Source organism: Aeromonas sp. AE23HZ002T15, assembly GCF_054165525.2.
The window spans coordinates 2,532,536-2,589,287 of record NZ_CM201342.1; the positions used below are offsets into that span (position 1 = coordinate 2,532,536).

51 protein-coding genes (1 of these 51 only partly in view) are annotated in these 56,752 nt (G+C 61.4%); 35 read left to right on the forward strand and 16 right to left on the reverse strand.

Annotated features, from left to right (window positions below):
* Positions 1–12: 12 nt before the first annotated feature.
* On the forward strand, positions 13–1,260 hold the full coding sequence (locus tag ACT5M9_RS11800; protein ID WP_457982815.1) for a valine--pyruvate transaminase: 1,248 nt from the start codon (positions 13–15) through the stop codon (positions 1,258–1,260).
* Positions 1,261–1,328: 68 nt separating this feature from the next.
* Here ACT5M9_RS11800 and ACT5M9_RS11805 read toward each other — a convergent pair whose 3' ends face one another.
* Complete coding sequence (locus ACT5M9_RS11805; RefSeq protein ID WP_457982813.1) at positions 1,329–1,769, reverse strand: Hsp20 family protein; 441 nt, start codon at positions 1,767–1,769, stop codon at positions 1,329–1,331.
* Between the two features lie 80 nt (positions 1,770–1,849).
* Entirely contained in the window at positions 1,850–2,263 is a 414-nt protein-coding gene (locus ACT5M9_RS11810; RefSeq protein ID WP_438549119.1) for an Hsp20 family protein, read from the reverse strand.
* Positions 2,264–2,530: 267 nt separating this feature from the next.
* Here ACT5M9_RS11810 and ACT5M9_RS11815 point away from each other — a divergent pair, with 267 nt between their 5' ends.
* The 4 genes from ACT5M9_RS11815 to ACT5M9_RS11830 all read left to right on the forward strand — a co-directional run bounded on the left by ACT5M9_RS11815 (position 2,531) and on the right by ACT5M9_RS11830 (position 5,541).
* Complete coding sequence (locus ACT5M9_RS11815) at positions 2,531–3,301, forward strand: MBL fold metallo-hydrolase (RefSeq protein WP_457982812.1); 771 nt, start codon at positions 2,531–2,533, stop codon at positions 3,299–3,301.
* Between the two features lie 87 nt (positions 3,302–3,388).
* Positions 3,389–4,345: a GlxA family transcriptional regulator gene (locus tag ACT5M9_RS11820; RefSeq protein ID WP_457982811.1), complete on the forward strand. Its 957-nt coding sequence runs from the start codon at positions 3,389–3,391 to the stop codon at positions 4,343–4,345.
* A gap of 47 nt (positions 4,346–4,392) precedes the next feature.
* A complete protein-coding gene (locus ACT5M9_RS11825) occupies positions 4,393–5,097 on the forward strand; it encodes a helix-turn-helix transcriptional regulator (RefSeq protein WP_457982810.1) in 705 nt (234 codons plus the stop codon).
* 66 nt (positions 5,098–5,163) lie between these two features.
* Positions 5,164–5,541, forward strand: a complete 378-nt coding sequence (locus ACT5M9_RS11830; protein WP_457982809.1) for a VOC family protein — start codon at positions 5,164–5,166, stop codon at positions 5,539–5,541.
* A 110-nt stretch (positions 5,542–5,651) separates the two neighbouring features.
* Here the strand turns inward: ACT5M9_RS11830 and gyrB are convergent, their stop codons facing one another.
* The 4 genes from gyrB to dnaA form a co-directional block, all read right to left on the reverse strand.
* Positions 5,652–8,066: a DNA topoisomerase (ATP-hydrolyzing) subunit B gene (gyrB, locus tag ACT5M9_RS11835; protein ID WP_438549124.1), complete on the reverse strand. Its 2,415-nt coding sequence runs from the start codon at positions 8,064–8,066 to the stop codon at positions 5,652–5,654.
* Positions 8,063–9,166 (reverse strand): DNA replication/repair protein RecF, encoded by a 1,104-nt coding sequence (recF, locus tag ACT5M9_RS11840; protein ID WP_438549125.1) that lies wholly within the window; start codon positions 9,164–9,166, stop codon positions 8,063–8,065. The genes gyrB and recF overlap by 4 nt, the downstream gene beginning before the upstream one ends.
* A 2-nt stretch (positions 9,167–9,168) precedes the next feature.
* Complete coding sequence (gene dnaN, locus ACT5M9_RS11845; RefSeq protein WP_438549126.1) at positions 9,169–10,272, reverse strand: DNA polymerase III subunit beta; 1,104 nt, start codon at positions 10,270–10,272, stop codon at positions 9,169–9,171.
* An 83-nt stretch (positions 10,273–10,355) separates the two neighbouring features.
* Positions 10,356–11,726, reverse strand: coding sequence for a chromosomal replication initiator protein DnaA (gene dnaA / locus ACT5M9_RS11850; protein ID WP_100859448.1), 1,371 nt, complete (start codon positions 11,724–11,726; stop codon positions 10,356–10,358).
* A 310-nt stretch (positions 11,727–12,036) separates the two neighbouring features.
* Here dnaA and ACT5M9_RS11855 point away from each other — a divergent pair, with 310 nt between their 5' ends.
* From ACT5M9_RS11855 to mnmE, 8 genes are all read left to right on the forward strand, one after another.
* Complete coding sequence (locus ACT5M9_RS11855; protein ID WP_438549128.1) at positions 12,037–12,795, forward strand: amino acid ABC transporter substrate-binding protein; 759 nt, start codon at positions 12,037–12,039, stop codon at positions 12,793–12,795.
* Entirely contained in the window at positions 12,796–13,464 is a 669-nt protein-coding gene (locus ACT5M9_RS11860; RefSeq protein ID WP_010672283.1) for an amino acid ABC transporter permease, read from the forward strand.
* A 9-nt stretch (positions 13,465–13,473) separates the two neighbouring features.
* Entirely contained in the window at positions 13,474–14,208 is a 735-nt protein-coding gene (locus tag ACT5M9_RS11865) for an amino acid ABC transporter ATP-binding protein (protein WP_457982808.1), read from the forward strand.
* A gap of 270 nt (positions 14,209–14,478) precedes the next feature.
* Positions 14,479–14,613 carry a 50S ribosomal protein L34 gene (rpmH, locus tag ACT5M9_RS11870; RefSeq protein ID WP_005307156.1) on the forward strand — a complete coding sequence of 45 codons (135 nt, stop codon included), beginning with the start codon at positions 14,479–14,481 and terminating at the stop codon, positions 14,611–14,613.
* The gene (gene rnpA, locus ACT5M9_RS11875) at positions 14,613–14,972 is read left to right on the forward strand and encodes a ribonuclease P protein component (protein WP_438549130.1); all 360 of its coding nucleotides are present in this window, start codon (positions 14,613–14,615) and stop codon (positions 14,970–14,972) included. Before rpmH ends, rnpA begins: the two co-directional genes overlap by 1 nt.
* Positions 14,939–15,187 (forward strand): membrane protein insertion efficiency factor YidD, encoded by a 249-nt coding sequence (gene yidD / locus ACT5M9_RS11880; protein ID WP_010672280.1) that lies wholly within the window; start codon positions 14,939–14,941, stop codon positions 15,185–15,187. Before rnpA ends, yidD begins: the two co-directional genes overlap by 34 nt.
* Positions 15,188–15,192: 5 nt before the next feature.
* Positions 15,193–16,839, forward strand: a complete 1,647-nt coding sequence (yidC, locus tag ACT5M9_RS11885) for a membrane protein insertase YidC (protein ID WP_457982806.1) — start codon at positions 15,193–15,195, stop codon at positions 16,837–16,839.
* Between the two features lie 85 nt (positions 16,840–16,924).
* The gene (mnmE, locus tag ACT5M9_RS11890) at positions 16,925–18,286 is read left to right on the forward strand and encodes a tRNA uridine-5-carboxymethylaminomethyl(34) synthesis GTPase MnmE (protein ID WP_457982805.1); all 1,362 of its coding nucleotides are present in this window, start codon (positions 16,925–16,927) and stop codon (positions 18,284–18,286) included.
* A gap of 72 nt (positions 18,287–18,358) precedes the next feature.
* Here mnmE and fhuB read toward each other — a convergent pair whose 3' ends face one another.
* The 5 genes from fhuB to ACT5M9_RS11915 are packed head-to-tail and all read right to left on the reverse strand — an operon-like array spanning position 18,359 to position 25,955.
* A complete protein-coding gene (fhuB, locus tag ACT5M9_RS11895; protein WP_457982803.1) occupies positions 18,359–20,341 on the reverse strand; it encodes a Fe(3+)-hydroxamate ABC transporter permease FhuB in 1,983 nt (660 codons plus the stop codon).
* Positions 20,338–21,309 carry an ABC transporter substrate-binding protein gene (locus ACT5M9_RS11900; RefSeq protein ID WP_457982802.1) on the reverse strand — a complete coding sequence of 324 codons (972 nt, stop codon included), beginning with the start codon at positions 21,307–21,309 and terminating at the stop codon, positions 20,338–20,340. Before ACT5M9_RS11900 ends, fhuB begins: the two co-directional genes overlap by 4 nt.
* An 11-nt stretch (positions 21,310–21,320) precedes the next feature.
* A complete protein-coding gene (locus ACT5M9_RS11905; RefSeq protein ID WP_457982801.1) occupies positions 21,321–22,085 on the reverse strand; it encodes an ATP-binding cassette domain-containing protein in 765 nt (254 codons plus the stop codon).
* Between the two features lie 45 nt (positions 22,086–22,130).
* Positions 22,131–23,777 carry a multidrug ABC transporter permease/ATP-binding protein gene (locus ACT5M9_RS11910; protein ID WP_457982799.1) on the reverse strand — a complete coding sequence of 549 codons (1,647 nt, stop codon included), beginning with the start codon at positions 23,775–23,777 and terminating at the stop codon, positions 22,131–22,133.
* Between the two features lie 60 nt (positions 23,778–23,837).
* Positions 23,838–25,955 (reverse strand): TonB-dependent siderophore receptor, encoded by a 2,118-nt coding sequence (locus tag ACT5M9_RS11915; protein WP_457982797.1) that lies wholly within the window; start codon positions 25,953–25,955, stop codon positions 23,838–23,840.
* Between the two features lie 380 nt (positions 25,956–26,335).
* On the opposite strand from ACT5M9_RS11915, the gene mioC reads away from it, so the two are divergent.
* The 15 genes from mioC to glmU all read left to right on the forward strand — a co-directional run bounded on the left by mioC (position 26,336) and on the right by glmU (position 40,113).
* A complete protein-coding gene (gene mioC / locus ACT5M9_RS11920) occupies positions 26,336–26,785 on the forward strand; it encodes an FMN-binding protein MioC (protein ID WP_457982796.1) in 450 nt (149 codons plus the stop codon).
* Between the two features lie 506 nt (positions 26,786–27,291).
* Positions 27,292–29,181 (forward strand): tRNA uridine-5-carboxymethylaminomethyl(34) synthesis enzyme MnmG, encoded by a 1,890-nt coding sequence (gene mnmG, locus ACT5M9_RS11925; protein WP_438549139.1) that lies wholly within the window; start codon positions 27,292–27,294, stop codon positions 29,179–29,181.
* A gap of 20 nt (positions 29,182–29,201) precedes the next feature.
* Positions 29,202–29,828: a 16S rRNA (guanine(527)-N(7))-methyltransferase RsmG gene (rsmG, locus tag ACT5M9_RS11930; RefSeq protein ID WP_457982794.1), complete on the forward strand. Its 627-nt coding sequence runs from the start codon at positions 29,202–29,204 to the stop codon at positions 29,826–29,828.
* Between the two features lie 27 nt (positions 29,829–29,855).
* On the forward strand, positions 29,856–30,659 hold the full coding sequence (locus ACT5M9_RS11935; RefSeq protein ID WP_438549141.1) for a ParA family protein: 804 nt from the start codon (positions 29,856–29,858) through the stop codon (positions 30,657–30,659).
* Entirely contained in the window at positions 30,656–31,564 is a 909-nt protein-coding gene (locus ACT5M9_RS11940) for a ParB/RepB/Spo0J family partition protein (RefSeq protein WP_457982793.1), read from the forward strand. Before ACT5M9_RS11935 ends, ACT5M9_RS11940 begins: the two co-directional genes overlap by 4 nt.
* A gap of 190 nt (positions 31,565–31,754) precedes the next feature.
* Positions 31,755–32,165 (forward strand): ATP synthase subunit I, encoded by a 411-nt coding sequence (locus tag ACT5M9_RS11945; protein WP_457982791.1) that lies wholly within the window; start codon positions 31,755–31,757, stop codon positions 32,163–32,165.
* An 8-nt stretch (positions 32,166–32,173) separates the two neighbouring features.
* The gene (atpB, locus tag ACT5M9_RS11950) at positions 32,174–32,953 is read left to right on the forward strand and encodes a F0F1 ATP synthase subunit A (RefSeq protein WP_349920427.1); all 780 of its coding nucleotides are present in this window, start codon (positions 32,174–32,176) and stop codon (positions 32,951–32,953) included.
* A gap of 61 nt (positions 32,954–33,014) precedes the next feature.
* Positions 33,015–33,254, forward strand: coding sequence for a F0F1 ATP synthase subunit C (gene atpE, locus ACT5M9_RS11955; RefSeq protein ID WP_010672265.1), 240 nt, complete (start codon positions 33,015–33,017; stop codon positions 33,252–33,254).
* Positions 33,255–33,305: 51 nt separating this feature from the next.
* The gene (gene atpF, locus ACT5M9_RS11960) at positions 33,306–33,776 is read left to right on the forward strand and encodes a F0F1 ATP synthase subunit B (RefSeq protein WP_139437153.1); all 471 of its coding nucleotides are present in this window, start codon (positions 33,306–33,308) and stop codon (positions 33,774–33,776) included.
* A 13-nt stretch (positions 33,777–33,789) separates the two neighbouring features.
* On the forward strand, positions 33,790–34,323 hold the full coding sequence (atpH, locus tag ACT5M9_RS11965) for a F0F1 ATP synthase subunit delta (RefSeq protein ID WP_349920426.1): 534 nt from the start codon (positions 33,790–33,792) through the stop codon (positions 34,321–34,323).
* Positions 34,324–34,338: 15 nt separating this feature from the next.
* Positions 34,339–35,880 carry a F0F1 ATP synthase subunit alpha gene (gene atpA, locus ACT5M9_RS11970; RefSeq protein WP_438549144.1) on the forward strand — a complete coding sequence of 514 codons (1,542 nt, stop codon included), beginning with the start codon at positions 34,339–34,341 and terminating at the stop codon, positions 35,878–35,880.
* A gap of 42 nt (positions 35,881–35,922) precedes the next feature.
* Positions 35,923–36,789 (forward strand): F0F1 ATP synthase subunit gamma, encoded by an 867-nt coding sequence (gene atpG, locus ACT5M9_RS11975; protein WP_438549145.1) that lies wholly within the window; start codon positions 35,923–35,925, stop codon positions 36,787–36,789.
* 33 nt (positions 36,790–36,822) lie between these two features.
* Positions 36,823–38,211, forward strand: a complete 1,389-nt coding sequence (gene atpD / locus ACT5M9_RS11980) for a F0F1 ATP synthase subunit beta (RefSeq protein ID WP_349920423.1) — start codon at positions 36,823–36,825, stop codon at positions 38,209–38,211.
* A gap of 18 nt (positions 38,212–38,229) precedes the next feature.
* Complete coding sequence (locus ACT5M9_RS11985) at positions 38,230–38,658, forward strand: F0F1 ATP synthase subunit epsilon (protein WP_010672259.1); 429 nt, start codon at positions 38,230–38,232, stop codon at positions 38,656–38,658.
* Between the two features lie 93 nt (positions 38,659–38,751).
* Positions 38,752–40,113 (forward strand): bifunctional UDP-N-acetylglucosamine diphosphorylase/glucosamine-1-phosphate N-acetyltransferase GlmU, encoded by a 1,362-nt coding sequence (glmU, locus tag ACT5M9_RS11990; protein WP_457982789.1) that lies wholly within the window; start codon positions 38,752–38,754, stop codon positions 40,111–40,113.
* A 50-nt stretch (positions 40,114–40,163) separates the two neighbouring features.
* Here the strand turns inward: glmU and creD are convergent, their stop codons facing one another.
* The 4 genes from creD to blrA all read right to left on the reverse strand — a co-directional run bounded on the left by creD (position 40,164) and on the right by blrA (position 44,664).
* Positions 40,164–41,501 carry a cell envelope integrity protein CreD gene (creD, locus tag ACT5M9_RS11995; protein ID WP_457982788.1) on the reverse strand — a complete coding sequence of 446 codons (1,338 nt, stop codon included), beginning with the start codon at positions 41,499–41,501 and terminating at the stop codon, positions 40,164–40,166.
* Between the two features lie 122 nt (positions 41,502–41,623).
* Positions 41,624–42,418: a class D beta-lactamase gene (gene blaOXA / locus ACT5M9_RS12000; RefSeq protein ID WP_457982787.1), complete on the reverse strand. Its 795-nt coding sequence runs from the start codon at positions 42,416–42,418 to the stop codon at positions 41,624–41,626.
* Between the two features lie 115 nt (positions 42,419–42,533).
* The gene (blrB, locus tag ACT5M9_RS12005; RefSeq protein ID WP_457982786.1) at positions 42,534–43,955 is read right to left on the reverse strand and encodes a beta-lactam sensor histidine kinase BlrB; all 1,422 of its coding nucleotides are present in this window, start codon (positions 43,953–43,955) and stop codon (positions 42,534–42,536) included.
* A 34-nt stretch (positions 43,956–43,989) separates the two neighbouring features.
* A complete protein-coding gene (gene blrA, locus ACT5M9_RS12010; protein WP_457982785.1) occupies positions 43,990–44,664 on the reverse strand; it encodes a beta-lactam response regulator transcription factor BlrA in 675 nt (224 codons plus the stop codon).
* A gap of 121 nt (positions 44,665–44,785) precedes the next feature.
* On the opposite strand from blrA, the gene ACT5M9_RS12015 reads away from it, so the two are divergent.
* The 4 genes from ACT5M9_RS12015 to ACT5M9_RS12030 all read left to right on the forward strand — a co-directional run bounded on the left by ACT5M9_RS12015 (position 44,786) and on the right by ACT5M9_RS12030 (position 53,247).
* Complete coding sequence (locus ACT5M9_RS12015; RefSeq protein ID WP_457982784.1) at positions 44,786–45,559, forward strand: DeoR/GlpR family DNA-binding transcription regulator; 774 nt, start codon at positions 44,786–44,788, stop codon at positions 45,557–45,559.
* Between the two features lie 66 nt (positions 45,560–45,625).
* On the forward strand, positions 45,626–47,458 hold the full coding sequence (gene glmS, locus ACT5M9_RS12020) for a glutamine--fructose-6-phosphate transaminase (isomerizing) (RefSeq protein ID WP_457982783.1): 1,833 nt from the start codon (positions 45,626–45,628) through the stop codon (positions 47,456–47,458).
* Between the two features lie 203 nt (positions 47,459–47,661).
* Complete coding sequence (locus ACT5M9_RS12025; RefSeq protein WP_457982782.1) at positions 47,662–48,813, forward strand: response regulator; 1,152 nt, start codon at positions 47,662–47,664, stop codon at positions 48,811–48,813.
* Between the two features lie 12 nt (positions 48,814–48,825).
* A complete protein-coding gene (locus tag ACT5M9_RS12030) occupies positions 48,826–53,247 on the forward strand; it encodes a response regulator (protein ID WP_457982781.1) in 4,422 nt (1,473 codons plus the stop codon).
* Between the two features lie 69 nt (positions 53,248–53,316).
* On the opposite strand, the gene ACT5M9_RS12035 is transcribed toward ACT5M9_RS12030, so the two are convergent.
* Complete coding sequence (locus ACT5M9_RS12035) at positions 53,317–54,093, reverse strand: helix-turn-helix transcriptional regulator (RefSeq protein WP_349920412.1); 777 nt, start codon at positions 54,091–54,093, stop codon at positions 53,317–53,319.
* A gap of 212 nt (positions 54,094–54,305) precedes the next feature.
* Here ACT5M9_RS12035 and ACT5M9_RS12040 point away from each other — a divergent pair, with 212 nt between their 5' ends.
* The 3 genes in view from ACT5M9_RS12040 to ACT5M9_RS12050 are tightly spaced (each overlapping or abutting the next) and all read left to right on the forward strand, a layout consistent with a single transcriptional unit that may run on beyond the window.
* Entirely contained in the window at positions 54,306–55,067 is a 762-nt protein-coding gene (locus ACT5M9_RS12040) for a DUF3450 domain-containing protein (RefSeq protein WP_438549155.1), read from the forward strand.
* A complete protein-coding gene (locus tag ACT5M9_RS12045; RefSeq protein WP_457982779.1) occupies positions 55,064–56,365 on the forward strand; it encodes a MotA/TolQ/ExbB proton channel family protein in 1,302 nt (433 codons plus the stop codon). The genes ACT5M9_RS12040 and ACT5M9_RS12045 overlap by 4 nt, the downstream gene beginning before the upstream one ends.
* Positions 56,362–56,752: the 5' portion of a MotA/TolQ/ExbB proton channel family protein gene (locus tag ACT5M9_RS12050; protein WP_457982778.1), read on the forward strand. It continues 140 nt past the right edge of the window; 391 of the gene's 531 nt are visible here — the first part of the coding sequence; it begins with the start codon at positions 56,362–56,364; its stop codon lies off the right edge, out of view. Before ACT5M9_RS12045 ends, ACT5M9_RS12050 begins: the two co-directional genes overlap by 4 nt.

Here is a 56,752-nt window from a genome sequence, read left to right on the forward strand (position 1 = left end):
ATCCGCCACCGAATGGAATTTTCCTTGTTCGGCGAGAAGTTCACTCGCCACGCCGGCATCACTCAACTCATGGATGACCTCAATCAGGGGCTGCTCAATCCGGACGCCATCATGCTGGGAGGCGGCAACCCGGCCCCCATTCCCGCCATGCTGGAACGCTTTCAGGCCGAAGCCAGGACACTGCTCGACAGCGGTGATCTGGTCAAAGCCATGGCCAACTACGATGGCCCCCAAGGCAAGGACAGATTCACCCAGGCGCTGGCGACCCTGCTCAGCAAGGAGCTCGGCTGGGAGATCTCGGCCCGCAACATTGCCCTCACCAACGGTAGCCAGAACGCCTTCTTCTATCTGTTCAACCTGCTGGCGGGCGAGTTCGCCGACGGCCGCAAGAAGAAGGTGCTGTTCCCCCTGGCCCCGGAGTACATCGGCTATGGCGACTCGGCGCTCTCCGACGATCACTTCGTGGCCTACAAGCCCACCATAGAGAAGCTGGCCGATGGCCAGTTCAAATACCATGTGGACTTCGAGAGCCTGGAGGTGAGTGACGACATCGGAGTGATCTGTGTCTCCCGGCCGACCAACCCCACCGGCAACGTGCTGACCGACGAAGAGATAGAACACCTGGATCAGATCGCCCGCGACAAGGGGATCCCGCTGCTCATCGACAACGCCTACGGCGTGCCCTTCCCGGGCATCATCTTCACCGAGGCCAGGCCGTTCTGGAACGCCAACACCATCCTCTGCATGAGCCTCTCCAAGCTGGGATTGCCGGGCACCCGCTGCGGCATCGTCATCGCCGATGAGAAGATCATCCGGGCCATCACCAACCTGAGCGGTATCATCAACCTCGCGCCGGGCAGCCTGGGGCCGGCCCTCACCATTCCCATGATCGAGAGCGGCGAGATCATCGCCCTGAGCGAGCAGGTGGTGAAACCCTTCTACCGACAGAAGGCCGAGCTGGCGGTACAGCTGCTGCGCGAGGCGATCCCGGATCCCCGCTTCCATATCCACAAGCCGGAGGGGGCCCTCTTCCTCTGGCTCTGGTTCGAGGATCTGCCGATCCACAGTCAGGAACTCTATGAGCGGTTGAAGGCCAAGAACCTGCTGATAGTGCCTGGCCACTACTTCTTCCCCGGTATCGACGACCCCGAGTGGCGTCACAGCCAGGAGTGCATCCGCCTCAACTACTCCCAGAGCGAGGAGCTGGTGCGCCGTGGCATCGCCATCCTGGCGGAGGAGATCAACGGCCTCTACCGCTGAGCCCGACGTCAGACAGCAAAAAGGCCTGCGATTGCAGGCCTTTTTCATACTCGGGTCTAGGGAGCGGATCAGCTCGGCAGCGCCAGTTGTTCACCCTGACCGATGGGGATGGCGCGCGACTTGAGTGCCTCCGGCAGCTCGCGGGCCAGATCGATAACCAGCAGGCCATGCTCCAGGCGGGCATCCCGCACCTCGACGTGCTGGCTCAGCTTGAAGGCGAGCTCGAAGTCACGCTCGGCGATCCCCTGATGGAGGAACTGACGCTCGGCGGGAGCGGCTACCTTGCGACCCTTGATCTTGAGGGTGCCATTTTCGGTCTCCAGCTCCAGCTCTTCACGCTCGAAGCCCGCCACCGCCAGGGTGATGCGGTAGCCATCTTGCTCCCGCTTTTCGATGTTGTAAGGGGGATAGGCCGCTGTCTTCTGCTCGAACAGGCCTTCCAGCTCACGGGCCATCCGCTCGAAGCCGACGGCATTGGAATAGAGATGAGAAAAATCGAGGTTACGCATAATCCTATCCTTCTAATAAGCAACAGGTTTAAAGACTGTGGGCCCATATCGGCACCCGATAAGCAAAGTCAGAGACGGGCTTAGCCGTTGATCTCTATCTTGCGCGGCTTCATCGCCTCGGGCACTTCGCGCACCAGGTCGATGTGCAGCAGACCGTTCTTGAGATCGGCCCCCTTCACCCGCACATAATCCGCCAACTGGAAGCGACGCTCGAAGCCTCGCTCGGCGATCCCCTGATAGAGATAATGACGCTCCCCATCTGCCTGCTTGTTGCCCTTCACCGTCAGCAGGTTTTCCTGGAAGCTCAGCTCCAACTCCTCCTGGGTGAAGCCCGCCACCGCCATGCTGATGCGGTAGTCGCTGTCGCCCAGCTGCTCGATGTTGTAGGGGGGATATCCGGCATTGCCGTTGCTGGCTGCAGACTCGATGAGATTGGCCAGACGATCGAAACCGATGGCAGAACGATAGAGCGGAGAAAAGTCGATAGAGCGCATAGTATTATCCTCTTGTGAGCGATAACGGATCATTTGCCCTCCTGTTGGACGGGCGCCTGGTCGAAACCTCTGTCGAGCGTTCCGGCCTTGTTATCTATATAGGGGCCGGTTTTTTCCTTTCAAGGGAGAAATGAAAGATTTTTCGGCACCCTGGCCAGCCAACAAAAAATGGCCCGATAGGATCGATAATGGGCCCGCGGGCCACTCATGGTCCCGTCCTCTCCACGCCATACTGGCTGTGCATCCCCCAACTCACAGGATCACACCATGAAGATTACCCAGGTTCGCAACGCCACCCTGCTCGTCCACTATGCCGGTACCCGCTTCCTCATAGATCCCATGCTGGCCCCCAAGGGGACCTATCCCGGCTTCGAGGGCATGGCCAACAGCCATCTGCGCAACCCCCTGGTCGAACTGCCGCTGCCCATGGCGACCCTGCTCGACGTGGATGCCGTGATAGTGACCCACGACCATCTGGATCACTGGGATCCAGTGGCGGCTCAGCTGGTGCCCAAACACCTTCCCCTGTTCGTGCAGCACCAGCAGGACGCCGACACCATGCGGGCAAGCGGCTTCGAGGATGTGAGACTGCTGGGGGAACAGGGCGAGTTCGCCGGCATCCGCCTGCAGCAGACGGCGGGCCAACATGGCAGCGATCGCATCATGGCCATGCTCGGTGAACGGCTCGGCGAGGTGTCCGGGGTGGTCTTCTCTCACCCAGTCGAGAAGACCCTCTATCTCGCCGGCGATACGGTCTGGAACGAACAGGTGGCCCAAAACCTGGCCAGACACAGCCCCGAGGTTGTCGTACTGAACTGCGGCGATGCCCAGGTCACCGGGCTGGGTGCCATCATCATGAACAAGGAGGATGTGCTGGCGGTGCATCAGGCGGCCCCCGGGGCTACCCTGATAGCCAGCCATCTGGAGGCCGTCAACCACGCCCTGCTGTCACGCTGCAAGCTGCGCGACTATCTCGGGGAACGGGGCATGCAGGAACGCGTGCTGGTGCCGGAGGATGGGGAAACCATGGCATTCTGAGTGGATCGGCCGGAGGCGCACACTGGCCTTCGGCTTTCTCTCGGCAGGGCTTATCATCGTCATTCATGCGCAAAGGAGCCTGCCATCATGCCCATAGTCGCCGTCATCACCTTCGATCACTTCAGCCCCTTTCACTGCGCCGTGCCCTGCCTCATCTTTGGCGACAAGATGATGCCGGGCCAATCGCTGTTCGAGCTCAGACTCTGCGCTGGTGATGACACACGGCAGCCAGCCTCGTCCCAGGGCTTTCACCTCAACGCCGGCTATGGCCTGGAAGGCCTGCAGGAGGCGGATATCATCATCATCCCCTTCTGGCGGGATCCGGCGGAGCGACCGGCCCAGCCCCTGCTCGATGCACTGGTCGTCGCTCGCCAGCGAGGGGCCCAGGTGGTCGGGCTCTGCCTCGGCACCTATGTGCTGGCCTACGCCGGTCTGCTGGATGGGTTCAGGGCCTCCACCCACTGGGAGTACGAGCAGGACTTCATCCAACGCTTCCCCCATGTGCGCCTCGATACCAACGCCCTCTACGTGGATGACGAGGGGTTGATCACCTCGGCGGGCACGGCCGCCGGGCTGGACTGCTGCCTCTACCTGGTGCGCCAGCACCACGGCAGCCAGATCGCCAACAAGCTGGCCAGGCGGCTGGTGGTACCTCCTCACCGGGATGGCGGTCAGGCCCAGTTTATCGAGCAGCCGGTGCCCGCCTCCACCCGGGACGCCAGGATCAATCAGCTGTTCGATCACCTTCGCATCCATCTGGCAGAGCCCCATACCCTGGACAGTCTGGCGGAGCACTGCCTGATGAGCCGACGCACCTTCACCCGCCGCTTCCAGCTGGCGACGGGTCTCTCCCTCGGTGACTGGCTGCTGGCCGAACGACTCAGACGCAGTCAGGAACTGCTGGAGTCCAGCTCACACACGGTGGAACGCATCGCCGAACTGGTGGGCCTCAAGTCAGCCACCACATTGCGCCAGCACTTTCGTGCCCGCTTCGGGGTATCGCCGCGGGAATGGCGCCATACTTTCCGTGGCCACAAGGCATAGGCCATGGTGCATCGAACCCATGCCATCCCCGCTCGAGGAGCTAATTGATGTCCCGTTCCGAACGCCTGCTTACCCTGCTTCAGTTGCTGCGCGGCCACCGCTACGCCATCACGGGCACGGCCCTCGCCGAGCAGCTCGGCATCAGCCTGCGCACCCTCTATCGGGATATCGCCACCCTGCAGGAGCAAGGGGCACAGATCGAGGGGGAAGCCGGCATCGGCTACGTGCTGAGACCCGGCTTCATGCTGCCGCCCCTGATGTTCAGCGAGGAGGAGCTGGACGCCCTGGTGCTGGGGTCCCGCTGGGTGGCCGAACATGCAGACAGCGCCCTCAGCGCAGGGGCCCGCAGCGCGCTGGCCAAGATAGAGGCCGTATTGCCCGCCGAGTATCGCCAGCAGCTACAGGCCAATGCCCTGCTGATCGGCTCCTATCGCACCAGTCAGAGCACCGGCGAGACCCAGTTGCGCAGTGCCATCCGCCAGCAGCGCAAGGTGGTGTTGAGCTACCAAGATCTCAAGGAGGCGATCTCCGAACGCACCGTTTGGCCCTTCGCCCTCGGCTACTTCGACAAGGTGCGGGTGCTGATGGCCTGGTGCGAGCTGCGCCAGGACTTTCGCCACTTCCGGGTCGATCGCATCGACCGGCTGCGGCTTGAGGATAGCTGCTATCCCAGGAGCCCGGCCCTATTGCTCAAGGAGTGGCGGGCGAGCCAACAGATCCCGCAGCCGGGATTCATTGCTGACAGAAACTGACACCCCGGGGGGCCATGCTGACGGGGTCGGCGCCGAGGCGTCATCCCTCAGTGAAAGGAGTGTCACATGCATATCCCCCAATTCAGCATCCTCTATGTCACCAACCCGCTTCGCAGCGCCCTCTTCTACCGCGAGCTGTTCGATCGCCCGCCGGTGGAAGAGTGCCCCAGCTTCGCCATGTTCGTGTTCGACTCGGGTGCCAAATTCGCACTCTGGGCCAAAGATCAGGTCGAACCCAGAGTCTCTCAGGAGGCCGGCGCCATGGAACTGGCCTTCCCCCTGGCCGACGACGCCAGCGTCGATGCCAGCTTTGCCAAGTGGCAGGCGGACGGTCTGACCATAGCGCAGTACCCGACCCGGATGGAGTTCGGTTACACCTGCGTGGCACTGGATCCCGACGGTCATCGCCTGCGCCTCTACTGCCCGGCCCCCGAGCTGGTCTGACACTGGCGTATCGGAGCGAGTGTTTCACGTGGAACGTGACTCTTGTGCTCAACCCAGAAAACAAAAAGCCGGTCACAGGGACCGGCTTTTTCATCTTTGGCTGAGGCGTCTTAGACGTCGAGATTGGCAACCCGCAGGGCGTTGGTCTCGATAAAGTCACGACGCGGCTCGACCGCATCCCCCATCAGGGTGGAGAACAGCTGGTCGGCCCCGACCGCATCGTCGATGGTGACACGCAGCATGCGACGCGCTTCCGGATCCATGGTGGTTTCCCACAGCTGTTCCGGGTTCATCTCACCCAGTCCTTTATAGCGCTGGATGTAGATGCCACGCTTGCCTTCACTCATCAGCCACTCGACCGCTTCCACGAAGTTCGCGACCGGCTTCACCTTCTCGCCGCGCTTGATGAAACCGCCATCCTCGATCAGGTTGGCGATCTCCTTGCCGAGGGAAACCAGCTGACGGTATTCGCCGGACTGCAGGAAGTCGTAGCTCAGGGGATATTCGCGGTCGACCCCGTGCTGACGCACCACGGCGTGAGGCACGAACAGGCTGCGCTCCTCGTCACGGCGAACCTGCATCTGGTACTGCACGCCCTGATTGCTCTCGTTGAGCACGGCTTCCATGGCCTGGCACCAGGCCAGCAGATCGCTCTCGCTGGTCAGCAGGGCCTCGGTCAGCTCGGGTTGATAGATCAGCTGGGTCAGCACGGCATCCGGTGCACGGCGGGACATGCGGGTGATCAGGTGAGAGACGGCGCGATGCTGGTTGACCAGACGCTCCAGGGCCTCGCCACCGATGGCCGGGGCGGACTCGTTGACGTGCAGGGTCGCACCGTCCAGCGCCATGGCGGTCTGGTATTGCAGCAGCGCATCTTCGTCTTTCAGATACTGCTCCTGCTTGCCCTTCTTGACCTTGTACAGGGGCGGCTGGGCGATGAAGACATAGCCACGCTCGATGATTTCCGGCATCTGGCGGTAGAAGAAGGTCAGCAGCAGGGTGCGGATGTGCGCACCATCGACGTCCGCATCCGTCATGATGATGATGTTGTGATAGCGCAGCTTGTCCGGGTTGTACTCGTCGCGACCTATGCCACAGCCCAGGGCGGTGATCAGGGTGCCCACCTCTTGCGAGGAGATCATCTTGTCGAAACGCGCCTTCTCCACGTTCAGGATTTTGCCCTTGAGGGGCAGGATTGCCTGGTTCTTGCGGTTGCGACCCTGCTTGGCGGAGCCGCCCGCAGAGTCCCCTTCCACTATGTAGAGTTCGGACAGGGCCGGGTCTTTCTCCTGGCAGTCCGCCAGCTTGCCGGGCAGGCCGGCGATGTCGAGCGCACCCTTGCGGCGGGTCAGTTCGCGGGCCTTGCGGGCCGCCTCACGGGCACGGGCCGCGTCGATGATCTTGTTGACCACTATCTTGGCGTCGCCCGGGTTTTCCAGCAGGAAGTCCGCCAGCTTCTCCCCCATCGCCTGTTCGACGGCGGTCTTCACCTCGGACGAGACCAGCTTGTCCTTGGTCTGGGAGGAGAACTTGGGATCAGGCACCTTGACGGAGATAACGGCGATCAGGCCTTCACGGACGTCGTCGCCACTGGCGGCGGACTTGGCCTTCTTGCTGTAGTCCTCTTTGTCCATATAGGTGTTGAGGGTACGGGTCAGCGCGGTACGGAAGCCCACCAGGTGCGTGCCGCCATCCCGCTGCGGGATGTTGTTGGTGAAGCAGTAGACCCCTTCCTGATAGGCGTCGTTCCACTGCATGGCCACTTCGACACCGATGCCATCCTGCTCTGTGGTGAAGTGGAACACCTTGGGGTGGATCGGGGTCTTGTTCTGGTTCAGGTATTCGACGAAGGCCTTGATGCCGCCCTCGTAGCAGAAGTGTACCTCACGGCCGTCGCGCTCATCGTGCAGGCGGATGGAGACGCCGGAGTTGAGGAAGGAGAGCTCGCGCAGGCGCTTGGCCAGGATCTCGTAGTGGAACAGGGTGTCGCTGAAGATGGTCGGGCTCGGCCAGAAGCGCACCTCGGTACCCGTGCCGGAGGCACTGTCGCCGATCTGCTTGAGCGGTGCCTGGGGCTCGCCCAGGTGATAGGTCTGCTCATAGACGTGGCCGTTACGACGAATGGTCAGCAGCAGCTTGTCGGACAGGGCGTTAACAACGGAGACGCCCACGCCGTGCAGGCCGCCGGACACCTTGTAGGAGTTGTCATCGAACTTGCCGCCCGCGTGCAGCACCGTCATGATGACTTCGGCGGCGGAGCGGCCCTCTTCCGGATGGATGTCCACCGGGATGCCACGACCGTTGTCGCGCACCGAGACGGAACCGTCCGAGTGGATCTTGACCTGGATCTCGGAGCAGTAGCCAGCCAGAGCCTCATCGATGGAGTTATCGACGACCTCGAACACCATGTGGTGCAGACCCGAGCCATCATCCGTATCGCCGATATACATCCCCGGGCGCTTGCGGACCGCATCCAGGCCCTTCAGCACCTTGATATTCGAGGAGTCGTAAGTATTTTCACTCATAGCTTACTCTCTGCCTTCTCTAACGTTTCGGAGATCTTGCCTTGTTCCACGTGGAACAGCTTGCAGTCACTCGCATCCATCATGTCTGCGAGCTGACCGGTGTCGATGGCGGTGATAAACACCTGGGACGCACACTGTTTCAGCCTTGCGGCCAACAGGCGGCGCTTGTCGACATCCAGTTCAGAGGCAAAATCATCAATTAAAAAAATACAGCCACGGCTGCTATGTTGATTCAAATAGAGCCCTTGGGCCAGTCGCATGGCGCAGACCAGCAACTTCAGCTGACCCCGGGACAAAATATCCTGAGCGGGTACACCGTTCGCCTTGAGTCGCACATCGGCCTTCTGCGGGCCAACCCCTGTGTAACCCAGCGAACGATCCCGCTCGAACCCCGCCTCCAGCAAGTCGCCGAGGGGAGTCTCTCTCTCCCAGCCCCGATAGAAACCGAGACTGATGTCGAATTCCGGCAAGAAATCCGCCGTCATTTCCTTGATCAGGGGCGTAATGGCCTGACAATAACTGGCGCGAAACTCGGCCAACTCGCCTCCCAGGCGCACCAACTCCTGATCCCAGAACGCCAACTGGCGATACTGACTGCTTTGACGCAGCAGGGCATTGCGCTGTTTCAGCAGGCGCCGCACTCGTCCCCACAGGGAGAAGAAGGTCGGCTCCTGGTGAAAAACGCCCCAATCTAGCCAGGCCCGGCGGGCCTGGGGTCCGCCGGTCAGCAGATTGAAACCATCGGGATGGATCAACTGCACCGGCAGCAGCTCGGCCAGATCGGCCAGCCGCTGAGCCTGGGCCCCGGCAATCTTGAGCTGGGTCTCCCCGCCCTTGTCCTTGGCGAGCCCGATGGGCACCTGGCGCCCCTCCAGCTCGCACTGGGCAAACAGGGTGAACGCCCGTTCGCCCTGGCGGATGACCCGCCCGGTCAGGTGAGTACGAAAAGAACGACCGAGACCGAGGTAGTGAATGGCTTCCAGCACGCTGGTCTTACCGCTGCCATTGCACCCGACCAGGATATTGAGGCCGGGGGACAGCGCGAGACTGGCCTGCTGGATATTGCGAAAGTCGCTGAGCTGGAGTTTGACCAGGGACACGACTAGATCCGCATCGGCATCACCACGTACTGGGCATCTTGGCTGTCAAAATCCTCAATAATGGCGCTGCTGATGGAATCGCTCAGGCTGATCCGGATCTGGTCACATTTTAACGTATTCAACACGTCCAGCACATAGGAGACGTTGAAGCCGATCTCCATCTCGCCGGCCCCGTATTGTACGTCAAGCAACTCTTCCGCTTCTTCCTGTTCCGGGTTGTTGGCGGTGATGCGCAGCAGGTTTTCCTGCAGATTGAGACGCACCCCACGGAATTTTTCGTTGGAGAGAATGGCGGCGCGGGCGAAGGCTTGGCGCAGATCCTCGCGACCGGCGATCAGGGCCTTGTCGCTGCCCCGCGGGATGACGCGGCGCCAGTCCGGGAAGCGGCCATCCACCAGCTTGGAGGTGAAGATGAAGCCATCCAGGGCGGCACGCAGGTTGTTGCGGCCGATCTGCAGCCGTACCGGCTTGTCTTCCGCCTCCAGCAGGCGAACCAGTTCCAGCACCCCCTTGCGGGGCAGGATAACCTGATGATCGGGCAGCGATTCCTGCACCACCTCGCGGCGGCAGGTGGCCAGACGGTGACCGTCGGTAGCGACGGTGCGCAGGCCGTGGCCCTCGCTCTCGAACAGCATGCCGTTCAGGTAGTAGCGCACGTCCTGGCTGGCCATGGAGAACTGAGTCGCGTCGATGAGTTTTTTAAGCTCTAGCTGGCTGATGTCGAACTCGAGCACGGATTCCCAGTCCTCGATGTTCGGGTATTCGGTGGCCGGTAGGGTCGACAGGTTGAAACGGGAGCGGCCGGAACGGATGATCAGCCGCTCCCCCTCGGTGTTGAGGCGAATGTCCGCCCCTTCCGGCAGGCCGCGGCAGATATCCAGCAGCTTGCGGGCCGGCACAGTGGTGCGGCCATCCTGACTGTCGCTGTTGAGATAGACCTGACCGATCATCTCCACCTCGAGGTCGGTCCCGGTCAGCGACAGCAGGCCGTTGCTGACGTCGAGCAGCACGTTACCGAGGATCGGCAGGGTCGGCCGGCCACCCAGGGCACCGGACACCAGTTGCAGAGGACGTAACAGGGCCTCACGGCTAATTTCGAGCTGCATCTGTGTTCTCCGTTGTTATTGGGAGGAAAAGGTTCGGATCAGGTTGGAATATTCGAGCTGCATCTGTCCACTCCGTTCCGTGATCAGGAAGAAAGGGTGCGGATCAGGTTGGAATAGTCTTCCTTGATGTCGTGACTCTCCTCCTTCAGCTGCTCTATCTTGCGGCAGGCATGAAGGACAGTGGTGTGGTCACGGCCACCGAAGGCATCCCCGATTTCCGGCAAGCTGTGGTTCGTCAGCTCCTTGGCCAGGGCCATCGCCAGCTGGCGCGGGCGGGCAACGGAGCGCGAGCGGCGCTTGGACAGCAGATCCGCCAGCTTGATCTTGTAGTACTCCGCCACCGTCTTCTGGATGTTGTCGATGGTGACCAGCTTCTCCTGCAACGCCAGCAGGTCGCGCAGCGCCTCGCGCACGAAGTCGATGTTGATGGCGCGGCCGGTGAAGTTCGCGTTGGCGATCACCCGGTTGAGGGCCCCTTCCAGCTCACGGACGTTGGATCTCAGTCGCTTGGCGATGAAGAAGGCCACTTCGTCCGGCAGGTGGATCTGGTTCTCGTCCGCTTTGCGCATCAGGATGGCGACCCGGGTCTCCAGCTCGGGCGGTTCGATCGCCACGGTCAGGCCCCAGCCGAAGCGGGACTTGAGGCGATCCTCCACCCCGTTGATCTCCTTCGGATAGCGATCCGAAGTCAGGATGATCTGCTGGTTGCCCTCGAGCAGGGCGTTGAAGGTGTGGAAGAACTCCTCCTGGGAGCGCTCCTTGTTCGCGAAGAACTGGATGTCATCGATGAGCAGGGCATCGACGCTACGGTAATAACGCTTGAACTCTTCAATGGCGTTATTCTGCAGCGCCTTCACCATGTCCTGAACGAAACGCTCGGAGTGCATGTAGATGACTTTGGCGTCTTTCTTGCGATCCTTGATGGCGTTGCCGACGGCGTGCAGCAGGTGGGTCTTGCCCAGGCCGGTGCCGCCGTAGAGGAACAGCGGGTTGTAGGCGCCACCCGGATTGTCGGCCACCTGACGGGCCGCCGCACGAGCCAACTGGTTGGACTTACCCTCGACGAAATTCTCGAAGGTATAGTTCACGTTGGTGTTGCTCTTGTGGTTCGGCTCCGGCTTGGTTTCCGTCTTGCTTTCCCAGCTCTTGTGAGAGTTATTCACAGGCTCGGCACCGCGCGCCGGCGCTCTGGCGACCGCGACGGGATGGGGACGATTACCGATGTCGAAACGCAGGGTGGGAGCATCCGCGCCGCACAGCTCGTTGATGATGCCGTTGACCCGGAGCAGGTACTTGTCCCGTACCCAGTCCAGGACGAAGCGATTCGGTGCATACAGGGTCAGAGTATTGTCACTCAACTCCGCTTGAAGCGGCCGGATCCACATGCTGAATTCTGCCGAGGGCAACTCATCTTGCAGCCGGTTAAGGCACTGCTGCCATAGCGAAGCAGTCACTCTAGACTCCCGTCAATTGATTAAGTAAAGACCGGCTATTCTACGTTTTTAGCGGCTGGATCTCCAGTTGCCGCCACGCGGATCCAGCAAATAAGATCCTTGACTTTCAAGGATCCAGCGACCCAGGATCCTAATTCATCCCCAAAGTTACCCACAGCCCTTGACCGGCGATGTGGACAGAATGATTCGGTATTGCCCTGGTTATTTTATATAACCAAATATCATTTATTCTTTATATTTTATTCCAATAACATCAGCGCCGACCCGTGATTACAACTAAAAATACAGAACTACAGAGAGAGGAATCCCCATGAAAACCACCATCAAGCTGATTTCCGGCGCCGCCATTCTGCTGGCCAGTCTGTCCGGCCAGGCCATCGCCCAGGAAACCATCAAGGTCGGCATGTCCGGCAAGTATTTCCCGTTCACCTTCGTCAAGCAGGACAAGCTGCAGGGCTTCGAGGTGGACATGTGGAACCAGATCGGTGAACGCACCGGTTACAAGGTGGAGTTCGTCACCGCCAGCTTCTCCGGCCTGTTCGGCATGCTGGAAACCGGCCGCGTCGATACCATCTCCAACCAGATCACCATCACCGACGAGCGCAAGGCCAAGTACGACTTCTCCCAGCCTTATGTGTATGACGGCGCCCAGATCGTGGTTCGCAAGGGCAACAGCACCATCAACGGCTTCAAGGATCTGGCCGGCAAGAAGGTCGCCGTCAACCTCGGCTCCAACTTCGAAGAGCTGCTGCGCAAGAACGATCCAGAGAAAAAGATCGACATCCGCACCTATGACTCCGCCTTCGAGCAGGATGTCGCCCTGGGCCGTATCGATGCCTTCGTGATGGACCGCGTCTCCACCGCCCAGCTGATCAAGGAATCCAAGCTGCCGCTGCAACAGGCTGGCGCACCGTTCGAAACCATCGAGAACGCCCTGCCCTTCCTGAAGACCCCGGAGAAGCAGGCCCTGCTGAAGAAGGTCGACGACGCCCTGACCGCCATGCGCAAAGACGGCTCCCTGACCAAGATCTCCGAAAAATGGTTCGCAGCGGACATCACTAACAAATAAATGATGGAATTCGACCTCGAGTACACGCTAGGGCTGTTTCCCATCCTGCTCAAATACCTGGGCACCACGATGGAAATGGCCCTGTGGGGATTCGTATTGGCACTCGTACTGTCGCTGATCCTGGCGATAGTACGGGTGTTTCGCGTTCCCGCACTTCACTGGCTGGCGATGCTGTATATCTCCTTCTTCCGGGGGACTCCCCTGCTCGTCCAGCTGTTCCTGCTCTATTACGGCCTGCCGCAACTCTTCCCCATCTTCGTGGGGATGGATGCCTTTACCGCCGCCATCATAGGCCTGACCCTGCACTTCGCCGCCTACATGGCCGAGTCGATCCGGGCCGCCATCCTCGGCATCCACAAGAGCCAGATGGAAGCGGCCCTCAGCATTGGCATGAGCCGGCTGCAGGCGATGCAGCGGATCATACTGCCCCAGGCGGCCCGCATAGCGACGCCGTCCCTGATGAACTACTTCATCGACATGATCAAGAGCACCTCGCTGGCCTTCACCCTGGGCGTCGCGGAGATCATGGGCAAGGCCCAGATGGAAGCAGCCTCCTCGTTCAAGTTCTTCGAGAGCTTCATGGCGGTGGCCCTGATCTACTGGGTGGTGGTCATCTTCTTCACCCGCTTGCAGCACCTGCTGGAAGTGCGCCTCAACCGAGCCTATTAAGGAGGGCCCTTGATCAAATTAAACGGTCTATCCAAGGCCTTCCACGGTAATCAAGTGCTCAACGGCATCGATCTGGAGGTCAAGAAGGGGGAGATTGTCGTCATCATAGGTCCCTCGGGGACTGGCAAGTCAACCCTGCTGCGCTGCCTCAACCTGCTGGAGACGCCGGATGCGGGCCAGCTCGCCATCGACGACCTGCAACTGGATCTGGCCCGTGCCAGCGAGCAGCAGGCCATCGAGCTGCGCAAGCGCGCCTCCTTCGTGTTCCAGAACTATGCCCTGTTCGCCAACAAGACGGCCCTGGACAACATCGCCGAGGGTCTCATCACCGTCTGGAAGCAGCCCAAGGCGGAGGCTCGCGCCACCGCTCTCGGCATCCTCAAGGACATTGGCCTCGCCGACAAGCAGGATGCCTACCCGGCGTCCCTCTCCGGCGGTCAGCAGCAGCGGGTCGGCATCGGCCGCGCCATGGCGGCCCACTCCAAAGTGATCCTGTTTGATGAGCCCACTTCGGCACTGGATCCCGAATGGGTCGACGAGGTGCTGGGTCTGATGAAACAGCTCGCTCGCCAGCACCAGACCATGGTGGTGGTGACCCACGAGATAGAGTTCGCCCGTGATGTCGCCGATCGGGTGATCTTCATGGAGGGGGGCCGGATCGTGGAACAGGGCCCGCCGAGTCAGATATTGGTCGATCCCAAGGATCCCCGCACCCGGGAGTTCTTGCGGAAAGTGCTTAACTAGCTCTCTCTTTGGCGGCTCTGCCGCCTTTTTTCTTGGAGGATCCTTGTTTAACCCCGGGTTGCCAGTATAATTCGGGGCCCTTGATCCTTCGGATCCTGTCGGCTTTCACTGCCTCTTTCGGGAGTCAGGGCAAGATGAGGGGATACGGCGGATTGACGAGAAGCTGAACTCTGTTTAGAATTCGGCCTCTTTTGCTAGTCGTCACACGCTATAGCTGGCGCGTCGGCTAAGTGTGACAATCAAAACTGTACAGAAATACGGAATCGAATCATGAAACGTACTTTTCAACCGTCCAACCTGAAGCGCAAGCGCTCTCACGGTTTCCGCGCTCGCATGGCTACTGCCAACGGTCGCAAAGTTCTGGCCGCTCGTCGTGCCAAGGGTCGTGCCCGCCTGGTAGTCTAATGCCTACCCAGCACACCTTCTCTCGGGAGTTACGTCTGTTAACTCCCGAACACTTCAAACGCGTTTTCGCCGAGCCTGTCCGGGCCGCTTCTCCGCAAATTACGCTTCTTGCTTGCCCCAACTCCCTCGAACACCCCCGTCTTGGCCTCGCTGTGCCCAAAAAAGCGCTCAAGCGTGCCGTCTGGCGTAACCGTGTCAAACGAGTGGTACGGGAGAGCTTCCGCCTCAATCAAACCAACCTGCCCGCTATCGACATCGTCGTGATCGCCAAGGGTGGCGTCAAAGAGATGGATAACGAGGAGCTGTTCAAGTTACTGGAAAAGCTATGGCGCACTCTGTCACGCCGTTGCAATGGGTAGCCATCAAACTGATACGCCTGTATCAGCTAATCATTAGTCCCCTGCTCGGGCCGCGCTGCCGTTTCACTCCGACTTGTTCCCAATTTGCGATAGAAGCAATCCGACTTCACGGTTTCATAAAAGGCGTTTGGTTAGCTAGCAAACGTCTATTAAAATGCCATCCCTTATCCGAGGGTGGTTATGACCCGGTTCCGCAACCAAAGCGAAGAAACTGAAGACTATGGAATCACAACGCAATTTACTCCTGATCGGTTTGCTGTTCGTGAGCTTCTTGCTCTGGCAACAGTGGGAGTCCGACAAGGCTCCGAAGCCGGCCCCGACGACCGTGGCCCAAACCGAACATTTCGTACCTGAAGCCGGCCAGACCGGTGATATTCCTCAGGTTTCCGAGCAAGCCAACGCCACCGCCGCACGCAAGCTGATCACCGTCACCTCCGACGTGCTCAAGCTGACCCTGGACACCCAGGGCGGTGATATCGTCTCTGCCGAACTGCTGGCCCACAAGCTGGAAGAGGGCAAGGATCAGCCGTTCACCCTGCTGACCAGCCAACCGGCGCATCTCTACGTCGCCCAGAGCGGCCTGGTGGGCCGTAACGGTCCGGACAGCCAGCCAGAGGGTCGCCCCACCTACGAAGCCGCCCAGACCAGCTATCAGCTGGCAGACGGTCAGGATCAGGTCGTGGTCCCCATGACCTGGACCGACAGCAAGGGCGTGGTCTTCACCAAGGAGTTCGTACTCAAGCGCGGTGACTACGCCGTCGGCGTCGACTACAAGATCGACAACAAGTCTGCCGAACCGGTTCAGGTGCAGTTCTATGGTCAGCTGAAGCAGACCATGACTACGCCGAAGGATCAGGAAGGTCATGCCATGGTGGCCAGCGCCTACCGTGGTGGCGCCTTCTCCAGCGAAGATACCCGCTACAAGAAGTACACCTTCAGCGAGATGCAGGACGCCGACCTGAACAAGACCACCAAGGGTGGTTGGGTCGCCATGCTGCAACACTACTTCGTCTCCGCCTGGGCACCGAACGCCAACGACAGCAACAGCTTCTACAGCCGCGTGATCCCGGGTAAAGACCAGGCCATCATCGGCTACAAGGCGCCCCTGGTTGACGTCGCCGCTGGCCAACAGGCCGAAGTGACCAGCCAGCTGTGGATCGGTCCCAAGCTGCAAGACCAGATGGCCAAGGTGGCAAACCACCTGGACCTGACCGTCGACTACGGCTGGCTCTGGTTCATCGCCCAACCGCTGCACTGGCTGCTGACCGTGTTCCACGGTTTCGTCCAGAACTGGGGTGTGGCCATCATCATGCTGACCCTGCTGGTGCGCGGCATCATGTTCCCGCTGACCAAGGCCCAGTACACCTCCATGGCCAAGATGCGCATGCTGCAGCCCAAGCTGGCGGCGCTCAAGGAACGCTTCGGTGACGATCGCCAGAAGATGTCCCAGGGCATGATGGAGCTGTACAAGAAGGAGAAGGTCAACCCGCTCGGTGGCTGCCTGCCGATCCTGGTGCAGATGCCCATCTTCATCGCCCTCTACTGGGCTCTGATGGAATCTGTCGAGCTGCGCCACGCGCCGTTCGCCCTGTGGATCACCGACCTGTCGGTGAAGGACCCCTTCTTCGTGCTGCCGATCCTCATGGGTGCTTCCATGTGGTACCTGCAGAAGATGAGCCCGACCACCATCACGGACCCGATGCAGCAGAAGGTGATGCAGTTCATGCCGATCATCTTCACCTTCATGTTCCTCTGGTTCCCGGCCGGCCTGACCCTGTACTGGCTGGTGAGCAACGTCATCTCCATCATCCAGCAGACCATCATCTACCGTCAGCTGGAGAAGAAAGGCCTGCACTCTCGCAGCTAATCTTCCCCGATGACAAAAGAGGCGGCCTTCGGGCCGCCTTTTTTATTACAATGTCCGCAATCACCGAACTGACGAGCCAAGCAAGATGACAACAGATACGATCGTGGCCCAGGCCACCGCCCCCGGCCGGGGTGGCGTCGGCATAGTCCGGGTCTCCGGCCCCGCCGCCGAGCGCGTCGCCGAGATAGTGCTCGGCAGAGTGCCGAGGGTTCGTTACGCCGAATACCTGCCGTTCAATGACGAACAGGGGCAGCCGCTGGATCAGGGCATAGCCCTGCTGTTCAAGGCCCCCAACAGCTTCACCGGCGAAGATGTGCTGGAGCTGCAGGGTCACGGCGGCCCCGTCATCCTGGACATGCTGATCCGCCGCATCCTGCAGATCGAGGGCCTGCGCCCCGCCCGTCCTGGCGAGTTCAGCGAACGCGCCTTCCTCAACGACAAGCTGGATCTGGCCCAGGCCGAGGCCATCGCCGATCTCATCGAGGCCTCCAGCGAGCAGGCCGCCCGCAGCGCCATGCACTCCCTGCAGGGCCAGTTCTCCGGCAAGGTGCAGCAACTGGTGGAGAGCCTCACCCGGCTGCGCATCTATGTGGAGGCCGCCATCGACTTCCCGGACGAGGAGATAGACTTCCTCTCCGACGGCAAGGTGGCCGGCGATCTCTACGCCATCATGGCGTCGCTGGAGGACGTACGCGGGGAAGCCAAACAGGGCGCCTTGCTGCGGGAAGGGATGAAGGTGGTGATCGCCGGCCGTCCCAACGCCGGCAAGTCCAGCCTGCTCAACGCCCTGGCCGGGCGAGAGTCCGCCATCGTCACCGAGATCGCCGGCACCACCCGCGACGTGCTGCGCGAGCACATCCACCTGGACGGCATGCCCTTGCACATCATCGACACCGCCGGCCTGCGGGACACCCAGGACAAGGTGGAGCAGATCGGCATAGAGCGTGCCTGGGCCGAGATAGAGCAGGCCGATCGGGTGCTCTTCATGGTGGACGGCACCACCACAGATGCCGTGGATCCCCACGAGATCTGGCCGGAGTTTGTCGATCGCCTGCCAAAAAACATCGGCCTCACCGTGGTGCGCAACAAGGCCGATCTCACCGGCGAGGATCTGGCGCCGAGTCAGGAGCTGGGCCACGCCGTCTACCGCATCTCGGCCAAGACGGAGCTGGGGCTGCCTGCCCTGCGCGAGCACCTGAAGGCCTGCATGGGCTTCCAGGGAAGCGCGGAAGGGGGCTTCATGGCCCGTCGTCGCCATCTGGATGCGCTGGAGCGCGCCGCCGAGCGGCTGCTGGTGGCGAAAGAGCAGCTGGAGGTGTTCGTGGCCGGTGAGCTGGTGGCCGAGGAGCTGCGCCTGGCGCAGGAGTCCCTGTCCGAGATCACCGGTGAGTTCAGCTCGGACGATCTGCTGGGCCGCATCTTCTCCAGCTTCTGCATCGGTAAATAAGCCGCAGCGCGGCCACAAAAAAGCCCGGGAGATCTTCCCGGGCTTTTTATTGTGCATTTTTTGCTCTAAAAGCTAGAGCCGGCGCAGGCACCACATGAAGTAAGCGCCCCCTAACAGGGTGGAGACCAGACCGACCGGCACCTCCTGCGGGAAGAGGATCTGCTGGCCAACCCAGTCCGCCGACACCATCAAGAGCGCGCCGCAGCCAGCGGCACCCAGCAGGTGCCAGCGAGCCCGCACCAACCCCATCAGCCTGGCCATGTGCGGCGCCAGCAGGCCGGCGAAGGAGAGCGGCCCGATGACCATGGTCGCACTGGCGGTGAGCACGGCCACCAGCAGCAGGATCACCAACTGGGCACGGCTGAGGCGCACACCCAGAGCCGTCGCCACCGCCGGTCCCATGGGCATCAGATCCAGCCAGCGGCTCACCAGCAGGCAGATCCCCAGCATCACCACCGCCAGCACGGCCAGCGCCAGGGCCACGGGCTGGGTGACGTAATAGGTGGAGCCGGACATCCAGGAGAGCAGTTGCTGCACCCTCAGGTTGCCGTTGGCCAGGGCGATGGCCTGCAGCGGCTCGAACAGGGCCGCGATGGCGATGCCGGTCAGCAGGAGTCGCTCCGGCTGGAAGCCGTTCTTGCGGTTGATCACGACCAGCAGCAACAGGCTGCCGAAGGCCCCCAGCACGCCTCCCAGGGGGATCATGGCCAGCGGCAGGGTCGGCAGCAGCAAGGCGGTGGCGATCACACCCATGAAGGTACCACCGCTCACCCCGAGCAGTTCGGGGCTCGCCATGGGATTGTTGCTGACCCGCTGCAACAGGGTCCCCGCCAGGGCCAGCAGCACGCCGGCCGCCCCCGCCGCCAGGGTGCGCGGCAGGCGCCACTCCAGCTGAGCCTCCCACCTGAGCCAGCTCGGCCAACTCCAGCCATGCATCCCCTGACCGAACAGCAGGGAGGCCAGCATGGCGAGCAGCAGCCCCATCCCCAGCAGGGCGAGGAAGCGCCCGGGAGCCGGATGCCGTGCCACCGTCAGCCCGCTGGCGCCCCTCGGCGTCACCGACTTGAAGGTGAGGCGCGGGATCAGCCAGAGCAGCAGCGGCGCCCCCAGCAGGGCCGTCATGGCCCCGGTCGGGATCAGCACAGGCCAGAAGCGGGTCAGGGATTGCAACAGCAGGTCGGTGGCCGCCAGCAGCAAGGCCCCCAGCACGGGGGCCCACAGCAGCCGCAGGCCGAGTCGTCTCACCCCCAGCATGCGCACCAGGACGGGGGCCGCCAGCCCGACAAAGCCGATGATCCCCACCACGCTCACCACGCAGGCGGTGAGGAAGACGGCGAGGGCGAGCCCGGCGAGGCGCAGGTGCTTGAGGGAGACCCCCAGGCTGCGGGCACTGGCATCATCCAGCTCCAGCACCGCCAGGGGGCGGGCCAGCAGCGCCGCCAGTACGGCGGACACCAGCAGCCGCGGCAACAGGTAACCGACGCCGCTCCAGCTGGTCTGGGCCAGGGAGCCGCTGCCCCATACCAGCAGCCCCTTGAGCTCTTCCTGGAAGAACAGCAAGAGCCCCAGGCTGACGGCCGCCAGATAGAGGTTGATCACCAGGCCCGCGAACACGATGACCACGGGGTTGAGCTGACGGCGCCAGGCCAGGGCGAATACCAGCCCCATGGCGAGGCTGCCCCCCGCCATGGCGATCCACTCGCGCCCGACCAGCAGCCAGCTCGGGGCGAACAGGGTCACCACCATCAGCGCCAGCTGGGCACCCGAGGAGACCCCGAGGGTGGTGGGCGAGGCGAGCGGGTTGCGCAGCACCTGTTGCAGCAGGGTGCCCGCTAGGCCCAGGGATGTGCCGGCCAGCAGGCAGACGGCGAGGCGCGGCAGCCAGCTGAAGTGGACCAGCGCCTGGCGGGCATCGTCCAGCTGCGGCGAGAAGAGGGATTGCCACCAGAGGGAATCCGGCAGTTGGTGCGCCAGATCCCAGCCGGCCAGGGCCAGGGTCAGCAGCAGCAGAGCCAGGCCGGGGCGCAGCAGGGAGGCGGGAAGGATCTGGCTCATTGAACGGCTCCCAGAGTGGCCAAGCCGGATGAGGATTCTGCTCGCAGGGCCCCGCTCAGCAGATCGGCGAAACGGCGGGCGGCGAGCAGGCCGCCAAAGCTCCAGACGGCGGGCAGGTGCACGACCTCGCCCTGCTTCACCAGAGGCAGGTGTTGCCAGAGACCCGGCTCCTGCAAGCGCTCACTCACCCCCACCGGAATGGGGTCGATGACCACCAGCCTGGCGGTCGGCAGGGAGATAAACTGCTCCAGGCTCACCACGGAGAAGCCCCAGGCATTGGTCTCCCCCTGCCAGGCGTTGCGCAGCCCCAGCCGCTGCAGCACGGCGTCGAACAGGCTATGGCGACCGAATACCCGCACGTGGCGCTCATCGATAAATTGCACCATCAGCAAGGGCGGCATATTGGCGGGAAGTTGTCCCTTCATCCGCTCGAGATCCCGTTCCAGGGTGGCGAGCTGCCGCTCGGCATCCGGACGCTTGCCCACCAGATCGGCTATGGTCAGGGTCGCCTCGTGCAGCCGTTGCCACAGATCCGCATCGGGCTCATAGAGGGTGATGGATTGCACCGGCGCTATCTGGGACAGGGTCGGCTCCAGTGAGGCCATCAGCGGGGAGATGAGGATAAGATCGGGTTTGAGCTCCGCCAGCAGCTCGCGATTGGGCTGCATGCGCAGGCCGATGTCCACCACCTCGGCGGGGAGCTCGGGCTCCCCGACCCAGGCGCGATAGGAGCCGACATCCCCCATGGCCAGCGGCGTGACGCCGAGGGCCAGCAGGGTCTCCGCCACCGTCCAGTCGACGGTAGCGATCCGAGGTATGGACTGAACGCCAGGTACGGTATCGCCACCGTGCCCAGACTCGACGGAGGGGATGCGAGACGCAGGCTCCACCGGGGCAACCGGCTCGGCTTGCAACATCAATGGGGCCAGCAGACAGCAGAGCCAGCCCGTTTTCTTCATTAGATGCATCGGGCCCTCGCTCAGATGATGGCGATGTTGTGATCGTGGGCCGGGTGGCGTATCACGGCCATGGGAATGCCGTAGATGGCCTGCAGGGTCTCGCTGGTCATGATGTGCGAGGCGTCCCCATGGACCAACAGCCGACCGCCGTGCAGGGCTACCAGCTGATCGCAGAAACGGGAGGCCATGTTGATGTCGTGGATGACGATGATGACCCCCAGGTTGAGCTGACGGCTCAACTGTCTGACGAGCGTGAGTACCTCCACCTGATGGGCCACGTCCAGGGCGGCCAGCGGCTCGTCCAGCAGGATGAAGCGGCTCTCCTGGGCCAGCAGCATGGCCAGCCAGACCCGGCCCCGCTCCCCGCCGGACAGGGTATCCACCAACCGATCCGCGAACGCCTCGGTATGGGTGAGGGCGATGGCCTGCTCCACCTGACGATGGTCCTCCTCCCGCATCCGTCCCAGCAGGCCGCGCCAGGGGTAACGCCCCATCTCCACCAGCTCGCGGCCGAGCAGGCTCTCGGCGCTCGGCAGATGCTGGGGCAGGTAGGCGACCTGGCGGGCGAAGTCCCGATTGCTCCAGTCGCTCAGCGGCTTGTCGTCGAACAGGATCTCTCCGCCGCTCAGGGGCTGCTGGCGGGCCAGCAGCTTGAGCAGGGTGGATTTGCCCGAACCGTTGTGACCGATGAGGCCATAGACCTGACCCTGCTCGAAGCGCAGATCGGTCGGTTGCAGCAGCTGGCGGTCATTGACCGCGAAGCTGGCGGATTTCATCTCAAACATAATCTGTTCCTGTGCTGGCCTGATGCCAGTCTGTCGGTGCCGGCATCAGACCGGCACGTCGCTGTCCAGATGGGCGACGGCATCCCGGCTCACCTGTTCCCGGCGCTCGCCGGTCAGTTCGGTGAGCTGGCCCTGACGCATCTCCAGCAGGCGATCGGCCAGGGGGAAGTAGAGATCGTCGTGGCTGATGGCGATCACCGTCTTGCCCATCTCCTTCAGGCGCGGCAGCAGCACCTGATAGAAGATGCGGCGGAACTGGGGATCCTGATCCGCGGCCCATTCGTCGAACAGCATCACCTCCCGCTGCTCCGCCAGAGCCAGCAGCAGGGCGACCCGTTTGCGCTGCCCCTGGGAGAGCTCGATGTTGGTGATGAAGTCCTGCTCGATCACCAGCTTGCTGCCCATCTGCAGCCGCTCCAGCCACTCATCGATCAGGGCCTGTCTGGGCTCGGGCCCCAGCAGGTGCTGGAACAGGTGATAGTCGGTGAAGATGGCGGAGAAGAGCGCCAGGTAGGCATTGCGATCCACCACGGGCTCGCCGTCCAGCAGGATCCGGCCAGAGACGGGCTGATAGAGCCCGGTCAGCAGCATGGCCAGGGTCGACTTGCCGGATCCATTGCCGCCGATGATGAAGATCTGCTCCCCCTTCTCGATGGTAAGATTGACGGGACCGACCGCAAAGCCGCCCTCCCCCTGATAGTGGAAGCTCACCTCCTCCAGCTGGATCCGCTGCCAGGCTCGCGGTGCGGGCGGCAAGGGGAACTCGGGATCCGGTTCAGCCAACGTCAGGGTCGCTATCTTGTCAAACGCCACCTGGGCGGAGATCAGGGTCGGCAGGGCACCGATCCCCTGCAAGAGGGGGGTGCGCAGGAACAGCAGGGTCAGGGCGAAGGTGGCGGCCACATTGGTATTGGCCCATCCCAGGCCGTTGGCCAGGAAGAACACCAGGCCGATGGCCCCCAGCATCATGATGTTCGACCAGTTCACCGCGCTCAGGTGGTAGGTGTCGGCGCGGATGATCTCCTGACGATAGTCCTTCGCATTGCGCTCATAGAGCCGGTGGTAGACGAAGTGAGCGCGCTCGCGATTGAGCGCCAGTTCCTTGCTGCCGGCGATGATGGACTGGTAGTTCTGGTAGAGCTTGTCTTCCGCCAGACGCATGCGCGACAGGTGGCGATAGACACGGTTCACCAGCAGCCAGCCCACCACCATGGTGAAGGTGACCCAGAGGGCGGTCACGACGAGCAGGGATGGCGACAACCAGCCGAGGTAGAGGGCGGAGCCTATGGTGAGCACCAGCCCCTGCACCAGCTCTGGCAGGCGCACGAAGGCGATGGTGATCTGGCCGATGTCGCTGGACAGAGAGGCCAGCAGCGGCCCCTGCCCTATCTGGCGAATACGGGCGACGTCGGTGTCCAGCAACTGCTTGAGCAGCCGGCCGCGCAAGCGGTAGACGAAGTGGTGACCCAGGGTGGTCAGGGCCAATTGGGAGCCGAGCGTGATCACCAGCAGCAGCAGAATGAGGCCGAGAAGCTGGCCAAGGATCGGCAGCGGATCCCCAACTGACTCGATAAGCGATTGATTGATAAAGGCGATAACACCTATGCCGCTCACAGCACTGAGCAGGCTTAACAAGGTGATAGCGATGAAGGGCCAACGATATTGGCGGTAAACCAGTGACAAGAGTTCCATGACGAGCCTGCGTACAAAAAGAAAGAGGGCGGGAGCTCATGCCCCCGCCCGCCTTGTATCTTACCAGCGGTAGTTGATGGAGCCGACTATGCTGCGCTCCTCACCGTAGTAGCAGTAGTAGTCACAGCTTGCGATATAGGTGTCGTCCAGCAGGTTGTTGACGTTGAGCTGGGCCCGCCAGTTCTTGGCAAAGTCATACCCGATCATCGCATCCCACACGGTCTGGGCCGGCACCTTGGCAGAACCATAATCAGCAGCGTAAGAAATCGGGTCAACATAACCAACACCTACGCTCGAACCGATGTAACGCACGCCGGTGCCCACTTCCAGACCGGAGACCGGACCCTGTTGCACCTTGTAGTTGCCCCAGAAGGAAGCCTGGTGACGGGGGATCATACTGGCACGACGGTCACCATCACCGGTGTCGTTGGTCTTGGCATCGGTATAGGTATAGGCAGCGGTCAGGCGCAGCGCCTCGGTGGCCTGCACGCTCCCTTCCAGTTCCACCCCTTGGGAGGTGACTTCACCGGCCTGGGTCTGCTGGCCGGAACCGGTGGAGATCAGGGAGTTGGTCTGCTCCAGATCGAACAGGGCCAGGTTGATGTAGCCATCGAGGAAGCCGGGTGTGTACTTGATGCCGGTCTCATACAGCTTGCCTTCCAGCGGCTTGTAGGAGTTCTTGGTGTTCGGGTCTATGCCAGGCAGCACCTCGAACGACTCCGCATAGGCGAAGTAGGGGGAGATACCGTTGTCGAACAGGTACATCAGGCTGCCGGAGAGCGAGAGGTTGTTATCGTACTGCTTCTCGTTCTTGCTGGTGGCTTCGCTGATGTTGTGGGTCTCCACATAGTCGAAGCGACCACCTGCGGTCAGCAGCCAGCGGTCGTCCCAGCGGATCTGATGCTGAGCATAGAGGCCGCTCTGGCCCTTGGTGTTCTTCTGATAGGTCGCAATGGACTCATCGAAGCCTGGGAAGCCACTGTAATCCGGATGCATGGTGTTGATCGTGTCAACGTTGACAAAATCAGATTCCATCCCTTCATTTACGTGACGCTGCAGATCGATCCCCAGCAGTAAAGTCTGCTCGGTGCGATCCGTGTTCCAGTAACCCACCATCTGGTTGTCCATGGTGATGCTCTTGGTATCACCATCGCGATACACCACACTACGAGGCGCCGTGGTCGTGTCATAAACTGGGTAAATATAGGTCTGACGCAGCAGCAGATCGTTGTAGTTGAAGCGGACGTTCTGCTTGAACTCCCAGGTGTTGTTGAACTGGTGGGCCAGCTCATAACCGGCGGAGATTTGGGTGTTGCGGTTGCGATCGTAATCCGGCTGACTCAGGTTGGTACTGGGATCTATCTGCCCTGGGGTTGTATCAAGAGTGCCATAAATGGGGAAGAAGCCGTTGGTCGGTACCCCTTCGTCGTGCAGGAAGCTGGCCAGCAGGGTAAGGCTGGTGCGATCCGAGATGTCCAGGGTCACGCTCGGTGCCAGATAGGCGCGCTCGTTGTAGGTACCGTCCAGCACCCCATCACGCTCCTTATAGAGCGCAACCATGCGATAGCGGCTGTTGTCCGTCAGATCGTCGGAGAAATCGATGCCGATCTGGCGCAGCTCCCGGTTGCCCAGCTGCACGTCTACCAGACCCTGGGGGGTGGCGGTCGGGCGCTTGCTGACGGAGTTGATCACGCCGCCGGGAGGGGCTTCACCGTAGAGGATGGAGGCCGGCCCTTTGAGCACTTCCACGCTCTCCAGACCGAAGGGCTCAGGCGTCCACACATAGTAGCCATTCATTGTAAGCAAACGGTTACCATCGAGGTAATCGGCAGCATTGAAGCCACGCACCTTGAACCAGTTGGTGTTGTTGTCCGAGCCATAGAGGCCAGTGAGCACGCCGGAGCGATAGCGCACGGACTCATCGAGCTGCTGTACGGCGTGCTGATCCATCTCCTCGCGATTGACCACGGAGACAGCGCGCGGGGTCTCGGCCATGGGCACTTCGACCTTCATGGCGTTGGCGGTCACCACCATGGTCTCGCTCGCCTTGGGCAACTCTTTTTCAGCTTGTTCGGCAGCCAGCACCGGCAGACCAGCCAACAAACAGGAGAGCGGCAGCAGGTGCTGTACCACTCTCTTTCGCATCACTGCGTGGGGAATATTTTTTTGCGCAATCATATTAAGTGTCTCAAATAAAAAGAGTTATTTTTGGTTTCTTATTATGGGTGCCCAATACTGCCGGTTTGCCCGACTCCTTAGGCGAATAAATCACCGCAATGCTACTACAAGAGACGTGATCGAATCGATTCATTAATTGCTAATCATTTGCATCTGCATTGTTACTAAACGTATCTATTAGAGCTTTTTTGAGCATTGGGATTCATTCATGCATGACTGGGGTGAGAGGCATCCGGGCAGCGGAAGACGTCGGTGACAGGGGCGTTTTTCATCGTCAAAAGCCGAAAGGATCCTTATCCCCAAGCTTTTCCATATTTATCCACATCCTTTGGCGGTAGAATCCCAGTTCCGCGTTTTCCGTTTTTTTCAGGATCCATTCCATGGCCAAACTCAATCTCGTCGTCGGCTCCATGCTGGGGGCAGCCGAATATGTCGCCGATCATGTCGCCAGCCTGCTGGAACAGGCGGGACATCAACCCAGGATCCACAACCCGGCCAGGCTGGCCGAGGTGCTGGCAGAACCGGATGCGATCCTGTTGGTGATCACCTCCACCCACGGTGCCGGCGATGTCCCCGACAACCTGCAACCCTTCGCCAAAGATCTTGCCGACCAGAAGCCGGATCTCAATGGGCTGAAATATGGCGTCATCGCGCTGGGCGACAGCAGCTATGACACCTTCTGCCAGGGTGGCAAGACCCTGGATACCCTGCTGAGGGAGTGTGGCGCCAGCCGGATCGGGGATCGTCTCGATATCGATGTGACCCAGCACGAGATCCCGGAAGATGCCGCCGAAGCCTGGATCCAGGACTGGATAGCGTTGATCGCGTAAAAACGAGGGGGAGATCCGCTTAGTCACACCTGATCTCCCACTTATCCCCAGATCCCTATCCACCAGGTTATTAACAGCCCAGCCTGAACCGGGCTTTCTGCCTGAACAAGAAATAAAACCGGATCACCTGTGCATAACCATAGGGTTAAGCGCTGTAAAACCTATAGTTATTCATGTATTAGATCCGATGCGGTTTCTCTTTGTGAATAAAACCCCCGGTTATCCCCCCGTTCAAGGCCCTGGGATCCAAGCTTTTCCACAAGCTGGGATCCGCCTTAACCGGATGATCTTTATGATCAAAAAGTGCTTATGAACAGAAACGGCGGATCCTAATAAAAGATCCAACAAAAGATCGATCTAAAGATCCTTAAGATCTATTTAGTGGATCCTTGATCCATACTGATCCCGAACTAGACGTTCCCCTCAGGATACGAAACGGATAGAATGATCCGCCCTCCAGACCAGGCAAACAAAGATCTTCAGGCGTGCAGATCAAGGTGATCCCAATGCAATACCATGAACAATTTGATGTGATCGTCGTCGGTGGCGGTCACGCAGGAACCGAAGCAGCCACCGCGGCCGCCCGTATGGGCCTTAATACGCTGTTGCTGACTCACAACATCGATACGCTGGGACACATGTCTTGCAACCCGGCCATCGGCGGGATCGGTAAGGGACACCTGGTCAAGGAAGTTGACGCCCTCGGCGGGATCATGGCGCGTGCCATCGATCTCGGCGGGATCCAGTTCCGCACCCTCAACTCCTCCAAGGGCCCGGCCGTGCGCGCCACCCGTGCGCAGGCGGATCGTCTGCTTTACAAGGCAGTGGTACGCCAGACGTTGGAGAACTACCCGAACCTGAAGATCTTCCAGCAAGCCTGTGACGATCTCGTCATGGATGGGGATCGCGTTGCCGGTGTGGTGACCCAGAGCGGGATCCGCATCAGCGCCAAGACGGTGGTACTCACCGTCGGCACCTTCCTGAACGGCCTGATCCACATCGGCATGGAGAACTACAAGGGCGGCCGCGCCGGTGATCCTCCCTCGATCGCCCTGGCCCAGCGCCTGCGGGAGATGCCGTTGCGCATCGATCGCCTCAAGACAGGCACACCGCCACGCATCGATGCCCGTACCGTCGATTTCTCCGTGATGCAGCAGCAGCACGGTGATGATCCTCGCCCGGTCTTCTCCTTCATCGGCGATGCCAGCCAGCATCCACGCCAGGTCCCCTGCTACGTCACTCATACCAATGAGCAGACGCACGAGGTGATCCGCAACAATCTGGATCGCAGCCCCATGTACGCCGGGGTGATCGAGGGGATTGGCCCGCGCTACTGCCCGTCGATCGAAGACAAGATCACCCGTTTTGCCGACAAGACGGCGCACCAGATCTTCGTCGAGCCGGAAGGGCTGACGACCCACGAACTCTATCCGAACGGGATCTCCACCAGCCTGCCGTTCGACGTGCAGGTGCAGATCGTCCGTTCGATCCGCGGCTTCGAGAATGCTCACATCACCCGTCCGGGTTACGCCATCGAATACGACTTCTTCGATCCCCGGGATCTCAAGGCGAACATGGAGAGCAAGTGCATCGAGAACCTCTTCTTCGCCGGCCAGATCAACGGCACCACGGGTTATGAAGAAGCCGCCGCCCAGGGCCTGATGGCCGGTCTCAACGCCGGTCTGCGCGCCCAGGGCAAGGAAGCCTGGCATCCGCGCCGGGATCAGGCCTACATGGGCGTGATGATGGACGATCTCTCCACCCTGGGAACCCGCGAACCCTACCGCATGTTCACCAGCCGTGCCGAATACCGGCTGCTGCTGCGTGAAGACAACGCCGACCTGCGCCTGACCGGTATAGGCCGCGAGCTGGGGCTGGTGGACGACGAACGCTGGAGCAAGTTCAACGCCAAGATGGAACAGGTGGAGCAGGAGCGCCAACGCATGCGCTCGACCTGGATCCACCCGCAACATCCGTCCCTGGAAGCGGTCAACGCCCTGGTCAACACCCCCCTTACCCGCGAGCAGAGCCTGGAAGAGCTGCTGCGTCGCCCAGAGGTGACCTACGATGCCCTGATGGCCATCGACGGAGTGGGCCCTGCGCTAGCGGATCCGGCCGCCGCCGATCAGGTGGAGATCCAGATCAAGTACGCCGGCTACATCGAGCGTCAGCACGACGAGGTGGAGAAGCAGCTGCGCAACGAGAACACCCTGTTGCCGCTGGACATGAACTACCGCGACGTGAACGGCCTCTCCAACGAGGTGATCGCCAAGCTGAACGATGCCAAGCCAGAGACCATAGGTCAGGCCTCCCGCATCTCCGGCATCACCCCGGCCGCCATCTCCATTCTGCTGGTTCACCTGAAGAAGCACGGTTTGCTGCGTAAAACCGCCTGAGGAATTCCCCGTTGGAAAACATGCTGGAAAGACTGAACGGCCTGCTCATGCAGGCCGGTATTGTTATCACTGATATCCAAAAGAGTCAGTTGGTTCGCCTGGTCGAGTTGCTGCACAAGTGGAACAAGGCTTACAATCTCACCTCGGTGCGTGAGCCGGACGCCATGCTGGTCAAGCATATTCTCGACAGCCTGGTGGTGAGCCCTCACCTCAAGGGTGAGCGTTTCATCGATGTGGGCACTGGCCCCGGCCTGCCGGGTTTGCCGCTCGCCATCATCAATCCGGATAAGCAGTTCGTGCTGCTCGACAGCCTGGGCAAGCGGATCAACTTCATCCGCCAGGTGATCCTGGAGCTGGGGCTGACCAACGTGACGCCGGTTAAATCCCGGGTTGAGGAGTATCAGCCCGAGACGGGGTTTGATGGCGTGCTGAGCCGGGCCTTTGCCTCGCTGGAAGACATGCTGGGCTGGTGTCATCATCTGCCCTCGGCAGAAGGCAGTTTCCTGGCGCTCAAGGGGCAATACCCCGAGCAGGAACTGGCCCAGTTGCCTGCCAGCATCCAGCTGGTCGCCACCCACAAGCTGGTGGTGCCGGAGCTGGACGGCGAGCGCCATCTGCTGGAGTTTAAAGCCATTCAGCCCGAATAGGGCCGCCGCATTCATTTAGGGGATAGTGTGGGAAAAGTCATTGCCATAGCCAACCAGAAGGGTGGAGTGGGGAAAACCACCACCTGTGTGAATCTGGCCGCCTCCATGGCTGCCACCCGGCGCAAGGTGCTGGTGATCGATCTGGATCCGCAGGGCAATGCCACCATGGGCAGCGGGATCGACAAGTACGAAGTCGAACGCACCGCCTATGAACTGCTGATCGACGATGCCCCCATCGGCGAGGTCATCATCCCCGAAACTTCGGGGGGTTATCACCTCATCGCCGCCAATGCCGACGTCACCGCCGCCGAAATCCGTCTGATGGAATTCTTTGCCCGCGAGATCCGCCTGCGCAACGCGCTGGCCTCGGTGCGGGACAAATACGACTACGTCTTCATCGACTGCCCCCCTTCCCTCAACATGCTGACGGTCAACGCCATGGCCGCCGCCGATTCCGTGCTGGTGCCCATGCAGTGCGAGTACTACGCGCTGGAGGGGCTCACCGCCCTGGTGGATACCATCAGCAAGCTGGCCGCCGTGGTGAATCCCGAGCTGAAGATCGAAGGGGTGCTGCGCACCATGTTCGATCACCGCAACCGCCTGGCCAATGATGTGTCCGATCAGCTGAAACAGCATTTTGGTGACCGGGTCTATCGCACCATCATTCCTCGCAACGTGCGACTGGCGGAGGCGCCGAGCTTCGGTGCGCCGGCCATGCATTACGACAAATCATCGGTGGGGGCCAAGGCCTATCTGGCGCTGGCAGGCGAGATCCTGCGCCGTCAGGAGCAGGAGTGCCAGCCGATCACCGCAGACCGAGAGAGCCTATGACTCCGAAGAAACGTGGACTGGGCAAGGGACTGGATGCCCTGCTCAGCACCAGCACGGCCGCTCGCCAGAAACAGGTGATGAGCGATCAGCGTACCGAGCAGGCCATGGCGCCCACCAACCAGGGTGAGCTGCGCAAGCTGCCGGTGGAGTGGTTGCAGTCCGGCAAGTACCAGCCGCGCAAGGATATGTCGCAGGATGCGCTGGAAGATCTGGCCAACTCCATCCGGGCGCAAGGTGTGATTCAGCCCATAGTGGTACGCTCCATCGGTGAGCATCGCTTCGAGATCATCGCCGGTGAGCGGCGCTGGCGTGCCTCCCAGCTGGCCCGGCTCGAGGTGGTCCCCTGCCTGGTCAAGGACGTGCCGGACGAGGCGGCGGTGGCCATCGCGCTGATTGAGAACATCCAGCGTGAAGATCTCAACGCCATCGAGGAGGCGGTGGCCTTGCAGCGGCTGCTGACCGAGTTCGAGCTGACCCACCAGCAGGTGGCGGAGGCGGTGGGCAAGTCCCGCACCACGGTGACCAACCTGCTGCGGCTCAACCAGCTCAACGAGGACGTGAAGCGCTTCGTGGAGCACGGGGATCTCGACATGGGCCATGCCCGCGCCCTGCTGGCGCTGAGCGGTCCGGCCCAGTCCGAGCTGGCCAAACTGGTCGCCCAGAAGGGGCTGACCGTGCGAGATACCGAAAAACTGGTGCAAAAGTCCCTGGAACCGGCAAAAACCAAGGTTGAGCCCGTCCGCGATCCCCAGTTTGGTTACATCGAACGCCAGATTTCGGAAAAAATTGGCAATCAGGTGCAACTTCAGCCGGGCAAGCAGGATAGCGGTAAGTTAGTAATTAGTTATGATAACTTAGCGGATTTGGACCGTATACTGTGCTATTTCGGCCTGTCAGAATCGTGATTTTTACGCTTTTTGTAGTAATAAAACATCCATTCCTTTCGTTATGAACATAACCTTAATTCTGCACGGAAAGCCGCAAAAATTAAGGATTTTTGCCGTGTTGCAATAGCTGACTTCACGGGTATAATTTGACCGGCTTTTCGAGCTGTAAACGCGGGGTCTTCGGATCCCGATTTTTTACAGTTCTGTAATGTTCAGGGGTAGGTTGGTGAAACAGAAAAGAGCCTTGGAAGGTTTGACGCTAGCCATGGCTATGCTCGTTTGTCAGCTCATCCTGATCCTGGCTATCGGTACCGTCTGGTTTTATCTGGAGGGTCCGTTCGCCGGACAATCCTCTCTCTACGGAGGGGGGATGTACTGGGTTCCTCAGGCCCTGTTCACGTTCTGGGTTCTGCGCCGCAAGGTGACGAAGGAGAGTGTGGGTCTGGTTTTGGGGGACTTTTATGGTGGGGCAGGGATTAAGCTCGTTACTACAGCAGGACTTTTCGCCCTGGTGTTTGGCTCCGGGATCGAGGTCAACACAGTCTCGTTCTTCGTCACTTATATCCTCGCCCTCGTTGTACAGTGGATAGTTTCATTCACGCTTAACAACCACTATTAGGAAAACTCATGTCTGCAACCGGAGAAGTCCTGACTCCTCAGGGATATATCTCCCACCACCTGACCCATCTGCAAGTCGGGTCCGGGTTCTGGACGGTGAATATCGATTCCATGATATTTTCCGTCGTGCTAGGCGCCCTGTTTATCTGGTTGTTCCGCAGCGTGGCCGTCAAGGCTACCAGCGGTGTGCCCGGTAAGCTGCAGTGCTTTGTGGAGATGCTGGTCGAGTTTGTGAATGGTAACGTCAAAGACATCTTTCATGGTCGCAACAAGGTCATCGCACCTCTGGCCCTGACGGTGTTTGTGTGGATCTTCCTGATGAACCTGATGGATCTGATCCCCGTTGACTTTATCCCTCACGCTGCACAGTTGATGGGTGTTCCCTATCTGCGTGTGGTTCCCTCTGCTGACGTTAACATCACCATGTCCATGGCTTTGGGCGTGTTCTTCTTGATCCTGTACTACAGCATCAAGGTCAAGGGTATCAGCGGGTTCGTGAAGGAGCTGACGCTTCAGCCTTTCAACCACCCTGCTGCCATCCCGGTTAACTTCATCCTTGAAACCGTCACGTTGATTTCCAAGCCTGTTTCATTGGGTCTGCGACTGTTCGGCAACATGTATGCTGGCGAACTGATCTTTATCCTGATTGCGGGTTTGTTACCCTGGTGGTCACAGTGGATCCTGTCCGTGCCTTGGGCAATTTTCCACATCCTGATCATCACTTTGCAGGCGTTTATCTTCATGGTTCTGACCATCGTCTATCTGTCGATGGCACAAGAAGACCATTGATGATGCAACTCAAATAATCCTTTTTATACAATCAATTACATCTAAATAAATGGAGATCCTCATGGAAAACTTGAACATGGACCTGCTGTACATCGCTGCTGCAATGATGATGGGTCTGGCGGCTATCGGCGCCTCCATCGGTATCGGTATCCTGGGTGGCAAGTTCCTGGAAGGTGCGGCTCGTCAACCCGACCTGATCCCTGTTCTGCGTACCCAGTTCTTCATCGTGATGGGTCTGGTGGATGCGATCCCGATGATCGCCGTTGGTCTGGGTCTGTATGTGATGTTTGCGGTTGCCTAAGTCGTCACGACTCACGCAGAACCCATTAACTAACTTAAGAGGACATCGGCTGTGAATATCAACGCCACCCTCCTCGGCCAAGCAGTTGCTTTTTTCATCTTCGTAGTATTTTGCATGAAGTACGTGTGGCCGCCGCTGATCGCTGCCATCGAAGCCCGTCAGAAAGAAATCGCTGACGGCCTCTCTTCTGCAGAACGTGCCAAGAAAGATCTGGATTTGGCCAAGGCCAACGCCACCGATCAGCTGAAAGAAGCCAAGCTTCAGGCTGCCGAAATCATCGATCAGGCCAACAAACGCAAGGCCCAGATCATCGATGAGGCCGCCGTCGGAGCGCAAGCTGAGCGGGAGAAAATCCTGGCTCAGGGCCGTGCAGAGATCGAAGCTGAACGTCATCGTGCCAAAGAAGAACTGCGCAAGCAGGTTGCTGCTCTTGCCATCGCGGGTGCAGAGAAGATCCTGGCACGCCAAATCGACCAGGCTGCCAACAGCGACATCGTCGACAAACTGGTAGCAGAACTGTAACGGGAACGGGGCTATGTCTGAACTGACTACAATCGCTCGCCCCTACGCCAAGGCTGCTTTCGAGTTTGCCGTTGAGCACAAGGCGGTTGACCAGTGGCTGGGGATGCTCGGCTTCGCTGCGGAAGTGGTGAAGAACGAGACCATCCACAACCTGGTAAACGGCTCTGTGGCTGCCGAGGAGCTCGCGAAATTGTTTGTGAGCGTCTGCGGTGAGCAGCTCGACGAGCATGGTCAGAACCTGATCCGGGTGATGGCCGAGAATGGTCGCTTGGGTGTGCTGCCGGCGGTCGTTGCTGAATTTGTAGCGCTCAAGGCTGAACTGGACAAAGAAGTTCAGGCTGACGTGATTTCGGCGATCGAACTGACCGACCAGCAGAAAGCCAATATTCAGGCTTCTCTGGAACAACGTCTCGCGCGCAAAGTGAAGCTGAATTGCAGCACAGATGCGTCCTTGATGGCCGGGGTGCTCATCAAGGCCGGTGATCTGGTTATCGACGGCACTGTCCGCGGTAAGCTGGATCGCATGGCCGATGCGCTGCAATCTTGATTGGGGTATTAGAGCATGCAACTGAATTCCACTGAAATCGCCGAGCTGATCAAGCAGCGCATTGCGCAGTTTGATGTCAAGAGCGAAGCGCGTAACGAAGGTACCATCGTCTCCGTGAGTGACGGTATCATTCGTATCCACGGCCTGGCCGATGCCATGCAGGGTGAGATGATCGAGCTGCCGGGCAACCGCTACGCTCTGGCATTGAACCTGGAGCGTGACTCCGTTGGTGCCGTAGTAATGGGTCCCTATGCCAACCTGGCTGAAGGGATGAAAGTCAAAGGGACTGGCCGCATTCTGGAAGTGCCGGTCGGTCGTGGTCTGTTGGGCCGGGTGGTCAACACCCTGGGTCAGCCGATCGACGGTAAGGGTCCGGTCGAGAACGACGGCTACTCGCCGATCGAAGTCATCGCTCCGGGCGTTATCGAGCGTAAGTCTGTTGACCAGCCAGTCCAGACCGGTCTGAAAGCCATCGATGCCATGATCCCCATCGGTCGTGGCCAGCGTGAGCTGATCATCGGTGACCGTCAGGTTGGTAAGACCGCCATCGCGATCGACACCATCATCAACCAGAAAGACTCCGGCATTAAGTGTGTCTACGTTGCGATCGGCCAGAAGGCCTCCACCATCGCCAACGTGGTCCGCAAGCTGGAAGAGCACGGCGCCCTGGCCAACACCGTCGTGGTGGTTGCCTCTGCCTCCGAAGCTGCCGCCCTGCAGTATCTGGCTCCTTACGCCGGCTGCTCCATGGGTGAGTACTTCCGTGACCGCGGCGAAGACGCACTGATCATCTATGATGACCTGTCCAAGCAGGCCGTTGCCTATCGCCAGATCTCCCTGCTGCTGCGCCGTCCGCCAGGACGTGAAGCTTACCCGGGCGACGTCTTCTATCTGCACTCCCGTCTGCTGGAGCGTGCCGCTCGCGTCAACGCCGAGTACGTAGAGAAGTTCACCAAGGGCGAAGTGAAAGGCCAGACCGGTTCTCTGACCGCCCTGCCGATCATCGAAACCCAGGCCGGCGACGTGTCCGCGTTCGTTCCGACCAACGTGATCTCCATCACCGACGGCCAGATCTTCCTGACCTCCCAGCTGTTCAACTCCGGTATTCGTCCGGCGGTTGACCCGGGTATCTCCGTATCCCGTGTGGGTGGTGCTGCTCAGACCAAGATCGTGAAGAAACTGTCCGGTGGTATCCGTACCGCACTGGCTCAGTATCGTGAGCTGGCGGCCTTCGCCCAGTTCTCTTCCGACTTGGACGATGCGACCCGCAAGCAGCTGGATCACGGTCAGAAAGTGACCGAGCTGATGAAGCAGAAGCAGTACTCTCCGATGAGCGTGGCTCACCAGTCTCTGGTGCTGTTCGCCGCCGAGAAGGGTTATCTCGCCGATGTCGAACTGAGCAAAATCGTCGACTTCGAAGCCGCTCTGCTCTCTTACGCCAATACCCAGCATGCCGAGCTGATGGCTGAAATCAATGCCAAGGCCGACTACAACGACGCGATCGTTGGCAAGCTGACTGCGTTGCTGGATAGCTTCAAGGCAACCCAGACCTGGTAAGCGTGTGTGGCAGCGCAAGCTGCCACCTGATGGAGAGAAGAGATGGCCGGCGCAAAAGAGATACGTAACAAGATCGGGAGTGTGAAGAACACTCAGAAGATCACCAGCGCTATGGAAATGGTGGCAGCCAGCAAGATGCGCCGTGCGCAGGAACGCATGTCTGCCAGCCGTCCGTACGCTGAAACCATGCGCAAGGTGATCGGCCATATCGCTCAGGGGAACTTGGAATACAAGCACCCCTACCTCATCGAACGTGAGGTCAAGCGAGTGGGTTACATCGTCGTCTCCACCGACCGTGGCCTGTGTGGCGGTTTGAACATCAACCTGTTCAAGGCTGCCCTCAACGATATGAAGCAATGGAGCGCGAAAGGTGCCCAGGTCGACCTGGCACTGATCGGTAACAAGGCCTCCAACTTCTTTGAGCGGCACGGCGCCAAGGTGAAAGCCCATGTCTCCGGACTGGGTGACAACCCGAGCGTCAATGACCTGATTGGTTCAGTCAAGGTCATGCTGAAGGCTTACGACAACGGTGAGATTGACAGGCTGTACCTGGTGTACAACAAGTTCGTCAACACCATGGTTCAGCAACCAAAAGTCGATCAACTGCTGCCTTTGCCCGTAACTGAAGACAGCAAACTGAACAAGAAGAACCACTGGGATTACCTCTATGAGCCGGATCCCAAGCAACTGCTGGATGCCCTGCTGATTCGCTACGTCGAGTCCCAGGTGTACCAGGGTGTGGTAGAAAACTTGGCCAGTGAACAGGCAGCCCGAATGGTTGCCATGCAAGCCGCGACTGACAACGCCGGTAACCTGATTAACGATCTGCAACTGGTGTACAACAAGGCCCGTCAGGCCAGTATTACCCAGGAATTGACAGAGATCGTGTCCGGTGCTGCTGCGGTGTAAGGCAAGGGTTATCAAAGGTTTAGAGGATTTGACATGAGTAACGGTTTCATCGTCCAAATCATCGGCGCTGTAGTGGACATCGAGTTCCCGCAAGACGCCGTGCCCCAGGTGTACGATGCACTGAAAGTCATCAGCGAAGGCCAAGGCCAGGGTCTGGTACTGGAAGTTCAGCAACAGATCGGCGGCGGCGTCGTTCGTTGCATCACCATGGGTTCCTCCGACGGTCTGCGTCGTGGGTTGGAAGTAGTTAACAGCGGCAAGGCCATCCAGGTACCGGTCGGTACCTCGACCCTGGGTCGTATCATGAACGTACTGGGCGACCCCATCGATGAGAAGGGTCCGATCGGCGAAGAAGAGCGTTGGTCCATCCACCGCGAAGCTCCCAGCTACGAAGATCAGTCCAACAGCACCGAGCTGCTGGAGACCGGCATCAAGGTTATCGACCTGGTATGTCCGTTCGCCAAGGGTGGTAAGGTCGGTCTGTTCGGTGGTGCCGGTGTAGGCAAGACCGTCAACATGATGGAACTGATCCGTAACATCGCGATCGAGCACAGCGGTTACTCCGTGTTCGCCGGTGTGGGCGAGCGTACCCGTGAGGGTAACGACTTCTACCACGAGATGATGGAGTCCAACGTACTGGACAAAGTATCTCTGGTTTACGGTCAGATGAACGAGCCGCCCGGAAACCGTCTGCGCGTGGCGCTGACCGGCCTGACCATGGCCGAGAAGTTCCGTGACGAGGGTCGTGACGTGCTGTTCTTCGTGGACAACATCTACCGTTACACCCTGGCCGGTACCGAAGTATCCGCACTGCTGGGCCGTATGCCCTCCGCAGTAGGCTACCAGCCGACCCTGGCCGAGGAGATGGGTGTTCTGCAGGAACGTATCACCTCCACCCGGACCGGTTCCATCACCTCCGTACAGGCCGTTTACGTCCCTGCGGATGACTTGACCGACCCGTCTCCGGCGACCACCTTCGCCCACCTGGATGCGACCGTCGTACTGTCCCGTCAGATCGCGGCTCTGGGTATCTACCCGGCCGTTGACCCGCTGGACTCCACCTCCCGTCAGCTGGATCCGCTGGTGGTAGGCAAGGAGCACTACGAGACCGCTCGTGGTGTCCAGACCGTACTGCAGCGCTACAAGGAGCTGAAGGACATCATCGCCATCCTGGGTATGGATGAACTGTCAGAAGAAGACAAACTGACCGTAGCCCGTGCCCGTAAGATCGAGCGTTTCCTGTCCCAGCCGTTCTTCGTGGCCGAAGTATTTACCGGTTCTTCCGGCAAATACGTGCCGCTGAAAGAGACCATCCGTGGTTTCCAGGGCATCCTGAAAGGCGAGTACGACGATCTGCCCGAGCAGGCGTTCTACATGGTTGGTAGCATCGACGAAGTCGTCGAGAAATCCAAGAAACTGTAAGCCTCGATAGGAGGGCCCATGGCTGAGATGATCTCCTTTCACCTGGATGTGGTGAGCGCCGAAGGGAAACTGTTTTCCGGTCGGGTGCAATCTGCTCAGGTATCAGGCTCCGAAGGTGAGCTGGGTCTCCGCCACGGTCATGCTCCGCTGCTGACTGCCATCAAGCCGGGCCTGGTCCGCTTGATCAAGCAAAATGGTAGCGAAGAGGTGCTGTACATCTCCGGCGGCATGCTGGAAGTACAACCCGAAGCCGTGACCGTGCTGGCCGATACCGCCATTCGTGCCGACGACCTGGATGAGGCGAAAGCCCAGGAAGCCAAGCGTCGTGCCGAAGAGCGGATCAACAGCTCCCATGGTGATATCGACTACGCTCAGGCATCTGCCGAGCTGGCGAAAGCGATGGCCCAATTGCGGGTCATCGATATCGTCAAAAAGAATTACCGCTAAGGGCGGTAATGCAAAAAGCGACCTTCGGGTCGCTTTTTTTTTACCCGTTGGATAGACTCCGCCCAGCATTTCCTCATGTTTCAAAGGCTGGCTATGTCTCTCAACGTCGTGATCCTGGCTGCGGGTAAAGGTACTCGTATGCGTTCTGTTCTCCCCAAGGTTCTGCACCCCGTCGCCAACAAGCCCATGGTCTCCCATGTCATCGAGACCGCGCGCCAGATCGGTGCCGAGCAATTGCACCTGGTCTACGGCCACGGTGCCGAGCTGCTCAAGGAGCGGATCGCCGCGCCGGACCTGAACTGGGTGCTGCAGGCGCAGCAGCTGGGGACCGGCCACGCCGTCGCCCAGGCCATCCCGTTCTGGCAGGATGAAGACGACGTGCTGGTGCTGTATGGCGATACCCCGCTGATCCAGCCAGAGACCCTGCAACGGCTGCTGGCCGCCAAGGCCGCCGACGGCATGGCCCTGCTGACCGTGGTGCTGGACAACCCCACCGGCTATGGCCGCATAGTGCGGGCGAACGGCCAGGTGGTCGGCATCGTCGAGCAGAAGGATGCGAACCCCGAGCAGCTCGCCATCCGCGAGGTGAACACTGGCGTGCTGGTGGCTAAGGGCGCCCAGCTGCGCGGCTGGTTGTCCCGTCTGGACAACAAGAACGCCCAGGGGGAGTTCTACCTCACCGATGTGATCGCCATGGCTCACGGTGATGGCTGCCCCATCGCCGCCGTCCACCCGGACAGCGCCATGGAGGTGGAAGGGGCCAACAACCGGGTGCAGCTGGCCCAGCTCGAGCGCAGCTACCAGCAGATGCAGGCCGAGAAGCTGATGATCGCCGGCGCCACCCTGATCGACCCCGCGCGCTTCGACCTGCGCGGTGAGCTCGAGATCGGGGAAGAGGTGGTGATCGACGTCAACGTCATCATCGAGGGCAAGGTGAAACTCGGCAACCATGTGCGCATCGGTGCCGGCAGCGTGCTCAAGGATTGCGAGATCGGCGATCACTCCGAGGTGAAGCCCTACTCCGTCATCGAAGGGGCACTGATCGCCGCTCAGTGCTCCGTCGGCCCCTTCACCCGCCTGCGCCCCGGCGCCGTGCTGGAACAGGATGCCCACGTCGGCAACTTCGTCGAGATGAAGAAGGCGCGGCTCGGGGTCGGTTCCAAGTGTGGTCATCTGACCTATCTGGGGGATGCCGAGGTCGGTGCCAAGGTGAACATAGGTGCCGGCACCATCACCTGCAATTATGACGGGGTAAACAAGTTCCAGACCATCATCGAGGATGACGTCTTCGTCGGCTCCGACACCCAGCTGGTGGCGCCGGTGCGCATCGGCAAGGGGGCGACTCTGGGGGCTGGCTCCACCATCACCAAGGATGTGGCCGAGAACGAGCTGGTCATCACCCGGGTGCCCCAGCGTCACATCAAGAACTGGGCCCGCCCGGTGAAGAAGAAGTGATACCCGATCAATGAAATAGAAGCGGCGCCCGAGGGCGCCGTTTTTATTTGTCAGGGTTGCGGGGCTCGCTCCGTCAACTGGTACCAGTCCAGCTTGCGGGTCAGCAGCATGATCAGGGCCAGCACGGCAAACAGCAGCAGGGCCCCCAGCAGCAGGGCTATCTCTTCCGCCTGCAACAGTCCGAACAATATGCTGTAGACCAGGCCCAGCAAGGCCGCGAAACCCAGCCCCTGCCTGGTCCCCCCCAGTACATGGCTGAGGTAGAAGCCGTTGAGGGCCACGCTGGCGAGGCTGGCGGCCAGATAGGCCAAGCCGAAACCGATGTGCTCGGTCAGCGCCAGCAGCACCAGATAGAAGACGACCAGCCCCATGCCCACCAGGGCGTACTGGATCGGGTGTACCCTCAGCCCCTTGAGCAGCTCGAACATGAAGAAGCTGAGGAAGGTGAGACCGATAAACAGCAGGGCATACTTGGCGGCCCGCTCGTTCAGCTGATAGTGATCCACCGGTTGCACCAGGCTGACGTTGAAACTCGGCAGCTTGCCCCCGGTTCCCCCCATCAGGCGATTGAAGCGGCTCTCCATGTCGGTGGCGAACCAGCTGGTCTGCCAGCTGGCCTCGAACCCCTGCTCGCCCAGGGTACGCTTGCCCGGCAGGAAGTCGCCGATGAAGTTGGGGTGAGGCCAGTTGCCGCTCAGGCTGAACTTGCTGTCCTGTCCGAGGGGCACCACCTCCAGCGCGTTCATTCCCTGCAGATCCAGCTCGATGTGGAAGCGACCGTTTTCGGTGGGCAAGGTGGCGAGCGGTGCATGAATACCGGCCATTCCGTCCCCCAGCAGGGCGCCGGGGGCGAAGGGGATGCGCGCCTCCCCCAGTTGCAGTTCGGGGACGCTGTTGATGCCGCGGGCATCGGACAGCACCAGGCTGAGGTAGGGGTTGCCAGGGGTCATGTTGGAGCCGGCCTCCTCGGTCATCCCCTGGCCGCCACCGATCAGCGCTTTGCCGTCGAGCGCGGTAGGCAGCGTGCCGGTGAGGGAGAGCCGGGTCTGATACACCTGGGCCTGATAGATGCCGAGCTTGCGCGGTGTCACCTCCATGCTGGCCCGCACCTCCAGCTGCTCCGGCAGCAGATAACGATAGACCTGCTCGGTGCGCACGAAACGCTTGCCATCCTGCTCGATGGTGACGGTCCGGGTATAAGGTTGCACCAGTACGGGGCCGATGAGCCGCTGCGGACCACTGCTGCTGGCCATGATGCTGTGGATGGCCTGGCTGCGATAGGCCTGGCGCTCCCGGTTCAGCTCCATGATGGAGTGCACCGGTATCATCAGCAGCAGGCAGAGCAACAGCAGCATGACGACCTTGTGGGTGAGTATTTGTTTGACCATGACGCCTCTCCTTGTTGATGAGGGGCATGGTGATCGACCCGGGTGAAGGGGGAATGAGGCTCTGTGAAGTCAGGGTGAAGGGGGATAAAAAAACCGGCGCAGGGCGCCGGTTCTTGTTGGCATTACCGCTTCTTCAACTCGGCCGGCAGGGCGGCAAATACCTCGTCTCTGGCCCTGAGGGAGGCAAACTGCTTGCCGGGCTTCTGGATCACGGTGTGGACGAAGATGAGCTTCTTGTCCTGCTTGCTGGCCCAGCCGACGAACCAGCCGATCTGCTGATCCCGATTGAGGCTGCCATCCAGCAACTTGGGATAACCCATGCCGGTCTTGCCGTTGATCTGCCAACCATCTATATCCGGCTGGCGCGTGATGGTGCCGGTGCGCGCCAGGGTCTGGGCCGAGACCGGCAGCTTGCCGCTCACCAGCTTGCCGAGGAAGCGGGCCTGCTCTTCCGGGCTGATGGCGAGGCTGGAGCTGAGCCAGGCCTGGGTCAGTCCGTCGTGCTTGCCCGGGTTGCCGGAGAGATCCCGGTTGCCGTAGTCGAAGGCATCCACATAGCGCTGCAGCCGCGCCATGCCCAGCCACTCGGTGAGGCGTTGGGAGTACCAGATGACGGAGTACTTCATCCAGCTGCTCGGGGTGGTGGTCTGCCGCCACTCCGGCAAGAAGTCGGCGTCGCCGGGTTTGAACGGCAGGGCCGGCAACTGCTCATCCACCAGGAAGCCGCTGTCATAGCCCATCAGCGCCAGCGGGATCTTGAAGGTGGAGGCAGGGGGAAGCTGACTGGCACAGTCCCCCTCTTTGCTGATGACCTTGCCGCTGCCATCGGCAAACAGCATGCAACCCGAGGTGGCGCTGGCGGGCAGGGCGAAGAAGAGGCCGGTGGCAAACAGGCCGGACAACAACAGGCGGGACATGAAATCTCCTTGATGAACAAGAGCGCCCTCATGGCGGCTCCGAGGGAGGCAGCTTAGCCTCCCTCTGTGTGTTCAATGTGAAGTTGGCGGGAGCAAGTATGAGTCTTTCACCGGCTCAGGCGAGCGGCAGCCACAACTCGGCCAGCACCCCGCCCTCAGGCTGGTTGCCCAGGGTCAACCTGCCGCCGTGCTGGCGCGCCACCTCGCGGGCGAAGCTGAGGCCGAGGCCGCTGCTCTTGCCCTTGTCCGGCCTCGGCAAGGAGTAGAAGCGCTCGAAGATCCGTGACAGGGCGTAGTCCGGTATGCCGGGCCCATGGTCCCTCACCCGGAAGCAGTAACCCCCCTCCTCCAGCTGCCCGGTCAGCGACACCTCTGCGCCCGCTGGGGAGAAGTCGAGGGCGTTGTCCAGCAGGTTGCCGAGGGCCTGCTCCACCAGCAGGGGATCCCATTTCTGCTTCTGGGCCTCGGCCAGGTCAGCCTGCAACCTGAGCTGGCGGCGCCCGGAAACGACCTGACGGGCATCAAGCACCCGCTTGCCCAGAGTGGCTGGGGCGCTGGCTTGCCGGTCCAGCCCTTGCCCGGACTCCAGCCTGGCCAGCTGGAGCATGCGCTCGATCAGCTGCTGCATGCGGGCCGTCTCCAGGTTGATGTTGCCGATGAAGCGTCTCGCCACCTCGGGGGGCGGTGCCTCCGTCAGTATCTCCCCCGCCCCGCGTATGGCGGCGAGGGGACTCTTGAGCTCATGGGTCAGGCTGTGGACATAGGCCTCGATATAGGACTTGCCGTCCAGCTGGCGGCGCATGGTTTCGAGGGATCGGCCGAGCCGGTCCAGCTCGGGGCTGTAGAGTCGCGGCAGGCTGGTGGGTTTCCCCTGGCTGACCGCATCGGCGTAGTGCACCAGCTTGCCGATGGCGCGGGTGAGCCACCACACCAGCAGGGCGCCGATCAGCAGGGAGATGATCAGCAGCACGGCCGCCCCCTGCAACAGCTGGTGTTCGCTGCGTTCTATCATGGGCAGCAGGGTGCGGTTGGGCTTGGCGACGGTGAGGGAACCCAGGATCTCGCCCCCCTCGCGCAGGGGAGCGGCCACGTGCATCACCGAGCTGGCGGGATCGTCCGGGTCGCTGCGGGTGCTGCGGGCGCCGTACTCACCGCGCAGGGTGCGGTAGACGTCGTTCCAGCGGGAATAATCCTTGCCGAGATCCTGGCCGCTGGAGTCATAGACCACCAGCCCCTTGGCATCCACCACGTAGATGCGGTACTCCGCCTGTTGCTTGAGGTGGCCGTCGATCAGGGCGTTGAGGGGGGTCTGGTTGAGGCGGGCGAAGGCGCTGGCGAGCCGGCCATCCGCCATCTTCCCTTCCTGCAGATCGTCCAGCGCCAGCGGTGCCAGCAGCTGGGCCATGTCCACCAGGGTGTCCTCGGTGGCGCTGCGGACCCCGGGCTTGATCTCCTCGACGAAGATCTCCAGCACGAACCAGGCGGCCAGGGCGAAGATCAGCACCAGGCCGCACAGCAGTTGCAGTCCGATCCTCATGCTGCACCCCGATGGGTGCTCGGCAGCCGCCTGTTCATGCCAGCTCCAGGCTGTAGCCCAGCCCGCGATGGGTCAGGATCAGGCTGGTGGCCGGATCCCGCTCACGCAGCTTGGCGCGCAGGGTCTTGATATGGGTATCCACGGTGCGATCCAGGCTCTCTTCCGCCCCGCACCACACCAGATCCATCAGCTGCTGGCGGGAGTAGACCCGCCCCGGCGCCTGCATCAGGGTCTTGAGCAGCAGGTATTCGTAGCGGGTGAGGGCCAGCGGTTGGCCGTGGAAGCAGATGCGGGCCCGCTCCTCATCCAGCACCAGCAACAGGCTGGGTTGGGGAACAACCGGCTGGCTGCGGCGCAGGATCACCCGTACCCGGGCACACACCTCCCGTGGGGAGAAGGGTTTGGCCACGTAGTCGTCGGCACCAATCTCCAGTCCGATCAGGCGATCTATCTCCTCGCTGCGGGCGGTGAGGAACATCAGGGGGCGATCGCAACGGGTGCGTACCTGCTTGCACAGCTCGAAGCCGCTGATGTCAGGCAGGCCCACATCCAGGATCAGGAAGTCAGGTTGCGTCTGTTCCAGTCGCGCCAGCATGGGTTGTCCCAGGGGGAACCACTCCACCTCGAAACCGTCGGTTTGCAGGGCGTAGATCAGGGTGTCGGCGATGCTGGCCTCATCTTCCACCAGCCAGATGACTCGTTTTTGCATGGCGTCCTCTCGCAAATCAGCCCCCCATTCTGGCATCGATGCACATCGGATCCTATTTGCCGTTTGATTTTTCCAAAAAAGTCGCTAACATTTCGACATTCTTTCGAATCGAAACTTTTAGATGAACAAACGCAACACCCAACAGCGTCGCCACACCATAGTCACCCTGGTTCAAGAGCAGGGTGAAGTGAGCGTCGATGCCCTCGCCAAACACTTCGCCACCTCCGAGGTGACCATTCGCAAGGATCTGGCTGTGCTGGAAACCGGCGGTCTGCTGCTGCGTCGCTACGGGGGGGCCATCCCCCTGCCGAGCGAGATGGTGGTGACGGATAACCCGGAGCAAGTTTCGAAACGAAAGATGGCCATCGCCCGTGCCGCCGCCGAACGGATCCGCGATCACAATCGCGTCATCATCGACAGCGGCAGCACCACCAGCGCCATGATCCCCCTGCTCGGCAACAAGCGCGGCCTCATCGTCATGACGAACTCCCTCAACGTGGCGGGCGCCCTGCGGGAGCTGGAGAACGAACCCACTCTGCTGATGACGGGCGGCACCTGGGATCCCCACTCCGAGTCCTTCCAGGGTCAGGTGGCGGAGCAGGTGCTGAGATCCTACGACTTCGACCAGCTGTTCATCGGTGCCGACGGCATCGATCTGGCGCGGGGCACCACCACCTTCAACGAGCTGGTGGGCCTCTCCCGGGTGATGGCCGAGGTCTCCCGCGAGGTCATCGTCATGGTCGAGTCCGAGAAGATCGGCCGCCGCATCCCCAATCTGGAACTGCCGTGGGGCAGCGTCCACACCCTGGTGACCGACGAGGGGCTGGCCCCCGAGGCCAGGGAACAGCTTCAAGCCCAGGGGATCCAGCTGGTCTGTGCCCCTGTTGTCAGTTGATATGACTGTCTAAACCGAATATCCAACTATCCAAAGCATCAAGATTAACGTCTCAAGGAGAATCCTATGTGTGGCATCGTCGGGGCCGTGGCCCAACGTGATGTGGCTGAAATTCTGGTAGAGGGTCTGCGCCGTCTGGAGTACCGCGGCTATGACTCCGCCGGTGTGGCCGTATTCAGCGCCAATCAGCCCCTGCAGCGGGTGCGCCGCCTCGGCAAGGTAGCCGAGCTGGCCAAGGCGCTGGATGAGCAGTCCGTCCACGGCGGCACCGGTATCGCCCACACCCGCTGGGCCACCCACGGCGAGCCGTCCGAGCGCAACGCTCACCCCCATGTCTCCGAGCATATCGTGGTGGTGCACAACGGCATCATCGAGAACCACGAGGAGCTGCGCAGCCGGCTGCAGGGCATGGGCTACGAGTTCAGCTCGGACACAGACACCGAGGTGATCGCCCACCTGGTGCACCACGAGCTGAAATCCGCCCCCAGCCTGCTGGCGGCCATGCAAGTCGCGGTGAAGCAGCTGCGCGGCGCCTACGGCACTGTGGTGATGGACAGCCGCGACGACAGCCGTCTGGTGGTGGCCCGCTCCGGCTCCCCCCTGGTGATCGGCCGCGGCATCGGCGAGAACTTCATCGCCTCCGATCAGATGGCCCTGCTGCCGGTGACCCGTCGCTTCATCTTCCTGGAAGAGGGTGACGTGGCCGAGGTGACCCGTCGCGACGTCCATGTCTTCGATACCGACGGCAACACCGTGGTGCGCGAGGAGCTGGAATCCGAGCTCTCCCACGACGCCGGTGACAAGGGGGAGTACCGCCACTACATGCTGAAAGAGATCTACGAGCAGCCCAAGGCCATCACCAATACCCTGGAAGGGCGTCTTGGCAACGATCACGTGATCGTCGAGTCGTTCGGCAACGGTGCCCGCGCCATCTTCGACAAGGTGGAGCACGTACAGATCGTGGCCTGCGGCACCTCCTACAACTCCGGCATGGTGGCGCGCTACTGGTTCGAGGAGATCGCCGGTGTCTCCTGCGACGTGGAGATCGCCTCCGAGTTCCGCTACCGCAAGTCCGTGGTGCGCCCCAACAGCCTGCTGGTAACCCTGTCCCAGAGCGGCGAGACCGCCGACACCCTGGCCGCCCTGCGCCTGGCCAAGGAGTCCGGCTACATGAGCTCCCTCGCCATCTGCAACGTGCCGGGCTCCTCCCTGGTGCGTGAATCGGACCTGGCCTTCATGACCCGTGCCGGTGCCGAGATCGGCGTCGCCTCCACCAAGGCGTTCACCACCCAGCTGGCCGGCCTGCTGATGCTGGTGGCCTCCGTCGGCCACTGCCGCGGTCACCTGAGCGCCACCGCCGAGGCGGAGCTGGTGAAGGCGCTGCAGGCCCTGCCCCTGCGCATCAAGGAGAGCCTGGCCCTGGCCAAGCAGATCGAGACCCTGGCGGAGGAGTTTGCCGACAAGCACCACAGCCTGTTCCTCGGCCGCGGCAGCCAGTACCCCATCGCCATGGAAGGGGCGCTCAAGCTCAAGGAGATCTCCTATATCCATGCCGAGGCCTATGCCGCCGGTGAGTTGAAACACGGCCCGCTGGCGCTGATCGATGCCGAGATGCCCATCATAGTGGTGGCGCCGAACAACGATCTGCTGGAGAAGCTGAAGTCCAACGTGGAAGAGGTGCGTGCCCGTGGCGGCATCCTGTACGTGTTCGCCGATGCGGATGCCGGCTTCAAGAGCGACGAGACCATGAGGGTGATGAGCCTGAACCACGTGGAAGAGATGATCGCCCCCATCGTCTACACGGTGCCGTTGCAGCTGCTCTCCTATCACGTGGCCCTCATCAAGGGCACGGACGTGGACCAGCCGCGCAACCTGGCCAAATCCGTTACCGTGGAGTAATAGACCGCATCTCGTGGCTGGATAAGCACTTTATCCCGTCACTATCCGCGGGTTCCTAAGACCGGCGCGCCACAACCCGTGGTGCGCCGGTTTTTTGTTATTCAAGTGACTGAAAGCAGGCGGATTATTTCGAAGCTAAGCTTCCTCTAGACCGGGTGGCACAGATGGGTGACCACTCAATACAGGGCTGGAGAGCGCATCCCATGAATCACCCCCAAGCAACCCATTCCTCTACCACAGTGCTGGTGGTGGACGATACCCCGGACAACCTGATGCTGATGGCCGATCTGCTCAGGGACACGTACAGGGTCAAGCTCGCCAATAACGGCGAGAAGGCCCTGCGCATCCTGGCGGGGGATCCCCTGCCGGATCTGATCCTGCTGGACATCATGATGCCCGGCCTGTCCGGATTGCAGGTGGCGGAGCAACTGCAGCAGGATGTCCGCACCCGCCACATCCCCATCATCTTCCTCACCTCCATGGCGGCCGTGGAGAGCGAGCTCCAGGGGCTGGCGCTCGGCGCCGTCGACTACATCACCAAGCCCATCAGCCCGCCCCGGGTGCTGGCGCGGGTCGAGAATCAGCTGAAGGTCAAGGCGGCCGCCGATTTCCTGCGGGATCAGAACGGCTTCCTCGAGCAGGAGGTGCAGCGCCGCACTCGCGAGGTGATGGCGATCCAGGACGTGACCATACAGGCCATGGCCTCCCTGGCGGAGACTCGGGACAACGAGACCGGCAACCATATCCGCCGTACCCAGCACTACGTCAAACTGCTCGCCGAGCTGCTGCAGGACCACCCCCGTTTCCGTCACTTCCTCAGTGACGACACCATCCACCTGTTGTTCAAGTCGGCCCCCCTGCACGACATCGGCAAGGTCGGCATCCCGGACCATATCCTGCTCAAACCCGGCCGCCTCACCAAGGAGGAGTTTGAAGTCATGATGACCCACACCACGCTCGGGCGGGATGCCATCCAGCGGGCCGAGGATCAGCTCGGGTTCCCGGTGGATTTTCTGCGGCTGGCCAAGGAGATCGCCTACAGCCATCAGGAGAAGTGGGACGGCAGCGGTTATCCGGAGGGGCTGGCCGGGGATGCCATCCCCATCAGTGCCCGGCTGATGGCGGTGGCCGATGTCTATGATGCGCTGATCAGCCGCCGGGTCTACAAGGCGGGCATGCCCCACGAGGAGGCGGTGGACATCATCCGCCAGGGCGGGGGTTGGCACTTCGATCCGGATGTCTGCGCGGCCTTCCTGTCCGCCACCGAGCAGTTCAAGGCCATCGCCGATCGCTTCAGCGACAGCGAGCAGGACATGGCCGAGCTGCAGGCCGCCAGGCATCATCCTACCCCCTGACAAGGAGCCCCTATGAGAGTGCTGGTTCTGCTTGAGCGGCTCGCGCTGCGGCACAAGCTGATATTGGGGTTCGCCGTGCTGCTGGCGCTGGCCTTGGCCCTCGGCATCCAGAGCCTGCGCACTCAGAACAAGTTGACTCGGGATCTGGACAACCTCTATAGCAAGGACCTGGTAGGAGCCATCCACTTGCAGGAGGCGCGGGTGCAGCTACCCCATATCCAGCAGGCCCTGCGCAAGGCCGTCGGTTCCAACGATCCGGACGTGCGGCTCGAGGCCTTCAAGCAGTTGCAAGATGCCCAGAAGAGGCTGTATGAGGAGCTGGCCCTGGCCAAGCCGACCCTGTGGCGCACCGAGAGCCTGGTCAATTCGTCGGACCTCGACATGCAGCTGGAGCGCCACCAACAGCTCAGCGACAAGGCGCTGCAACTGGCCGCCCAGGGCCATCAGGAGCAGGCGCAGGCACTGCTCAACGGCGATGAGTTTGAACGGCTGGACGCCCGCGCCGATGCCATGCTGGAGCACATCGCCGAGGTCAAGCAGTCCGCGCTGCGGGATCTGGTCATCCAGATCACGGGGTTTGCCAAGCAGAGCAGCCTGCTCACCTATTCGTTGCTGCTGGGGGGCCTGGGGCTGTCGCTGATTCTGGTCTGGCTGGTCAGCAAGTCGATCCGCAATCCCCTCGAGCGGGTGCGCAAGGCGGTGGACCTGCTGGCCGCCGGGCAACTGGATCACCCCATTCCCCACGCCGACATGCACAACGAGACCGGCGATCTGGCGCGGGCCATCGCCACCCTGCAGCTGGAGGCGCGTCAGCTGGAGCTGCAGCGCAGGGTCAAGGCCCAGGTCTCCCTGCTGCAGGTGGACTTGCAACTGGCCGAGACGCCGCCAGAGTTGGCTCAGGTCTTCTTCGCCCGCATGGCGCCCCAGCTCGGCGTCTGCCAGGGGGCGCTCTACAGCCTCCATCAGGGGTCGGCCAGCCTGCATCTGGTGGGAGGTTACGCGAGCGATCCCAAGCACCCCCTGGCCGAAGAGGTGGCTCTGGGGGAAGGGCTGCTGGGCCAGTGTGCCCTCGATCGTCAGCCACGCCAGCTGACCGCGGTGCCGGAGTCCTTCTGGTATGTGCGCACCCAGCTCGGCGCCGGGCCAGCCAGCCAGCTGCAGGTGCTGCCTGTGATGCGGGGGGAGCGGCTGCTCGGGGTGCTGGAGCTGGCCGGCTTCCAGCCTCCCGGCGAGACGGAGACATTGTTGCTGCAGGAGGTGTTGCCCAGGCTGGCGGGGGCCATGGCCATCATGGAGCGCAGCGAGGCCGCCCTGGCCCTGCTGAAGGAGACCCGCCGCCAGGCCGACGAGATGGGTACCCAGACCCTGCAACTGGAGCATCAGGCCAGGGCGCTCGAGGCCCAGCAGGGCGCCCTGCGCGCCACCGAGGCCTGGTATCGCGGCATCATAGAGGCGGCGCCGGACGGCATGCTGGTCATAGGTGCGGACGGCCTCATCCTGCTGACCAACCCCCAGCTGGACAAGTTGTTCGGCTACGCCGCCGGCGAGCTGATCGGCCAGTCCATCGAATGCCTGGTGCCAAAGAGCGGCCGCGATCAGCATGTGGCGCTGCGCAACGACTTCATCGCCCACGGCAGCACGCGCCAGATGGGGGCCGCCATCGAGGATCTGCAGGGGGTACGCAAGGATGGCAGCCAGTTCTCCGTGGAGATAGGGCTCTCCCGGTTGCCGACCCTGGTGGATCGCGGCATCTGCGTCTGCGCCTCGGTGCGGGACGTGAGCGAGCGCAGGGCCATGGGGGCCAGGCTGCGCACCGCCAGCGAGCGCCTGACCCTGGTGCAGGAGGCGGGGGGCATAGGCTTGTTCGACATCGATCTCGTGACCGGTCGCAACTACTGGACGCCGCAACTGGAGAAGATGTTCGGGTTGGAGCCTGACGGCTTTGGCGGCAGCCAGGCGCACTGGAAGGCCTTGCTGCACCCCGAGGATGCGGACTCAGCCACCCAGATCTTCGAACGGGCCATCGAGGAGGGGGCGGACAGGATAGAACTCGATTTTCGCATCGTGCGTCGGGGGGACGAGGCCGTGCGCACCTTCAAGGCGCTCTGTCGCTTCACCCGCACCCCGGAGGGCGTGCCACTGCGGGCCACCGGGGTCAACATCGATGTGACGGCGCTGACCGAGGCGCGGGCGGTGGCGGAGGAGGCGACCCAGGCCAAGAGCGCCTTCCTCGCCAACATGAGCCACGAGATCCGCACCCCCATGAACGCCATCATCGGCATGAGCCACTTGGCCCTGCACACCCAGCTGGATCGTCGCCAGCGCAACTACATCGAGAAGGTGCACCGCTCGGCGGAGAACCTGCTCGGCATCATCAACGACATCCTCGACTTCTCGAAGATTGAGGCGGGCAAGATGGAGCTGGAGATCATCCCCTTCCACCTGGAGGACGTGCTGGACAACTTCGCCAACATGATAGGCCTGCGGGCCGAGGAGAAGGGACTGGAGCTGCTGTTCGACACGGCGCTGGAGCTGCCCACCGCCCTGGTGGGTGACCCGCTGCGACTCGGGCAGATCCTCATCAACCTCGGCAACAATGCGGCCAAGTTCACCGAGCGGGGGGAGATAGTGGTGGGGGCCGAGGTGCTCAGGGATGAGGGCGCTCAGCTGGAGCTGCATTTCTGGGTGCGCGATAGCGGGATCGGCATGAGCCAGGAGCAGTGTGAGCGGATTTTCCAGTCGTTCAGCCAGGCCGACAGCTCGACCACCCGCAAATACGGTGGCACAGGGCTGGGGTTGTCCATTTCCAAGCGGCTGGTGGAACTCATGGGGGGGCGTATCTGGGTGGAGAGCGTGGAGGGAGAAGGTTCCAGCTTCCACTTCTGCGCCCTGCTGGGGCGCCAGAGCGAGCAGCAGCCGAGGCGCATGTTCACTCGGGATGAGCTGATAGGAGTGCGGGCCCTGGTGGTGGACGACAACGCCAGCGCTCGCGAGATCCTCTACGGCATGGCCAGCAGCTTTGGCATAGAGGTGGACGTGGCCGACAGCGGTCGCACCGCGCTGGCGATGCTGGTGGAGGCCGAGGCCAAGTCGCTGCCCTATGATCTGGTGCTGATGGACTGGCGCATGCCGGGCATGGACGGGGTGGAGACGGTGCGCCAGATGCGTGCGGCCAATCTGGCACAGACGCCGTCTGTGATCATGGTGACCGCCTTCGGTCGCGAGGAGGTGCACGAGCAGGCCGAAACCCGGGGAGTGCTTCTGTCTGCGGTGCTGACCAAGCCGGTGACCCCTTCCACCCTGCTGGAGGCGCTAGGCAGCGTGCTCGGCAAGGTGCCGCTCATGGACAGCCGGGCGACCGAGCGCAGCGAACAGACCGCCAGTGCCAGCGCCAGCCTGCGTGGGGCCCGCTTGCTGCTGGTGGAGGACAACGAATTGAACCGGGAGCTGGCCTATGAGCTGCTGCAGGAGGCGGGCATCTCCCTCAGCCTCGCGGTCAATGGCCAGGAGGCGCTGGATCTGCTGGCACGGGATGCCGATTTCGATGGGGTCCTGATGGATTGCCAGATGCCGGTGATGGACGGTTACACCGCCACCCGTCAGATCCGCCTGCAACCACGCCTTGCCAGCCTGCCGGTGATCGCCATGACGGCCAACACCATGACAGGTGATAGGGAGCGGGCGCTGGCCGCTGGCATGAACGATCAGATAGCCAAGCCCCTGGATGTCGCCAGCATGTTTTCAATCCTGGCCAGGTGGATCAAGCCGGGAAACCGCCGACCCGCCACGGCCGGGCCGACGGTGGCGGCTCCCGCTCCCGGCCTGCCCACGGAGATGGAGGGCATAGACCTGGCCGCCGGGCTGGCGACCTGTCGGGGGCGGGCCGATCTCTATCGGCGCCTGCTGCGCAAGTTCCTCTCGGCCCATCAGGATTTTGCCGGGCAGTTTGCCGCAGCTCTTGCCAATCCCGATCCGGAGGCGGCGACCCGGCTCGCACACAGCCTGAAGGGGACGGCTGGCAACATAGGTGCGATCGAGATCGCGAGGGCGGCGGCCGAGCTGGAGCAAGGCTGCCGGGCCCGCCTCGGCAATGATGCGCTGCAGGGGGCGCTGGCCAGGGTGGAGTTCGCCCTGACGCCTGTGCTCAAATCCCTCGGCGATGAAGTGGGAAGGGAGCCGGCGACGGCGACTGCGCCTACCGCATTGATTGCGGAGAGCGCATTGCAGCCACGGCTGCTGAGGCTGGCCCATCTGCTGGCCGAGAGTGACAGCGAGGCGGTTGAGGCGCTGGCGGCGCTGAGATCCCTTGCCCTTGAACCCGCCCTGGTAGGGCTCCTTCAGCAGGTTGCGCTCAAGGTCGAACGCTACGACTTCGATGCGGCACTGGCGCTGCTGGAGAGCAGAGACGAAGGGGAAAGGGGGAGTGCAGGGTAGTTGCCGTGAAGCTGTAGCTCCGGAAATAAAAAGAGCCGCATTCTGCGGCTCTTTTCATCTGGCCATGGCTCATGAGAGCCGCAGGTTGGTGATGGTCACATCGCTCAGGGAGGGCACTATGATGCCGCTTGAGATGCTCTTGGCGATCGCCTGGTTCCGGTTCTTGGAATCCGTCTTGTTGGTGACCTGATTGAGGTGGAAGTTAACGGTACGCTCGCTGATGCCGAGGATGGTCGCTATCTCCCAGGAGGTCTTGCCCTCGCTGGCCCAGAACAGACACTCCTTCTCCCTGTCCGACAGCTCGGTCAGGTACTTCATCAGATCCGGCCTGTTCTTGATGAGCTCCAGTGCGGAGTTGAAGATGTAGCTGGCACAGAACGACAGCAAGGGAACGTTTTCAAACATCAGGTCCGAGCTGGATTTTTCCTTGCTGATGAAGGAGAGGATGCCGTGCTCCCCCTGCGGGGTGTGCAGCGGGAAGGAGACCCCGTTTCTGACCCCGAAATCGGCGGCCAGATTCATCACCTCCCGGCTGGCGCTGGGCAGCCAGGGAGAGTCGCAGTCGAGTTTGTTCCAGAAGATGGGCTGGGTCTGTTTCAGTCCGAGGAAGACCACAGGATCCTGAGTCAGGTAGCGCCGCTCCGAGTAGGCGTCAAACCAGCTGGTGGGGCAGTTGTTAAACAGGGCGACATGGGATTTCTGCATGCTGATGGGAAAAATAATCAGCAAACGGAAGTAATCAAACCCCATCTGATGGCTGAAGCGTTCGAGTTGCTGCTGGATCTCGCTCGTTTTCTTGGCCTTGGTGAATCGATCTATGTGTTCCCAGATCGCATCGTTGAACATGTCAGTCTCCTTTTTCGATCATTTATCATCCTGATCGAAAAGACATTTTTTAGTTATTTAATGTGGTGTTGTTACGACCAACGCCAGTAACTCCCGTGCTTGTCTAAAAAGTATCCTGTTTTTTTGGCTGGAGGCCAAGAAAATCATCTGATTGCCACTGGGACGACTCTTTGAGACAATGAGAATAGTTATCATTGTTAAGATTATGTACCATGAAAAAGCTCTGGGGTCTGGCCTTGTTGCCACTGGCTGCCCATTTCGTCGCCAACGCAGACGATCTGGTTGCGCCTGCACTGAAAAACAGCATAGCTGATGGGAAATCTTCCCAACAACGAGTCGAAAAAGCAGCCGATGCGGCCGTGTCTGCCAGGGCGGAGCTGCAGAGCGCACAGCTGCAACTGCGGGATCTGGAAGCCTACAACCGCTACATGCAGTCTCTGGTGGCCGATCAGCAAAATGAGCTGGGCAAGCTGACCAGCCAGCTGGAAGCGGTGGAACAGACCCGTCAGGGCTTGATCCCGCTGATGCTGCAGATGCAGGCCGATCTGGAGCAACTGGTACAGGACGACATTCCCCTGCGTAAAGACGATCGTCTGGCGCGAGTCGAACAACTCAAGGTGACCCTGGCCCGTGCCGATGTGAGCGAGGCCGAGAAGTTCCGCCAACTGCTTCAGGCCTATCAGATCGAAGCCGAATACGGTAGCCGGATGGATGCTTATCCCGCCCAGCTGATGCTGGATGGTGCCGAGCGCCGGGTCGATGTGCTGGCCCTTGGCCGGGTTTCCCTGCTGGCCATGACGGCCGATCGCAGCCAGGCCTGGCGCTGGTCTGCCGAAGCCAGGCAGTGGCAATCTCTCGACAGCCAGTGGCTCTCCCCCATCGCCGATGCGCTGGACATGGCGGCCGACAAGAAAGTCCCGCAACTGTTGCACGTGCCCCTGTCCGTTGCCCGTAGCCAGGAGGCCCAATCATGAGATCAACCATGAAGTGGTTCCCCCTTCTCATCACCCTCTCCCTCGGTTCTCCACTGGCCAACGCCGAAGACTGGCAGGCGCAGGAGCAGGCCCGTGAGCAGACCGCCAAGCAGGATCTGGCGTCCGTCTCCAGCGAATTGAACAGTGCCCGTGCCAAGCTGGCTGCCGCCCAGAGCCTGAGCAAGCAGCTGGCCAGCCAGTTTGCGGATAACGAGAAGCAGCTGGTGGAGCTCAATGCCCAGTGGGAGCAAGCTTCCGGCGACATGAACGAGATCTTCGCGGTGACCCGCCAGGGGGCGAGCGATGCGGCCAAGCTGCTGGCCGAGTCCTCGGTACAGGGGCAATACCCGGATCGTCTGGCCGCGCTGCAAGCCATGGCCCAGGACAAGCAGGTACCGGATCGCGCCGCCCTCGCCCTGTTGCCCGCCACCCTGTTGCAAGAGATCCGCGAGTCGGCTCGTGTCACCCAGTTCACCGGCAAGGTGCTCGATGCCCAGGGAGCGGCCAGCGAGCAGCCCCTGACCCGGGTCGGCAGCTTTGCCCTGTTCGGCGGTGCCGGTTACCTGCAAGTGAGCGCCGAGGGCATCACCCCTGTACTGGGGCTGCCCGGCGCCGTGCAATCCGAGCTGGCCGCCTATCAGGGCAAGGAAGGGGAAGCCCTGCCGCTGGATCCCTCCCACGGCGTGCTGCTCGACATGCTGGCTCAGGCCCCCACCTTCTGGCAGCAGGTGCAGCAGGGGGGTCAGGTTGGTGCCATCATAGTGCTGCTGGCCGTCATCGGCCTCGGCATTGCCGGCGTGCGGCTCTGGACCCTGTCCCGGGAGCTGAGCCGGGTGCGCCGTCAGCTCAAGAGTGGCGAATATCACGCCGACAACGCCCTCGGCCGAGTACTGACGGTGGCGGATCAACATCCCGAGCTGAGCATGGAGACCCTCGAACTGAGGCTGGATGAGGCCATCCTGCAGGAGACGCCACGACTCGAGCGCGGCATCGGCATGGTCAAGGTCATCGCGGCCATCGCCCCCATGCTGGGCCTGCTCGGCACTGTGACCGGCATGATCGGCACCTTCCAGGCCATCACCCAGTTCGGTACCGGCGATCCCAAGATCATGGCGGGCGGCATCTCCATGGCACTGGTGACCACAGTGCAAGGCCTGGTGGCTGCCATTCCGCTGATCCTGGCCCACAGCCTGCTGCAGTCCCGTTTCACCGAGCTCTCCAACGTCCTGGAGCAACAGGTCGCCGGCATCCTGGCCGAGCGGGCCGAGAGCAACGGGGACTTGGAGCGGGTGGCATGATCATCGACATCTGGCAACAGTTGCAGAGCTTCATGGGCCGTGGCGGCCCTGTGCTCTGGGTCATTCTGGCCCTGCTGGTGCTGATGTGGATCCTGATGATCGAGCGGGTGCTCTACCTCAATCTGGGGTTTGGTGCCTTGCAGCGGCAACTGTTCAGTCGCTGGCAGGCCCGCGCCGAACACCACAGCTGGCATGCCAGGGCCATTCGTGGTCGTTGGCTGGCCGAGGCGGAGCTCGAGCTCAACCGCCATCTGATCTTCATCCGCACCCTAGTAGTGCTCTGCCCCATGATGGGTCTGCTCGGCACAGTGACCGGCATGATAGGCGTATTCGATGCGTTGGCCGCCGCCAACCGTTTTAACCCGGAGAGCATGGCGGGCGGTATCT

Excerpts from the sequence above, each read along its gene's own strand:
- ACT5M9_RS11905 (WP_457982801.1), bottom strand. The coding sequence starts at position 22,085 with ATGTTTGAGATGAAATCCGCCAGCTTCGCGGTCAATGACCGCCAGCTG.
- rpmH (WP_005307156.1), top strand. The coding sequence starts at position 14,479 with ATGAAACGTACTTTTCAACCGTCCAACCTGAAGCGCAAGCGCTCTCAC.
- atpG (WP_438549145.1), top strand. The coding sequence starts at position 35,923 with ATGGCCGGCGCAAAAGAGATACGTAACAAGATCGGGAGTGTGAAGAAC.
- ACT5M9_RS12040 (WP_438549155.1), top strand. The coding sequence starts at position 54,306 with ATGAAAAAGCTCTGGGGTCTGGCCTTGTTGCCACTGGCTGCCCATTTC.
- glmS (WP_457982783.1), top strand. The coding sequence starts at position 45,626 with ATGTGTGGCATCGTCGGGGCCGTGGCCCAACGTGATGTGGCTGAAATT.
- ACT5M9_RS11830 (WP_457982809.1), top strand. The coding sequence starts at position 5,164 with ATGCATATCCCCCAATTCAGCATCCTCTATGTCACCAACCCGCTTCGC.
- ACT5M9_RS11860 (WP_010672283.1), top strand. The coding sequence starts at position 12,796 with ATGATGGAATTCGACCTCGAGTACACGCTAGGGCTGTTTCCCATCCTG.
- yidD (WP_010672280.1), top strand. The coding sequence starts at position 14,939 with ATGGCGCACTCTGTCACGCCGTTGCAATGGGTAGCCATCAAACTGATA.
- ACT5M9_RS11910 (WP_457982799.1), bottom strand. The coding sequence starts at position 23,777 with ATGGAACTCTTGTCACTGGTTTACCGCCAATATCGTTGGCCCTTCATC.
- ACT5M9_RS12025 (WP_457982782.1), top strand. The coding sequence starts at position 47,662 with ATGAATCACCCCCAAGCAACCCATTCCTCTACCACAGTGCTGGTGGTG.
- rsmG (WP_457982794.1), top strand. The coding sequence starts at position 29,202 with ATGCTGGAAAGACTGAACGGCCTGCTCATGCAGGCCGGTATTGTTATC.
- ACT5M9_RS11985 (WP_010672259.1), top strand. The coding sequence starts at position 38,230 with ATGGCTGAGATGATCTCCTTTCACCTGGATGTGGTGAGCGCCGAAGGG.
- ACT5M9_RS12015 (WP_457982784.1), top strand. The coding sequence starts at position 44,786 with ATGAACAAACGCAACACCCAACAGCGTCGCCACACCATAGTCACCCTG.
- dnaN (WP_438549126.1), bottom strand. The coding sequence starts at position 10,272 with ATGCAGCTCGAAATTAGCCGTGAGGCCCTGTTACGTCCTCTGCAACTG.
- atpE (WP_010672265.1), top strand. The coding sequence starts at position 33,015 with ATGGAAAACTTGAACATGGACCTGCTGTACATCGCTGCTGCAATGATG.
- atpH (WP_349920426.1), top strand. The coding sequence starts at position 33,790 with ATGTCTGAACTGACTACAATCGCTCGCCCCTACGCCAAGGCTGCTTTC.
- ACT5M9_RS11900 (WP_457982802.1), bottom strand. The coding sequence starts at position 21,309 with ATGCATCTAATGAAGAAAACGGGCTGGCTCTGCTGTCTGCTGGCCCCA.
- ACT5M9_RS11820 (WP_457982811.1), top strand. The coding sequence starts at position 3,389 with ATGCCCATAGTCGCCGTCATCACCTTCGATCACTTCAGCCCCTTTCAC.
- fhuB (WP_457982803.1), bottom strand. The coding sequence starts at position 20,341 with ATGAGCCAGATCCTTCCCGCCTCCCTGCTGCGCCCCGGCCTGGCTCTG.
- ACT5M9_RS12030 (WP_457982781.1), top strand. The coding sequence starts at position 48,826 with ATGAGAGTGCTGGTTCTGCTTGAGCGGCTCGCGCTGCGGCACAAGCTG.
- creD (WP_457982788.1), bottom strand. The coding sequence starts at position 41,501 with ATGGTCAAACAAATACTCACCCACAAGGTCGTCATGCTGCTGTTGCTC.
- blrA (WP_457982785.1), bottom strand. The coding sequence starts at position 44,664 with ATGCAAAAACGAGTCATCTGGCTGGTGGAAGATGAGGCCAGCATCGCC.
- ACT5M9_RS11815 (WP_457982812.1), top strand. The coding sequence starts at position 2,531 with ATGAAGATTACCCAGGTTCGCAACGCCACCCTGCTCGTCCACTATGCC.
- gyrB (WP_438549124.1), bottom strand. The coding sequence starts at position 8,066 with ATGAGTGAAAATACTTACGACTCCTCGAATATCAAGGTGCTGAAGGGC.
- mnmE (WP_457982805.1), top strand. The coding sequence starts at position 16,925 with ATGACAACAGATACGATCGTGGCCCAGGCCACCGCCCCCGGCCGGGGT.
- ACT5M9_RS11805 (WP_457982813.1), bottom strand. The coding sequence starts at position 1,769 with ATGCGTAACCTCGATTTTTCTCATCTCTATTCCAATGCCGTCGGCTTC.
- ACT5M9_RS11940 (WP_457982793.1), top strand. The coding sequence starts at position 30,656 with ATGACTCCGAAGAAACGTGGACTGGGCAAGGGACTGGATGCCCTGCTC.
- glmU (WP_457982789.1), top strand. The coding sequence starts at position 38,752 with ATGTCTCTCAACGTCGTGATCCTGGCTGCGGGTAAAGGTACTCGTATG.
- atpA (WP_438549144.1), top strand. The coding sequence starts at position 34,339 with ATGCAACTGAATTCCACTGAAATCGCCGAGCTGATCAAGCAGCGCATT.
- atpD (WP_349920423.1), top strand. The coding sequence starts at position 36,823 with ATGAGTAACGGTTTCATCGTCCAAATCATCGGCGCTGTAGTGGACATC.
- ACT5M9_RS11855 (WP_438549128.1), top strand. The coding sequence starts at position 12,037 with ATGAAAACCACCATCAAGCTGATTTCCGGCGCCGCCATTCTGCTGGCC.
- atpB (WP_349920427.1), top strand. The coding sequence starts at position 32,174 with ATGTCTGCAACCGGAGAAGTCCTGACTCCTCAGGGATATATCTCCCAC.
- yidC (WP_457982806.1), top strand. The coding sequence starts at position 15,193 with ATGGAATCACAACGCAATTTACTCCTGATCGGTTTGCTGTTCGTGAGC.
- ACT5M9_RS11945 (WP_457982791.1), top strand. The coding sequence starts at position 31,755 with ATGTTCAGGGGTAGGTTGGTGAAACAGAAAAGAGCCTTGGAAGGTTTG.
- blrB (WP_457982786.1), bottom strand. The coding sequence starts at position 43,955 with ATGAGGATCGGACTGCAACTGCTGTGCGGCCTGGTGCTGATCTTCGCC.
- ACT5M9_RS12035 (WP_349920412.1), bottom strand. The coding sequence starts at position 54,093 with ATGTTCAACGATGCGATCTGGGAACACATAGATCGATTCACCAAGGCC.
- mioC (WP_457982796.1), top strand. The coding sequence starts at position 26,336 with ATGGCCAAACTCAATCTCGTCGTCGGCTCCATGCTGGGGGCAGCCGAA.
- ACT5M9_RS11810 (WP_438549119.1), bottom strand. The coding sequence starts at position 2,263 with ATGCGCTCTATCGACTTTTCTCCGCTCTATCGTTCTGCCATCGGTTTC.
- mnmG (WP_438549139.1), top strand. The coding sequence starts at position 27,292 with ATGCAATACCATGAACAATTTGATGTGATCGTCGTCGGTGGCGGTCAC.
- ACT5M9_RS11800 (WP_457982815.1), top strand. The coding sequence starts at position 13 with ATGGAATTTTCCTTGTTCGGCGAGAAGTTCACTCGCCACGCCGGCATC.
- ACT5M9_RS11825 (WP_457982810.1), top strand. The coding sequence starts at position 4,393 with ATGTCCCGTTCCGAACGCCTGCTTACCCTGCTTCAGTTGCTGCGCGGC.
- rnpA (WP_438549130.1), top strand. The coding sequence starts at position 14,613 with ATGCCTACCCAGCACACCTTCTCTCGGGAGTTACGTCTGTTAACTCCC.
- ACT5M9_RS12045 (WP_457982779.1), top strand. The coding sequence starts at position 55,064 with ATGAGATCAACCATGAAGTGGTTCCCCCTTCTCATCACCCTCTCCCTC.
- ACT5M9_RS11915 (WP_457982797.1), bottom strand. The coding sequence starts at position 25,955 with ATGATTGCGCAAAAAAATATTCCCCACGCAGTGATGCGAAAGAGAGTG.
- blaOXA (WP_457982787.1), bottom strand. The coding sequence starts at position 42,418 with ATGTCCCGCCTGTTGTTGTCCGGCCTGTTTGCCACCGGCCTCTTCTTC.